Source organism: Rhizobium hidalgonense, from assembly GCF_002914525.1.
Lineage (GTDB): Bacteria > Pseudomonadota > Alphaproteobacteria > Rhizobiales > Rhizobiaceae > Rhizobium > Rhizobium hidalgonense.
Map to the genome: position 1 here is coordinate 1 of NZ_LODW01000070.1, position 56,819 is coordinate 56,819.

The 56,819-nt window shown below is 61.8% G+C and carries 53 protein-coding genes (1 of these 53 running past the window's edge); 30 read left to right on the forward strand and 23 right to left on the reverse strand.

What is annotated here, in order from left to right:
• Positions 1–355: TOBE domain-containing protein (locus ATY29_RS22285; protein ID WP_133118159.1), on the forward strand; the 355-nt coding region annotated here is incomplete at its 5' end.
• Between the two features lie 11 nt (positions 356–366).
• On the opposite strand, the gene ATY29_RS22290 is transcribed toward ATY29_RS22285, so the two are convergent.
• From ATY29_RS22290 to ATY29_RS22305, 4 genes are all read right to left on the reverse strand, one after another.
• Complete coding sequence (locus ATY29_RS22290; RefSeq protein ID WP_097533088.1) at positions 367–2,613, reverse strand: glycoside hydrolase family 2 protein; 2,247 nt, start codon at positions 2,611–2,613, stop codon at positions 367–369.
• Positions 2,614–2,871: 258 nt separating this feature from the next.
• A complete protein-coding gene (locus ATY29_RS22295) occupies positions 2,872–3,783 on the reverse strand; it encodes an SMP-30/gluconolactonase/LRE family protein (RefSeq protein WP_097533089.1) in 912 nt (303 codons plus the stop codon).
• Between the two features lie 93 nt (positions 3,784–3,876).
• On the reverse strand, positions 3,877–4,698 hold the full coding sequence (locus tag ATY29_RS22300; RefSeq protein ID WP_097533090.1) for an SDR family oxidoreductase: 822 nt from the start codon (positions 4,696–4,698) through the stop codon (positions 3,877–3,879).
• A 65-nt stretch (positions 4,699–4,763) separates the two neighbouring features.
• Positions 4,764–5,951, reverse strand: coding sequence for a phytanoyl-CoA dioxygenase family protein (locus ATY29_RS22305; protein WP_097533091.1), 1,188 nt, complete (start codon positions 5,949–5,951; stop codon positions 4,764–4,766).
• A gap of 93 nt (positions 5,952–6,044) precedes the next feature.
• On the opposite strand from ATY29_RS22305, the gene ATY29_RS22310 reads away from it, so the two are divergent.
• Together ATY29_RS22310 and ATY29_RS22315 are read left to right on the forward strand one after the other, a co-directional pair.
• Positions 6,045–7,070 (forward strand): LacI family DNA-binding transcriptional regulator, encoded by a 1,026-nt coding sequence (locus ATY29_RS22310; protein ID WP_097533092.1) that lies wholly within the window; start codon positions 6,045–6,047, stop codon positions 7,068–7,070.
• Positions 7,071–7,134: 64 nt separating this feature from the next.
• Complete coding sequence (locus tag ATY29_RS22315; RefSeq protein ID WP_003566861.1) at positions 7,135–8,352, forward strand: adenylate/guanylate cyclase domain-containing protein; 1,218 nt, start codon at positions 7,135–7,137, stop codon at positions 8,350–8,352.
• Between the two features lie 11 nt (positions 8,353–8,363).
• On the opposite strand, the gene ATY29_RS22320 is transcribed toward ATY29_RS22315, so the two are convergent.
• From ATY29_RS22320 to ATY29_RS22335, 4 genes are all read right to left on the reverse strand, one after another.
• A complete protein-coding gene (locus ATY29_RS22320) occupies positions 8,364–9,143 on the reverse strand; it encodes an SDR family oxidoreductase (RefSeq protein ID WP_097533093.1) in 780 nt (259 codons plus the stop codon).
• A 79-nt stretch (positions 9,144–9,222) separates the two neighbouring features.
• Entirely contained in the window at positions 9,223–9,618 is a 396-nt protein-coding gene (locus tag ATY29_RS22325) for a DoxX family protein (protein WP_025417112.1), read from the reverse strand.
• Between the two features lie 96 nt (positions 9,619–9,714).
• Complete coding sequence (dgoD, locus tag ATY29_RS22330) at positions 9,715–10,863, reverse strand: galactonate dehydratase (RefSeq protein ID WP_097533094.1); 1,149 nt, start codon at positions 10,861–10,863, stop codon at positions 9,715–9,717.
• A 21-nt stretch (positions 10,864–10,884) separates the two neighbouring features.
• Positions 10,885–11,640, reverse strand: coding sequence for a FadR/GntR family transcriptional regulator (locus tag ATY29_RS22335; protein ID WP_097533095.1), 756 nt, complete (start codon positions 11,638–11,640; stop codon positions 10,885–10,887).
• Between the two features lie 210 nt (positions 11,641–11,850).
• Here ATY29_RS22335 and ATY29_RS22340 point away from each other — a divergent pair, with 210 nt between their 5' ends.
• The 10 genes from ATY29_RS22340 to ATY29_RS22390 all read left to right on the forward strand — a co-directional run bounded on the left by ATY29_RS22340 (position 11,851) and on the right by ATY29_RS22390 (position 24,955).
• Positions 11,851–12,834, forward strand: coding sequence for an arabinose ABC transporter substrate-binding protein (locus ATY29_RS22340; RefSeq protein WP_097533096.1), 984 nt, complete (start codon positions 11,851–11,853; stop codon positions 12,832–12,834).
• Positions 12,835–12,898: 64 nt separating this feature from the next.
• Entirely contained in the window at positions 12,899–14,404 is a 1,506-nt protein-coding gene (araG, locus tag ATY29_RS22345) for an L-arabinose ABC transporter ATP-binding protein AraG (protein WP_097533210.1), read from the forward strand.
• Positions 14,405–14,421: 17 nt separating this feature from the next.
• Positions 14,422–15,372: an L-arabinose ABC transporter permease AraH gene (gene araH / locus ATY29_RS22350; RefSeq protein WP_097533097.1), complete on the forward strand. Its 951-nt coding sequence runs from the start codon at positions 14,422–14,424 to the stop codon at positions 15,370–15,372.
• A complete protein-coding gene (locus ATY29_RS22355; protein ID WP_097533098.1) occupies positions 15,369–16,256 on the forward strand; it encodes an aldose 1-epimerase in 888 nt (295 codons plus the stop codon). The genes araH and ATY29_RS22355 overlap by 4 nt, the downstream gene beginning before the upstream one ends.
• Positions 16,257–16,259: 3 nt before the next feature.
• The gene (locus ATY29_RS22360; RefSeq protein ID WP_097533099.1) at positions 16,260–17,039 is read left to right on the forward strand and encodes an SDR family oxidoreductase; all 780 of its coding nucleotides are present in this window, start codon (positions 16,260–16,262) and stop codon (positions 17,037–17,039) included.
• 181 nt (positions 17,040–17,220) lie between these two features.
• Positions 17,221–17,652, forward strand: coding sequence for an OsmC family protein (locus tag ATY29_RS22370; protein WP_097533100.1), 432 nt, complete (start codon positions 17,221–17,223; stop codon positions 17,650–17,652).
• Positions 17,653–17,875: 223 nt separating this feature from the next.
• Positions 17,876–18,484, forward strand: coding sequence for a TetR/AcrR family transcriptional regulator (locus ATY29_RS22375; protein ID WP_097533101.1), 609 nt, complete (start codon positions 17,876–17,878; stop codon positions 18,482–18,484).
• Between the two features lie 48 nt (positions 18,485–18,532).
• Positions 18,533–19,672, forward strand: coding sequence for an efflux RND transporter periplasmic adaptor subunit (locus ATY29_RS22380; protein ID WP_097533102.1), 1,140 nt, complete (start codon positions 18,533–18,535; stop codon positions 19,670–19,672).
• A 25-nt stretch (positions 19,673–19,697) separates the two neighbouring features.
• Positions 19,698–22,844, forward strand: coding sequence for an efflux RND transporter permease subunit (locus tag ATY29_RS22385; protein WP_097533103.1), 3,147 nt, complete (start codon positions 19,698–19,700; stop codon positions 22,842–22,844).
• A gap of 200 nt (positions 22,845–23,044) precedes the next feature.
• Entirely contained in the window at positions 23,045–24,955 is a 1,911-nt protein-coding gene (locus tag ATY29_RS22390) for a beta-N-acetylhexosaminidase (protein WP_097533104.1), read from the forward strand.
• On the opposite strand, the gene ATY29_RS22395 is transcribed toward ATY29_RS22390, so the two are convergent.
• Positions 24,945–25,868: an ROK family protein gene (locus tag ATY29_RS22395; RefSeq protein WP_097533105.1), complete on the reverse strand. Its 924-nt coding sequence runs from the start codon at positions 25,866–25,868 to the stop codon at positions 24,945–24,947. The two genes, ATY29_RS22390 and ATY29_RS22395, sit on opposite strands and share 11 nt — an antisense overlap.
• A 336-nt stretch (positions 25,869–26,204) precedes the next feature.
• On the opposite strand from ATY29_RS22395, the gene ATY29_RS22400 reads away from it, so the two are divergent.
• The 9 genes from ATY29_RS22400 to ATY29_RS22440 all read left to right on the forward strand — a co-directional run bounded on the left by ATY29_RS22400 (position 26,205) and on the right by ATY29_RS22440 (position 36,116).
• Entirely contained in the window at positions 26,205–26,783 is a 579-nt protein-coding gene (locus ATY29_RS22400) for an exopolysaccharide biosynthesis protein (RefSeq protein ID WP_193550370.1), read from the forward strand.
• A gap of 135 nt (positions 26,784–26,918) precedes the next feature.
• Positions 26,919–27,869 (forward strand): sugar-binding transcriptional regulator, encoded by a 951-nt coding sequence (locus ATY29_RS22405; RefSeq protein ID WP_097533107.1) that lies wholly within the window; start codon positions 26,919–26,921, stop codon positions 27,867–27,869.
• Positions 27,870–28,013: 144 nt separating this feature from the next.
• Positions 28,014–29,324 carry an ABC transporter substrate-binding protein gene (locus tag ATY29_RS22410; protein WP_097533108.1) on the forward strand — a complete coding sequence of 437 codons (1,311 nt, stop codon included), beginning with the start codon at positions 28,014–28,016 and terminating at the stop codon, positions 29,322–29,324.
• A 137-nt stretch (positions 29,325–29,461) separates the two neighbouring features.
• The gene (locus tag ATY29_RS22415) at positions 29,462–30,334 is read left to right on the forward strand and encodes a carbohydrate ABC transporter permease (protein WP_097533109.1); all 873 of its coding nucleotides are present in this window, start codon (positions 29,462–29,464) and stop codon (positions 30,332–30,334) included.
• Position 30,335: 1 nt separating this feature from the next.
• A complete protein-coding gene (locus tag ATY29_RS22420; RefSeq protein ID WP_003566726.1) occupies positions 30,336–31,166 on the forward strand; it encodes a carbohydrate ABC transporter permease in 831 nt (276 codons plus the stop codon).
• A gap of 17 nt (positions 31,167–31,183) precedes the next feature.
• Positions 31,184–32,182 (forward strand): ABC transporter ATP-binding protein, encoded by a 999-nt coding sequence (locus tag ATY29_RS22425; RefSeq protein WP_003566720.1) that lies wholly within the window; start codon positions 31,184–31,186, stop codon positions 32,180–32,182.
• 83 nt (positions 32,183–32,265) lie between these two features.
• On the forward strand, positions 32,266–33,747 hold the full coding sequence (locus ATY29_RS22430; RefSeq protein ID WP_025417102.1) for a mannitol dehydrogenase family protein: 1,482 nt from the start codon (positions 32,266–32,268) through the stop codon (positions 33,745–33,747).
• A gap of 96 nt (positions 33,748–33,843) precedes the next feature.
• Complete coding sequence (locus tag ATY29_RS22435; protein ID WP_025417101.1) at positions 33,844–34,533, forward strand: HAD family hydrolase; 690 nt, start codon at positions 33,844–33,846, stop codon at positions 34,531–34,533.
• Positions 34,533–36,116 carry an FGGY-family carbohydrate kinase gene (locus ATY29_RS22440; RefSeq protein ID WP_025417100.1) on the forward strand — a complete coding sequence of 528 codons (1,584 nt, stop codon included), beginning with the start codon at positions 34,533–34,535 and terminating at the stop codon, positions 36,114–36,116. Before ATY29_RS22435 ends, ATY29_RS22440 begins: the two co-directional genes overlap by 1 nt.
• A 4-nt stretch (positions 36,117–36,120) precedes the next feature.
• On the opposite strand, the gene ATY29_RS22445 is transcribed toward ATY29_RS22440, so the two are convergent.
• Entirely contained in the window at positions 36,121–36,975 is an 855-nt protein-coding gene (locus ATY29_RS22445; RefSeq protein WP_003566711.1) for a MurR/RpiR family transcriptional regulator, read from the reverse strand.
• Between the two features lie 234 nt (positions 36,976–37,209).
• On the opposite strand from ATY29_RS22445, the gene ATY29_RS22450 reads away from it, so the two are divergent.
• Positions 37,210–37,923: a sulfate transporter family protein gene (locus ATY29_RS22450; RefSeq protein ID WP_025417099.1), complete on the forward strand. Its 714-nt coding sequence runs from the start codon at positions 37,210–37,212 to the stop codon at positions 37,921–37,923.
• Between the two features lie 3 nt (positions 37,924–37,926).
• Here ATY29_RS22450 and ATY29_RS22455 read toward each other — a convergent pair whose 3' ends face one another.
• Entirely contained in the window at positions 37,927–38,352 is a 426-nt protein-coding gene (locus ATY29_RS22455; RefSeq protein ID WP_097533110.1) for a VOC family protein, read from the reverse strand.
• A gap of 83 nt (positions 38,353–38,435) precedes the next feature.
• Between ATY29_RS22455 and ATY29_RS22460 the strand changes: the two genes are divergently transcribed.
• Complete coding sequence (locus tag ATY29_RS22460; protein WP_025417097.1) at positions 38,436–39,014, forward strand: TetR/AcrR family transcriptional regulator; 579 nt, start codon at positions 38,436–38,438, stop codon at positions 39,012–39,014.
• Here ATY29_RS22460 and nth read toward each other — a convergent pair.
• Positions 38,979–39,785, reverse strand: a complete 807-nt coding sequence (gene nth, locus ATY29_RS22465) for an endonuclease III (RefSeq protein WP_025417096.1) — start codon at positions 39,783–39,785, stop codon at positions 38,979–38,981. The two genes, ATY29_RS22460 and nth, sit on opposite strands and share 36 nt — an antisense overlap.
• Here nth and ATY29_RS22470 point away from each other — a divergent pair.
• Positions 39,784–40,281: a DUF2244 domain-containing protein gene (locus ATY29_RS22470; protein ID WP_097533111.1), complete on the forward strand. Its 498-nt coding sequence runs from the start codon at positions 39,784–39,786 to the stop codon at positions 40,279–40,281. The genes nth and ATY29_RS22470 overlap by 2 nt on opposite strands.
• A gap of 73 nt (positions 40,282–40,354) precedes the next feature.
• The gene (locus ATY29_RS22475; RefSeq protein ID WP_003566699.1) at positions 40,355–41,227 is read left to right on the forward strand and encodes a methylated-DNA--[protein]-cysteine S-methyltransferase; all 873 of its coding nucleotides are present in this window, start codon (positions 40,355–40,357) and stop codon (positions 41,225–41,227) included.
• Between the two features lie 70 nt (positions 41,228–41,297).
• On the opposite strand, the gene ATY29_RS22480 is transcribed toward ATY29_RS22475, so the two are convergent.
• Positions 41,298–42,323, reverse strand: coding sequence for a sugar-binding transcriptional regulator (locus ATY29_RS22480; protein ID WP_003566697.1), 1,026 nt, complete (start codon positions 42,321–42,323; stop codon positions 41,298–41,300).
• Positions 42,324–42,755: 432 nt separating this feature from the next.
• Here ATY29_RS22480 and tal point away from each other — a divergent pair, with 432 nt between their 5' ends.
• The 3 genes from tal (at position 42,756) to ATY29_RS22495 (ending at position 44,977) form a co-directional block, all read left to right on the forward strand.
• On the forward strand, positions 42,756–43,721 hold the full coding sequence (gene tal / locus ATY29_RS22485) for a transaldolase (RefSeq protein ID WP_003566695.1): 966 nt from the start codon (positions 42,756–42,758) through the stop codon (positions 43,719–43,721).
• A 91-nt stretch (positions 43,722–43,812) separates the two neighbouring features.
• A complete protein-coding gene (locus tag ATY29_RS22490) occupies positions 43,813–44,481 on the forward strand; it encodes a DUF1345 domain-containing protein (protein WP_003566693.1) in 669 nt (222 codons plus the stop codon).
• Between the two features lie 49 nt (positions 44,482–44,530).
• Positions 44,531–44,977: a DoxX family protein gene (locus ATY29_RS22495; RefSeq protein ID WP_025417094.1), complete on the forward strand. Its 447-nt coding sequence runs from the start codon at positions 44,531–44,533 to the stop codon at positions 44,975–44,977.
• Positions 44,978–45,074: 97 nt separating this feature from the next.
• Here ATY29_RS22495 and ATY29_RS22500 read toward each other — a convergent pair whose 3' ends face one another.
• From ATY29_RS22500 to ATY29_RS22530, 7 genes are all read right to left on the reverse strand, one after another.
• Complete coding sequence (locus tag ATY29_RS22500; protein WP_003566688.1) at positions 45,075–45,248, reverse strand: DUF1328 domain-containing protein; 174 nt, start codon at positions 45,246–45,248, stop codon at positions 45,075–45,077.
• A gap of 153 nt (positions 45,249–45,401) precedes the next feature.
• Positions 45,402–46,829 (reverse strand): gamma-aminobutyraldehyde dehydrogenase, encoded by a 1,428-nt coding sequence (locus ATY29_RS22505; protein WP_025417092.1) that lies wholly within the window; start codon positions 46,827–46,829, stop codon positions 45,402–45,404.
• A gap of 13 nt (positions 46,830–46,842) precedes the next feature.
• A complete protein-coding gene (locus tag ATY29_RS22510) occupies positions 46,843–47,655 on the reverse strand; it encodes an ABC transporter permease (RefSeq protein WP_097533112.1) in 813 nt (270 codons plus the stop codon).
• A complete protein-coding gene (locus ATY29_RS22515) occupies positions 47,645–48,607 on the reverse strand; it encodes an ABC transporter permease (protein WP_025417090.1) in 963 nt (320 codons plus the stop codon). Before ATY29_RS22515 ends, ATY29_RS22510 begins: the two co-directional genes overlap by 11 nt.
• Positions 48,604–49,590: an ABC transporter ATP-binding protein gene (locus ATY29_RS22520; RefSeq protein ID WP_097533113.1), complete on the reverse strand. Its 987-nt coding sequence runs from the start codon at positions 49,588–49,590 to the stop codon at positions 48,604–48,606. The genes ATY29_RS22515 and ATY29_RS22520 overlap by 4 nt, the downstream gene beginning before the upstream one ends.
• A 225-nt stretch (positions 49,591–49,815) precedes the next feature.
• Positions 49,816–50,976 (reverse strand): ABC transporter substrate-binding protein, encoded by a 1,161-nt coding sequence (locus ATY29_RS22525; RefSeq protein WP_025417088.1) that lies wholly within the window; start codon positions 50,974–50,976, stop codon positions 49,816–49,818.
• A gap of 120 nt (positions 50,977–51,096) precedes the next feature.
• Positions 51,097–52,005 (reverse strand): LysR family transcriptional regulator, encoded by a 909-nt coding sequence (locus ATY29_RS22530; protein ID WP_003566676.1) that lies wholly within the window; start codon positions 52,003–52,005, stop codon positions 51,097–51,099.
• Positions 52,006–52,184: 179 nt separating this feature from the next.
• Here ATY29_RS22530 and ATY29_RS22540 point away from each other — a divergent pair, with 179 nt between their 5' ends.
• The gene (locus ATY29_RS22540; protein ID WP_097533115.1) at positions 52,185–52,949 is read left to right on the forward strand and encodes a hypothetical protein; all 765 of its coding nucleotides are present in this window, start codon (positions 52,185–52,187) and stop codon (positions 52,947–52,949) included.
• A 67-nt stretch (positions 52,950–53,016) separates the two neighbouring features.
• On the opposite strand, the gene lysS is transcribed toward ATY29_RS22540, so the two are convergent.
• The 3 genes from lysS to ATY29_RS22555 all read right to left on the reverse strand — a co-directional run.
• Positions 53,017–54,513, reverse strand: coding sequence for a lysine--tRNA ligase (gene lysS, locus ATY29_RS22545; protein WP_097533116.1), 1,497 nt, complete (start codon positions 54,511–54,513; stop codon positions 53,017–53,019).
• 22 nt (positions 54,514–54,535) lie between these two features.
• Positions 54,536–55,990, reverse strand: a complete 1,455-nt coding sequence (gene gltX / locus ATY29_RS22550) for a glutamate--tRNA ligase (RefSeq protein WP_097533117.1) — start codon at positions 55,988–55,990, stop codon at positions 54,536–54,538.
• Positions 55,991–56,231: 241 nt separating this feature from the next.
• Positions 56,232–56,819 carry the 3' portion of a TerC family protein gene (locus ATY29_RS22555; RefSeq protein ID WP_025417085.1) on the reverse strand. 162 nt of this gene lie beyond the right edge of the window, so only the last 588 of its 750 coding nucleotides appear in the window; the start codon falls outside the window, past its right edge; it ends in the stop codon at positions 56,232–56,234.

The following is a 56,819-nucleotide window of genomic DNA, read 5'->3' on the forward strand; positions in this document are numbered from 1 at the left end:
GGTCTCGCTGGAGCGGGCCAATGGCGCACCGCTGAGATTGCCTGTTATCGCAGGCAATGACGGCCTGACACGCTATGCCGGCAAGCCGGTGATCTTCGGCATTCGCCCCGAGGCGCTGACCGATCCCGACGGCGCCGACCGCAAGGCGCGTTCGCTGACCGAAGGCGACTGCCTGATCGAGGTCGTCGAACCGGCCGGCTCCGACACCTTCGCCGTCACCAAGCTTGGCGGCAAATCCGTCGTCGCCCGCCTGCGCGCCGATACCGGTATCGCTCCCGGACAAAGCACACGCCTTGCCTTCAATCTCGACAAGGCTGTGTTCTTCGATCCCGATAGCCAAGTGCGGATTGCGTGACGCTCAATGCGTTAGGCGACCGCCGTTACGCTAAGGGTCACCGGCGCGAACCGCGAGGAGACCGCTTCGACGGTGATCTCGCCGACCAGACCCGTCGCCTCCAGCCAGAAGCCTGATGTGCCGCCCTGCAGCGGCACGTTGGCCGGGCCGACGATCCTTGCGGGTCCATGTACCCTCAGAGAAATGCTGTCGTTCATGAAGGGCAGGCGCTGGCCGCACTGGTCGAGGGCGCGGATGATGACGCGGGTGCTGTCGCGTTCGCGGGCTCTCAGCGTCTGGCTGTCGGCGATGATCTCCAGCGTTGTCGGCAGCGGGTCGGCCGCCAGCGTCAGGCTGGCCACCGGCTCGCCGCCGATATAGCCCGTCAGGGTGCCGTCGATCCATTCCAAACCCCAAGTGCCGAGTTCGTCGGCGGTGAAGTGGCGATGGTCGAGCACGACGGGCGGATGCGGCAGATGCGGATAATTCTCGCGGTCCGGGCCGATGCGCTTGCTGAGCCCGCCATATTGCAGTTCCACCTGGTCGCAATTGGTCAGGATGATCAGCGGCAGCACGCCGCCGATATTGCGCTCGCCGCGCGCCCAGAAGGTCACCGGCTTCATGACGATCTCGTCGGATGGATCGCACTGGCTGATATAGGCGTAGGCCGCGAATTTCGGCTCGCGGAACATGTCCATGACGCCGTGGTAGCAGATCCGGTCGCCGGAGCCGAAATCCTTGTGGGTGTTGTAATCGAACATGCACCAGCCGATGGCGCCCGAGATATCGGGGTCGCCATAGGCGGCGTTCAGCACCTCGAGGTGGCGGCGCACATGCTCGGCCTGGCGCTGTTCCTGGTCATAGATCTTCGTCGGGTGCATGTGGCCGTTGAACTCGGTGATGAGGTACGGCACCTTGCGGGACAGACCGGTATTTTCCTCCTGACCGCGCAATGCGGTGCGCGGGCGGTTGGCGCCCGGCAGTTCCTCATTGCCGAGGATGAAATCGTTCATCGTGTAGACGTCTTCGAGTAGCTCGCTCTCGGTGATATAGCGCACGCCGCCGGTCTGGCGGGTGCTGTCGAGTTCACGGGCCAAGCGATTGGTCTCGACGTAGAAATCGTGGCTGTCCTGGGACTCGTTGATGCGTACGCCCCAGATGATGATCGAGGGATGGTTCCAGTCGCGCTCGATCATGCGGCGGACGTTTTCGATCGATTCCTTCTGCCAGTCGGCATCGCCAATATGCTGCCAACCAGGGATCTCCTCGAAAACCAGCAGGCCGATCGCATCACAGCGGTCGAGGAACCATTTCGACTGGGGATAATGCGAGGTGCGGACGATATTGCACTTCAGCACCGTTTTCATGATGTCGGCGTCGCGCTCCTGGGCGGACCGGCCGGCGGCATAACCGACATAGGGGAAGGACTGGTGGCGGTTGAGACCGCGCAGTTTCAGCGGCTTGCCGTTGAGCAGGAAACCTTCTGGAGTGAATTCGGCGGTGCGGAAGCCGAAGCGGGTGGAGATACGATCGGAGCCGTGTTCCGTCCTGAGCTCGACGGTGACTTCGTAAAGCGTGGGATCGGTGATCTCCCAGAGCGTGATGCCGGTGAGGCCGCCGAAGGAAAGCCTGGTGCGGTCGCCGATCGTCTCGGTCGCTGCGGTGGCGATCACCGTGCCGTCTGCCTGCTTCAGCGTGGCGGTGACGGTTGCCGAGAAGCTGCGGCCCTCGGGATTGGCGATATCGACGCGGATGGTCGCCGATTTTTCCGGGGCGAGAACGTCTGCGGTTTCGATCTTGAGATTGCGGATCGATACCGGATCGGTGACCTTCAGCCAGACGTCACGATAGATGCCGGCATAAGTGAGATAATCGATGCGGCCGCCAAAGGGTGGGATCGCGGGGTTTTCGCTGCCGTCGATCTTCACCGTCACGAGGTTCTCACCCTTGATGAGCTTGCCGGTGAGGCGGGCCTCGAAGGGAGTGTAGCCGTCCTTATGGGCGATGATTTCTTCGCCGTTCAGATAGACGACGCTGTCGGCCATGGCGGCGTCGAAGACGAGCGACACTTCACGGCCCTCGAATTCCGGCAGCCAGCGCAGCACCTTCTGATAGGTGAAGGCGCGCTGATAGCTGCTTTCATCGAAGTAGTTGAAAGGCAGTTCGACGGCGGTATGGGGCAGACTGACCGACTTGGCGGCATCGAAGCTTTCGAGCAGGCGCTGGCCGAAGCCCTCGTGGAAACTCCAGCCTTCGTTGAAGGAAACGACGGACCGCATCTCAGGCTCTCCTGGTCATGGCATCAGGAGCGGTGCGGCGCTTTTCGGCGCTCGAAAATCGGGTCATCTTGTATTCCTCCTTGAAGCCATAAGGTGCGAGCCGCGCAAGCGCTCCGCGTCATCTGATTCCTGTGGTGCGCTTTAGCTTTTTTCATGCATGTCGTCATCCCGGAACTGCCGGACACTTCCACACGACCTATGTCAGGCGGTCGAGCCCCGCGAGCGGCGCAGCTGAGTGTGATGGCCTTCGATCGATCCTTACGGATATTGGGCGCCGTTCGTCTTGGTATAGATCGAATAGACCGAGCGTGTAGCGGTGATGAAGAGCCGGTTCTTCTTCGGGCCGCCGAAGGTGAGGTTGGACACCGTCTGCGGCACCCTGATCTTGCCGAGCAAGGTGCCATCAGGCGAAAAGCAGTGCACGCCGTCGCCGGCGCTGGTCCAGAGATTGCCGCTGACATCGAAGCGGAAACCGTCGGGATTGCCGGCATCGAGGCTGCAGAAATAGCGGCTGTTTTCCAGCCTTCGGCCGTCGACGACGTCGAAAACTCTCACATGGCGCGGGACTTCATGTTTTGCCGAGCCGGAATCGGCAATATAGAGCTTCGTCTCGTCGGGCGAGAAGGCAAGGCCGTTCGGCTGAATGAAATCCTCGATAACGGCCTCGATCGCGCCGCTTGAAGGATCGATTCGATAGACGTTGCGGGTGGGCTGCTCGGGCTCGGCCTTGTGGCCCTCATAGTCCGACAGGATTCCGTAAGTCGGGTCGGTGAACCAGACCCCGCCATCGGAATGCACGACGACATCGTTCGGCGAATTCAGCCGCTTGCCCTTGTAGCTGTCGGCCAGAATGGTGATGGTGCCGTCGACTTCCGTGCGGGTGACGCGGCGTCCGCCATGTTCGCAGGAGACCAGCCGGCCCTGTCGGTCGCGAGTATTGCCGTTGACGTAATTGGAGGGTGAGCGGAACACGGAGACCGTACCATCCGGTGTCCAGCGCATCATGCGTTCGTTGGGGATATCGCTCCAGAGCAGGCAGTTCAGGTCGGAAAACCAGACCGGGCCTTCCGTCCAGCGGCAGCCGGAATAAAGCTCTTCGAGTGCGGCACTGCCGATGACCAGAGCGCTAAAACGTTCATCGCGAATGTCATAAAGCGGATTGTCGGCCAAGCCAGTTCCTCCCTGAATGCTGCCGTCCCTTCCTAGCTGCAAATCCTGGGAGGTGCCAGAGCCCGGCATGGGAAATGCCGGGCTCCTGACCGATCAGAGCGCCGCAACAGGGTGCGGTGAACCGTCGTAAGCACCCCAGATCGACTGGTCGAAGCAGATGACCGAGCCGGTCATAAGGCCGGATTCGGCCGATGACAGGTAGGCGCAGGCCCGCGCCACCTCATGCGGGTCGACGAGGCGGCCGAAGGGCTGGCCCGCTGCCGCCTTCTCCAGCCAGTCGGCGGGGGCATCGTGATATTCGCGCTGGATGCGGTCCTCGCCCTCGGAGGCCATCCAGCCGATGTTGAGGCCATTGACGCGGATGCGGTTGCGCAGCAGCGCGTAGGCGGTGTTCTTCGTCAGCGTTTCCAGTGCGCCTTTTGAGGCGCAATAAGCGGCGATGAAGGGTTGGCCCGCTTTGGCCGACATCGAGCCGATATTGACGATCGTGCCCTCGATTTTTTCGCGGCGCATCACCTTCACCGTCTCCTGCATCAGGAAAAACGGCGCGCGCACATTGACGGCGAACATGGCGTCGAAGAGCTCGGGGCTGGTGTCGAGGATGGTGCCGCGATCGGTGATGGCGGCCGCATTGACCAGCGCGTCGACCCGTCCGAAAGCCTCGTCGCAGGCGTGGATGACATTCCGGGCGTCCTCGACCTCGGATAGGTCGGCCCTGACGTAAACGACTTTCGCGCTGGTCGCAGCCGAAATCTCCGCGGCCTTCGCCTTGCCTTTGGCTTCGTTGCGGCCGCAGATGACGATGCCTTCTGCGCCGCGTTCGGCAAAGAGGCGGGCAATGGTGGCGCCCAATCCTTGCGTGCCGCCGGTAACGATGGCGATCTTGCCATCGAGGCGGCCGTGGTCCGTGCTCATATAGTTCCTCCTTGGTGATGATGTGCGAATAGCCTCCCGCGGGTGCGGGAGCTTTTATCTCTACGTCAGCTCAACTTCTTCCGCGCCTGCTCGGCAAGCGCTGCCGTGAAGGCTTCGTCGCTCCAGCCTTCCGTCAATGCCTCATGCAGCAGCTGCGCCTGCGTCTTCGGCGCCAGGCCGCCGAGCGGCGGGTCGCGGTCGAGGTTGGTCGGGAAGGAGTAGCCTTCGGCACAGGCGGCGACGGCGTTGGCGATTTCGTCTTGAGAGAGCTTGCCCTGCAATGTTTTCAGGGCGGGAAAGAGCGTGGTGCTCATTCTCTCGCGGTTGACGGTTTCCATTGCGCGGCCGAAGGCGGAGGAGACCTGCAGGAGATTGGCGACGCGTTTGATATCGGCCGAACGGTTGGTGCCGGCAGCATGGAAGAGGGCGGGATTGAAGAAAACGACGTCCCCTTTTCCGAGCGGCAGCTGGATATGGTTGGCCTCGAAATAATCGCGGAATTCCTGGCGCTTGAGCGCGAGGTAGCCCGGCACATAGGTCTGGCTGTGTGGCAGGAAGAGTGTCGGGCCGCTTTCGAGCGGCATATCGCAATGGGCGACCGCGCCCTGCAGCGTCAGCACCGGCGAGAGCCGGTGCACATGCGCCGGAAACTGTTCGATCACTGCAGACGATTGGAAGCCGAGATGGTAATCGCGATGTGCCGATTGCGCCGCGCCGCCCGGATTGACGCGATTGACCTGCGCCGTCATCTGGTAGCTCGGGCCGAGCCAGGCTTCGCTTGCCAGTGCGATGATGGCATTGCCATAATATTCGGCGAAATTCGCCGGATCGGCGAGACAATGTTTTTCCAGCGAATTCCAGATGCGGTCGTTGGCGCCGGGTTTGGCGAAGTGATCGCCGCCGCCGGTCGCGGTGCGGTGCTGTTCCTCGATGATCTGGTCGAAGATCGCGCTGGCGCGATCGATGGTGCCGGTATCCTCGTAAGCATGCTTGAACACGACGACGCCGGGACCTTCGCCGAAGGCCTCACAGATTTCGGCCAGGACGGCGCGTCGGCCCTCTAGCGTGGCTGCTGCCGCCGTCACCTTGCGGCTGTCATAGATCAACACGTTTTTTTCGACTGCCGAGGCGGTGGGATAATCGGCAAGTGCTGTTGTCTTTTCCGCCAGGCGGCGAAAGTCCTCGAGATCGCAGCTGTCTTCGCTCAGCCATACACGATCGGCGCGTAGCTTTTGCGGGTTGTCGGTTTTCATGGTGGCTCCTCCTCTTTCGAATGAAGGCACTATACGCCGCGGTACCGGGTGATATAGATCAGGAATCCATCAAAAAACCATCAGATTGTTTTCATGGCTCATCTCTTTCTCGTCAAGGATATCGCCTTCCAGGCCGGCTTAAGCACCGCGACCGTCGACCGCGCGCTGAACGGCCGGCCGGGTGTGCGTCAGCAGACGGAAATGCGGGTAAAGGCGGCGATCGCGGAGCTGGAAAAACAGCAGGCAGGCGCGATGGACAGCGGCCGCATGCTGGCGATCGATATCGTCATGGAGACGCCTCAGCGTTTCAGCGATACGGTGCGCACAGCCTTCGAGGCGGAGATGGCAGCCTTTCTGCCCGGCGGCTTCCGCTGCCGGTTCCATTTCGCCGAGGTGATGAAGCCGGCTGAGATGGTGCAGCTTCTCGACCGCATCCGGCTGCGTGGTACGCATGGCATCGTGCTCAAGGCGCCCGATGTCGCCGAGGTGACGGCCGCCGTCGCCCGGTTGGCCGCGGCCGGCATTCCGGTGGTGACGCTGGTGACCGACCTGCCGAATTCGGCGCGCATCACCTATGCCGGCGCCGACAACCGGGCGGCGGGCGAGACCGCGGCCTATCTCATCGGCGAAGTGCTCGGCAACCGTGGCGGCAAGGTGCTGGTGACGCTGTCGAGCGGGCGGTTTCGCGGCGAAGAGGAGCGCGAAATCGGCTTTCGCCGCGTGATCCGCGCTCATTATCCCAAGATCGGCATCACGGAAATCAGCGAGGGGCACGGCACCGATGCGGCGACGGGAACGCTCGCGGCGGCAGCCCTTGCCGCCGATCCCACTATCAATGCGGTCTATTCGATCGGCGGCGGCAACCGAGCGGTGCTGGCGGCCTTCGATGCGGCCAAGCGCCCGGTGGGCGTCTTTGTCGCCCATGATCTCGATGCTGATAATCGCACCTTGCTTGCCGCTCGGCGGATCGGCTACGTGCTGCATCACGATCTTAGGACCGATGCGCGCTCGGCCTTCAGGGCGATCATGAGCCGGGCGTCAGCATCGGGGCGAGCGGTTCCGGCCTCGCTTTCATCAGTTGAAATCGTCACGCCCTACAACATGCCTGCGGGCGATTGAGCCAATTGGCTTCCTTCAACGCCGACTTCAGGCTACAGCTCTGACACGAGTAGAGGTGAGCGGTATGGATTACAGCGACGTCAGTACGATTGCGGCCTGGATCACCGAGCAGGGACTGACGGGCGCTTCGGAATCCGAACTCATGACCGGTTTCTGCGCGGCCTGCCGGAAGGCCGGCCTGCGGCTCGACCGCGGAATGGCGCTGATGGATACTCTGCACCCCGTGCATGAGGGCCGTGCCTTCCGCTGGGATAGCGTGGAGGAGATCGAGACCGAATTCGAATATGGCCCGTCGGGTGTGGGCGAGGCTGCCGAGAGCTGGAAGCGTTCGTCCTTCTATTATCTCTGGTCCGGCAATGAGCGGGAGGTGCGCCGCCGCATCGGCTTCGGCGATCCGATCGATTTCAGCATGCTCGACACGATCGCTGCGGCCGGCCATACCGATTACATCGCGATGATGCATCGTTTTGCCGAGGCCGGCACGATCGGCGAGATGGATTGCTTCTTCTCGAATTTCTCGACGAAGCACCCCGAAGGCTTTTCCGATCACGACCTCGCCATCCTGCGCAAGCTGGTGCCGGTCCTCGGATTGGCGATCAAGTGTATCGCGCTCGGGCGCATCGCCCGCACCATTGCGGAAGTCTATCTCGGCGAGGATGCGGCGCGCCAGGTGATGGAAGGCAAGATCAGCCGCGGCAAATCGGAGCGGATTTCGGCCGCACTCTGGTTTTCCGATCTGCTGAATTACACCAAGATTTCCGATCGGGTGCCGCCGGAGGAAATCATCCCGCTGCTCAACGATTATAGCGAGGTGGTGATTTCGGCGATCCATGAGGCCGGCGGCAATGTGCTGAAGCTGATCGGCGACGGCGTGCTCGCCATCTTCAAGGGCGAGGTGCCGGCGGAGACCTGCCGTGCGGCGCTCCAAGCTCAATCGCTTCTGCGCGAAAAGCTTGCCAAGCTCAACGCCGAACGCGAGGCCGATAACAGGCCAACGACGGATGTCTATATCGGCCTGCATATCGGCGATGTCTTCTACGGCAATATCGGTAGCCAGGACCGGCTGGATTTCACTGTCATCGGCCCTGCAGTCAATGAGGTCAGTCGCATCGCTTCGATGTGCCGTTCGGTCGATCTCAACCTGCTGATCTCCTCCGATTTCGCCGCGGCGATCCCGGAAGAACAGCGCGCGGCAATCGCCTGCGTCGGGCGTTATGCATTGCGCGGCGTGCAGCGCGCGCAGGAGCTCTATACGCTCGACGGCGCCCGGCTGAACGCCTGATTACAGCTGCGCTATCGCAACAGTCCCTGGCCGCCGTCGATCCAGATCGGCGTCCCGGTGATGTGTCGAGCTCGGTCGGAGGCGAGGAAGAGGATGGTTTCGGCGACATCCTCGCTCTTGCCTGCCTTGCCGCCGGCAATCGGGATATCGCCTTCCGGCCAGATGACCGGAACCTCCGTCTCTTCGCGATGGCGGCTGTCGGTATTGGCGCCAATATTGGTCTCGATCTCACCCGGGCAGACGGCGTTGACGCGAATACCATGCCGGCCGAGTTCGAGGGCGAGCTGCTGGACCATGGCGACCTGGCCGGCCTTGGTTGCGGTGTAGGCAGTGGCGCCCGGCGTCGTGAATGTCCGGGTGCCGTTGATCGAGGAGACGACGACGATCGAGCCGCCATTCCTTTTCAGGTACGGGACGGTCAGATGCAAGGTCAGATAGGTGCCACGCAGATTGACGGCGATGGTCTTGTCCCATTCATCCGGCTTCAGATCATCGATCGGTGCCCAGACGCCGTTGATCCCCGCATTGGCAACAACGATATCGAGGCCGCCGAAGGTCTCTGTCAGCGCCTTCACCGCCGCTCGCATTTGCGCCTCGTCGCTGGTGTCGGCCATCAGCGCGATCGATTCGCCGCCCGCCGCTTTGATCTCTGCGCAAGTGCTTTCGACCTCGTCGGCAGTGCGGCTGAGTGCGGCGACCCTTGCTCCTTCGGCGGCGAGCCTGAGCGCCGCCGCCTTGCCGATGCCAGAACCGGCACCGGTCACCAATGCGATCTTTCCCTTCAGCTCCATGGGCGGGCTCTCCTTGCCGTTTACCGGTAAGCCAATGTTTTGCACGGCTCTTGGTTCCGGAAGGAGCGCGTCGGTGGCGCTATCGGAGAAGGCTATGTCGAAGCGCCCATTTCTCCGGCCCATGGACGGCGGCAAAGAGCAGGCCGGCGAGGAAGGTGAAGTGATCGATGAAGAAGCCGAACTCGGCCTGGTTCTGTTGCCAATGGGATGGTCCGTGGAAGGCGAAGGCGAGGAAGATCACGTAGATGCCTGCGAGCAGGCTGGCCTCGGTGAAGAAGGCGCCCGATATGAAGGCGAGCGCCAGGGCGATCTCGAAGAAGGCGGCGACCCAGGTCAGGAATGTCGCCATCGGAAAGCCGGCGGCGGTGATGTAGGCTGCCGTCGCGCCGATATCGGCGAATTTGAAGCCGGCGGCCATGAAGAAGACGAAACTGAAGATGATGCGGGCGACGATGATTGCGATTGCTCTGGCCATTCTGAAATCTCCTCTTTGAGCTTCCACTATGACGGACGGGACACGCGACATCCTACACGCGGAAAGAAAAAGGGCCGCTTGCGCGACCCTCCACTTTCACCACTCGGCGAAGCTGCCGTCGGCATGCCGCCAGATCGGGTTGCGCCAGCGATGGCCCTCCTTGGCGCGCTCGATGACGTAGGCTTCGTCGACCTCGATGCCGAGACCCGGCCCTTGCGGGATCGAGACGAAACCATCGGCATATTGGAATACCTCCTTGTTGGAGATGTAATCGAGGATATCGTTGCCCTTGTTGTAATGAATGCCGAGGCTCTGTTCCTGGATGAAGGCGTTATAGCTGACGGCATCGACCTGCAGGCAGGCGGCGAGCGCGATCGGTCCGAGCGGGCAATGCGGCGCCAGCGCCACGTCATAGGCCTCGGCCATCGCCGCGATCTTGCGGCATTCGGTGATGCCGCCGGCATGCGAAAGATCCGGCTGGATGATGTCGACATAACCGTCCGAAAGCACCTGTTTGAAGTCCCAGCGCGAATAGAGCCGTTCGCCGAGCGCGATCGGTGTCGAAGTATGGTTGACGATATCGCGCAGCGCTTCCTTGTTTTCCGACAGCACTGGCTCCTCGATGAACATCAGCTTGTAGGGCTCGAGTTCCTTGGCGAGGACTTTCGCCATCGGCTTGTGCACGCGGCCGTGAAAGTCGACGCCAATGCCGATATGCGGGCCAATCGCCTCACGGATTAGGGCGATTGTCTCGACCGCCTTTTCCACCTTCTCGTTGGTGTCGACGATCTGCATTTCCTCGCAGCCATTGAGCTTGATCGCCTTGAAGCCGCGGGTGACCACTTCCCTGGCATTATTGGCGACATCCGAAGGACGGTCGCCGCCGATCCAGGAATAGACCTTGATGCGGTCGCGCAGCTGGCCGCCGAGCAGGGAATGGATCGGCTGGCCCAGCGCCTTGCCCTTGATATCCCAGAGCGCCTGGTCGATGCCGGAGATCGCGCTCATATGGGCCGCACCACCCCGATAGAAGCCGCCGCGATACATCACCGTCCAGTGGTCCTCGATCAGGAAGGGATCCTTGCCGATCAGATAGTCTTCCAGTTCGTGGACCGCGGCCTCGACGGTGAGCGCCCGGCCTTCGACCACCGGTTCGCCCCAGCCGATGATGCCCTCGTCGGTCTCGATCTTCAAAAACAGCCAGCGCGGCGGCACGATATAGGTGGTGAGTTTGGTGATCTTCATCGCTGTTCTTTCAGTGATCCATCATTTCGTTCGGCCGATCGCCTTTTCAGCGGCAGCAAGGTCGCGCACCGCAAGATCAAGCATGCGGTTGGCGCATTCGCGGGCGCCAGCCTTGTCGCGCATGCGCAGGGCCTCGACCAACTGGCCATGAACGAGTACCGCATCCTCGCGGTTTTCGACGCCGATGTTGGAGGCGTGCAGCGCATATTTCAGCGCTGCGTGAATGGCGCTCGACAGGCGGCGGAAGACCTGGTTGTGGCTGGCGGTGAGCAGCACCGCGTGGAACAAGACGTCGGCATCGGTGAAACTTTCCGGATCGCCGGCGCTGTCGCGCATCTGCCGCCAGGCCTTGTCGAGATCGGCGATCTCCTGGGCGCTGGCGCGCTCGGCGGCGTATTCGGCCGCAGCCGGCTCGATCGTGCGGCGGGCTTCGAGAATGCAGCCGAGCAGGTCGAAATCCTTGATATAGGGACCCATCCATTCCAGCACATCGGCATCCAGGATATTCCAGTCGTCCTTGTCGCAGACGGTGGTTCCGACCCGCGGTTTACCGCGGACAAGGCCCTTTGATTCCAGCACTTTCAGCGATTCGCGAATAACAGTGCGGCTGACACCGTAAAGTTCGCAGAGATCATTCTCGCGGGGTAGCGGCGAGCCCGAGGGATAGCGGTCCGCACAGATGTCCTCGGCGATTGCAGCCGTGACGTTGCGGCGGACGCGTGGGCGCCGCTCGATGTCGGGGCTTGCTGCCCCGCTCTGTGGCTCGATTGTTTCCAACTCACCTCTCCGCTCTATTTCCGGCGCCAGGCAATCGAATCTCATTATCCGAATTCGGTTCGCTTTGCGACGTTCCTCCCGGGCTCGTCGATATCCTATTATTCTAATCATCATACATTGGCAATTGACTGGTATGATGATTTGTCATAATTCAGTGGATGCTGCCTGGGAGGCAGCTGCTCGATTTTTAGAGTTTAGGGAGAGAGAGATATGCGCTTGTTCAAAGCAGCCATCCTGGCTGGCACTTTTGCCATTCTGGCAGCCGGCTCCGCATTTTCCGCAGACGTCAAGATAGGGTTCATCGTCAAGCAGCCCGAAGAACCATGGTTCCAGGACGAATGGAAATTCGCCGACCAGGCCGCCAAGGAAAAAGGCTTCACCGTCGTCAAGATCGGCGCCGAAGACGGCGAGAAGGTCCAGTCGGCGATCGACAATCTCGGCGCCCAGGGTGCGCAGGGCTTCATCATCTGCACGCCCGACGTCAAGCTCGGTCCCGGCATCGTCGCCAAGGCCGAAGCCAACCAGCTGAAGCTGATGACGGTCGACGACCGTCTGGTCAGCGCCGACGGCAAGCCGCTGGAAGACGTGCCGCATATGGGGATCTCGGCCACCAAGATCGGCGAGACCGTCGGCCAGGCGATCGTCGACGAGATCAAGAAGCGCGGCTGGGACATGAAGAATGTCGGCGCGGTCCGCATCTCCTACGACCAGCTGCCGACTGCCGTCGACCGTGTCGAAGGTGCGATCTCGGTGCTGAAGTCGGCCGGCTTCCCGGCCGAAAACATCTATGATGCGCCGCAGGCGAAAACCGATACGGAAGCTGCGCTCAACGCGGCAACCACCGTTCTCAACAAACATGCGGACGTGAAATACTGGGTTGCCTTCGGCCTCAACGACGAGGCCGTTCTCGGCGCCGTCCGCGCATCGGAATCCGTCGGCATACCAGCGGCCAACGTCATCGGCGTCGGCATCGGCGGTGCTGAATCGGCGATTAACGAGTTCAAGAAGCCGGCGGCGACGGGCTTCTTCGGTACGGTCATCATCTCGCCGAAGCGTCACGGCTACGAGACGGCACTCAACATGTACGACTGGATCGCCAACAACAAGGAGCCGGCAAAACTGACGTTGACCTCCGGTTCGCTGGCCTTGCGGGGTGATTACGAGAAGGTCCGCAAGGATCTTGGCATCGAATGATCATCCTCCCAGGATGATCTATGCCCGGCGGCCACGCCGCCGGGTCCTTCTCGACGGAGCGACGATGGCCTTCCTCGAATTCAACGATATCTCCAAGGGTTATCCCGGCGTGCAGGCGCTGGCGAATGTCTCCTTCAGGATTGAGAAGGGCGCCGTCCACGGGCTGATGGGCGAAAACGGCGCCGGCAAATCGACGCTGATCCGTGTCCTATCCGGCGATCAGGCCGCCGATGACGGCCGTATCCTGATTGACGGCGAGGAGCAGAAATACGGGTCGGTTCGCGATGCCTTCCATGCGGGGGTCATCGTCATCCACCAGGAACTGCAGCTCGTTCCCGAGTTGACGGTCGCCGAAAATCTCTGGCTCGGACGTTTCCCGGCCAAGGGCGGCGTCATCCATTCGAAGACGCTGATCGAGACGGTGCGGGGGAAGCTCGAAGAGATCGGCATCGATGTCGATCCCTCGGCCAAGGTCGCCTCGCTTTCGATCGGGGCGCGGCAGATGGTCGAGATCGCCAAGGCGGTCATGCTCGATGCACGGGTGATCGCGTTGGACGAACCGACCTCGTCGCTGTCGTCGCGCGAAAGCGAAATCCTGTTTTCACTCATCGACAGGCTGAAGGCGAAGGGAACGGTCATTCTCTACGTCTCGCATCGCCTCGACGAGATTTTTCGGCTTTGCGACAGCCTGACGGTGCTGCGCGACGGCAAGCTTGCCGCCCACCATCCCGACATTGCTGAAACGACGCGCGAGCAGATCATCTCGGAAATGGTCGGACGCGAGATCAGCAATGTCTGGGGCTGGCGCGAACGTTCGCTCGGCGACATCAGGCTGGAGGTCCAGGGCCTGTCCGGCTCACGGCTGCGCAATCCGATCAGCTTTTCCGTGCGCCAGGGTGAGATCCTCGGCTTCTTCGGCCTGATCGGCGCCGGCCGCAGCGAGATGGCGCGGTTACTTTACGGCGCCGATACCAGACATCAAGGTCAGGTCACGATCGACGGCGTCGTCGTTTCCCCGAACAATCCGAAGGCGGCGATCAATGCCGGCATGGTGCTCTGCCCCGAGGACCGCAAATTCGACGGCATCGTTCAGGGCCGGTCGATCGAAGAGAATATCGCGATTTCGTCGCGCCGGCACTTCTCGCCTTTCGGTATTCTGAGCCCGAGACAAGAGGCGGCGCTGGCGGATCGGTTCATTGCCCGGCTTCGGGTGCGGACGCCGTCGCGCAAGCAGGACATCATCAATCTCTCCGGCGGCAACCAGCAGAAGGTCATTCTCGGCCGCTGGCTCTCCGAGCAGGGCATCAAGGTCCTCGTCATCGACGAGCCGACGCGCGGCATCGATGTCGGGGCGAAATCGGAAATCTACGAAATCCTCTACGAGCTGGCGGCCGGCGGCATGGCAATCGTGGTGATATCAAGCGAACTGCCCGAGGTCATGGGCATCTCCGATCGCATCATGGTGATGTGTCAGGGCAGGGTGGCGGCCAATGTCGCCCGTCCGGATTTCGACGAGCGCGCCATCCTGACGGCAGCGCTCCCCGACAAGAATGCCGCAGGCACCATTTAGGACCAGGAATACAAGCGATGAATTCGTTGAAAAAAATCCTTCTCGGCGAACAGGGGCTGGTGGTGATCTTCGCCGCCGCTTTCGTGATCGTCTCGCTCTGCGTTCCGAATTTTCTGACCGAGCGCAACATGCTGGGGCTTTTGCAATCGGTCGTGACGATCGGCATCGTCGCTTGCACGATGATGTTCTGCCTGGCCTCGCGCGATTTCGACCTTTCGGTTGGCTCGATCGTCGCCTTCTCCGGCATGATCGCGGTGATGGTCTCGAATGCCACCGGCTCCATTCCCGTCGGGCTTATCGCCGCCCTGCTTTGCGGCGCCGTGGTCGGCTTCGTCAACGGCATCGTCATCGCCCGGTTCCGGATCAATGCGCTGATCACCACGCTGGCCACCATGCAGATCGTGCGCGGGCTGGCGCTGATCGCCTCGGACGGCCGCGCCGTCGGCATCAACGATCCCGCCTTCTACCAGCTTGCCCTGTCGCGCTTCCTGACCGTGCCGACGCCGATCTGGATCATGCTGATGCTTTTTCTGCTCTTCGGTTTCGTGCTCAATCGCACCGTCTTCGGCAAAAATACGCTGGCGATCGGCGGCAATCCCGAGGCCTCGCGGCTTGCGGGCGTCAATGTCGTCAATATGCGCATCTGGATCTTTGCGCTGCAGGGGCTCGTCTGCGGCATTGCCGGTATCCTGCTCGCCTCGCGCATAACCTCCGGCCAGCCGAATGCGGCGACGGGGCTGGAGCTGTCGGTCATTTCGGCCTGCGTTCTCGGCGGCGTTTCGCTGGCCGGCGGCCGGGCGGCGATGAGCGGCGTCATCGTCGGGGTGCTGATCATGGGCATTGCCGAAAACGTTATGAATCTGCTGAATATCCAGGCATTCTATCAGTATGTCGTGCGCGGCCTGATCCTGCTGGTCGCCGTGCTGCTCGACAATTTGAGATCTTCGGCTGCGGGACGACGTGGATGAACCAAGAACGAGCCGGGAGCGACATCGAACTCAGGCACGGCGATCTCGCCGTTCGGGTCAGCCGTCGGGGTGCGGCGCTCGCTGCCGCGAGCTATCGGAAGACGCCCTTTCTCGTGGCCGCCGGGGGGCCGGATGGAACGATGGCGAATTTTGCGATGGTGCCGTTCGGCAATCGCGTGGAAGGCAACGCCATGTCCTTTGCCGGACGCGACTATGCCTTCCAGCCGAATACCTCAGATCCGCTCTATCGGCACGGCGACGGCTGGCTCGGCCTCTGGCAGCTTGAAGACTTCAGCGCGGAGCATGCGCAGTTCTGCTTTTCCCGCAGCGCCGACAAGGTTTCACCCTATGCCTATCTGACCCGGCAGGAGATCCGTCTCGCCGGCGACGCGCTGGTGCTGACGCTTTCCGTGGAAAACCGGGGCGAAACCGCTCTTCCCTTTGGATTGGGCCAGCATCCCTTCTTTGCGCGAACGCCGAAGACGCGACTGACGATTGCGGCCGATCGATATTGGAACGAACGACCGGACCACCTCCCTGATATGCCCGGCCCTGTGCCCGGCGATTTCGATTTCAGGTCCGGCAAACTGTTGCCGCAGACATGGATGAACAATGCCTTCGAGGGTTGGAATGGGCGGGCGGCGATCGCCTGGCCGGAACTCGGAATTCAGGCGGCGCTGGAAGCCGACGGTGCGCTCGATCGTTTCATGCTCTATATGCCGGTCGACCGGAGCGACTTCTTCTGCCTCGAGCCGATGAGCCACCTGCCGAACGGCCATCATTTGCCTGATTTCGGGGGCCTGAAGCCGCTTGCGCCGGGTGACGTGCTTGCCGGCAAGGTCACAATCCTGATGTCGGCGCTGCCGACGCAACCGGAGGGGTGAAAGATGGGCAACCGCCTGCAGGGCAAGAACATCCTGATCACTGGCGCTGCGCAGGGTATCGGCCTGGCGATCGCGGAGGCCTTCCTGCGGGAAAATGCCGCTATCTTTCTCATCGACCGCGACGGCGTGCTGCTGGCGGAGGCGGCGAAAAAACTTGAGAGCAGCGGCGGACGGCTCGGTTATCTGCCGGCCGATATTACCGATGCCGGAACGATCACCACGGCGGTCGCGCGAGCCAGCAAAGAGATCGGAGAGCTGAACGCGCTCGTCAACAATGCCGGGGTCAATGTCTTTGCCGAGCCGCTCGAGACGACGGATGACGAATGGCATCGTTGCTTCGACATCAATCTCAAAGGTGCGTGGAACTGCTGCAAGGCGGTGCTGCCCGGCTTGATCGGGCAGGGCGGCGGCGTCATCCTCAACGTCGCCTCGACGCATGCCTTCACCATCATTCCGCACACCTTTCCCTATCCGCTGGCAAAACATGCGCTGCTCGGGATGACGAAATCCCTTGGTCTCGAATATGCGGCCAGCAATATTCGGGTGAACGCATTGGCGCCGGGCTATGTCTCGACACAGAAGGTGATCGATTACTGGAACAGCTTTCCCGATCCGGAGGCGGCCAAAGCCGAGACGATGAGGCTGCATCCCGGCGGGCGCATCGCTACGCCGGAGGAGATCGCCATGGCGGCCGTCTTCATGATCTCCGACGAGTGCCCGTTCATGAATGCCACCTGCCTGACGATCGACGGCGGTCTCGGCGTGCTGCAGCATCCCGTCTGAAGAGACGCGGATTACAGCAGATTTTTACAAGCCTGTCGTCTTCTCGGGATAGAGCATTATATTGCCCATCGGGGGAGCTGTCGCATCCCCCGTAGGTATCTCGTTAGAGCATGATGTTGGCCGAAAACCGCTCGCATTTTTCGGCATCGTGCTGAAAGCCCAATCGAAACAGGAGGACGGCATGCAGATCAATCGTACGGCTTCGGCCCATTGGACCGGTGGCCTCAAGGACGGCAAAGGCCTGATCTCGACCCAGAGCGGCGCTCTGAAGGATTATCCCTACGGCTTTGCCAGCCGCTTCGAAGGCATTCCCGGTACCAATCCGGAGGAACTGATCGGCGCCGCACATTCCGGCTGCTTCACCATGGCGCTGTCTCTGATCCTCGGTGAAGCCGGCTTTACCGCCGAGCATATGGAAACCTCTGCCAAGGTGACGCTCGAAAGCGTCGAGGGTGGCTTCGCCATCACCGCCATCCATCTTTCGCTCTCCGGCCGTATTCCCGGCGCCGACGAGGCGACCTTCACCGAACTCGCCAACAAGGCGAAGGCCGGCTGCCCGATTTCCAAGGCGCTCGCTGCCGTTCCGATCACGCTCGACGTCAAGCTCGCCTGATCTCATCTGCTGCCGAAGAGGTGCCGCGCGCAATTTTTCGTCGCGGCACTTTTTAATTGCGTTTTATTGCTTCGGAAAATCCCTCATATCGTCTAGATAGACGCACAGGATCGTCTCTGCCAAGCGCTAATGCCGCTCGGCTGCGTGTTGACAAATGACGCCTGATAATTTACGACTGACGAAATTCAAAATTCGTCAGTCGTAATTCGAGGCATCGAAACTCATGAACGACATCGCGGAAAATACGCTTGAGGTCACGCGGCAGGAGAATGTCACGCGCATTCTCGACGCGGCCGAGCGGCTGTTCCGGCACTACGGTTACAGCAAGACGACGGTGGCCGACATTGCCCGCGATCTCGGCATGTCGCCGGCCAATATCTATCGTTTCTTCGCCTCCAAGGTGGAAATCCACCAGGCCCTCTGCGGCCGCATGCTCGCCACCGCCTATCAGATCGCCTACGACATTCGCCATCAGCCGATCAGCGCCAGCGAGCGGCTGCGCCGCTACGTCCAGACCCAGCATCAGCTGACGCTCGATCTGATGCTCGACGAGATGAAGGTGCACGAGATGATCGTCGTCGCGATCGAGCGCGACTGGCACGTCATCGAAAAACATATCGACCGCGTCCATGATCTCATTGCTGAAATCATCGCCGAAGGCATTGAAGCCGGAGAATTCGCCGAGCAGGACCCGGTCGTTGCCTCGCGTTGCTTCGGCGCGGCGACGATCAATCTTTGCCACCCGCAGATGGTGGCGCAATGTCTTGCCAAAACCAACCGCGCCAGCGTCGACGAACTGATCAACTACGTGATCAGGGCGCTGAAAAAATAACGGACGGCCGCCGCCATCCACCCCCGAAACGATCCAGGAGTGCGGACGATGTTTTCGCTCAAGACCTTCAGCCATCGCATGCCGTCCGTCACCAGCCTCGTGCTCATCAGTGCCATCGGCATCGGCGTTTCCGCCTGCTCGGAAGAGAAGGCTGAGGTCAAGCAAGTCATTCGTCCGGTGAAGGTCGTCGAGATCGCCAAGGCCGGCGACACCCGCAAGCTCGACTATTCGGGCTCGGTCAAGGCGCGCACGGAGATGAACCTCGGGTTTCGCGTCGCCGGCAAAATCACCGAACGCCTCGTCGATATCGGCGACAAGGTGAAGCCGGGCGACGTGCTCGCCCGGATGGACTCCACAGATTACCAGCTCGCAGTCAAGACGGCGGAAGCCAATCTCGCAGCCGCTGAAAAAGGCGTCGAAACCGCCGATCTCGTCAATAAGCGCAATCAGCAGCTCTTCGATAAGAATGTTTCGCCGAAATCCCAGCTCGAGCAGGCGTCGCTCAGTTACGATCAGGCCGTTTCAAGCCGCGATGCCGCCGCCTCGGCGCTCGATCAGGCGAAGAACCAGGTGAGCTATGCGGAGCTGAAGGCCGACTACAACGGGATCGTTACGACGATCAACGCCGATGTCGGCCAGGTCGTTGCGTCGGGCACTCCCGTCGTCACTGTCGCCGTCGACGGCGAAAAGGAAGTGCAGATTGCGGTTCCGGAAAACGACATTGCCGAATTCAAGCCGGGCAAAACGGTCAAGGCAAGCTTCTGGGCCGACGACAAATTGGTGCTCGCCGGCAAGGTGCGTGAGGTTTCAGGCAGCGCCGACCAGCAGTCGCGTACCTTTGCAGTTCGGGTAAGCCTGCCGAACGATCCGCAGGTGTTGCTCGGCATGACGGCGACGATCGAAGCCGACGTCAGCAACGGCAACAGCTATGTCTCGATCCCGCTCAGCGCGCTGGCTGAGAAAGACGGCAAGCAGATGGTCTGGACCGTCGACCGCGATACGGCGACCGTGCATGGCCGCGACATCAAGGTCGCCGATTTTACCGGTGACGGCGTGCATGTGACCGACGGCCTCGATATAGGCGATCTCGTCGTTTCCGCAGGCACGCAGTTCATGAGCGAAAACCTGAAGGTGAAGGTGCCGGACCAGCAGTCGGCGCTGGCCGACACGGACCAGACCGTCCGCTGATCGCGTCGCAAAAGGGAAGAAAACCATGGACGCCAACACCACCGAAAAGCGGCCCTTCAATCTGTCGCGCTGGGCGATCGGCCATCCGAGCATTGCCCGCTTCCTCTTCGGGCTGATCATCATCACCGGCGTGCTCGGCCTGATGCGCATGGGCCAGCGCGAGGACCCCGAATTCACCTTCCGCGTCATGGTCGTGCAGGCGATCTGGCCGGGCGCTTCCATCCAGGAAATGGAAGACCAGGTGGTCAACAAGATCGAGCGCAAGCTGCAGGAAACGCCGCATATCGACTGGGTCAAGTCCTATACAAGGGCGGGCAGCGCGATCATCACCCTGCAGGTCAAGGGCGACACCAATTCGAAAGATGTGGCGGACGCCTTCTACCAGGTGCGCAAGAAGGTCGGCGATATCGCAAACGAGCTGCCGCAGGGCCTGCTCGGCCCCTATTTCAACGACGAGTTCGGCGATACTTTCATCACGCTGCATTCGATCAGCGGCGACGGTTATTCCTATCCGGAACTGAAGAAATTCGCGATCCAGGCGCGCGACATGTTGTTGACGACGCCGGGCGTCGAGAAAGCCGTCATCATCGGCGACCAGCCTGAGAAGATCTATATCGACGTCTCATCCAAGGCGCTCGCCGAGCGCGGCCTGACGATCCTCGATCTGCAAAACGCCATCAAGGGCCAGAACAATATCGATCCGGCAGGCTCCGTCGATACCGGCCTGCGCTCGGTGCGCATCTCCGTCGAAGGTGACGTCAAGAAGGCGGAGGATATCCGCGAGCTGCGGCTTCGCGCCGGCGGCCAGGTGACGCGGCTCGGCGATATCGCCACCGTCAGTTCCGGGCTCGAAGACCCCTATCAGCGCAAATACCGTTTCAACGGTCATGACAGCGTTCAGGTCGGCGTAGTGATGGCCAAGGGCTTCAATGTGACCGATGTCGGCAAGGGCGTCGAGGCGACCTATCAGCGCTTCGAAGAGGCTCTGCCCTATGGTGTCGCGGTCGATCAGATCGCCAATCAGCCCGACGTGGTGACGGATGCGGTCAGCGAATTCATGCATGCGCTCGGTGAAGCGCTTGTCATCGTCCTGGTGGTCTCGTTCCTGTCGATCGGCTGGCGTTCGGGCCTCGTCATCGCCATCGCCATTCCGCTGGTGCTCGCCGCCACCTTCGCGCTGATGTACGAACTCGGCATCGATCTGCAGCGCATCTCGCTCGGCGCGCTCATCATCGCGCTCGGCCTGCTCGTCGACGATGCGATGATCGTCGTCGAAATGATGGAGCGAAAGCTGGAAGAGGGGCTGGTCAAGATCGAAGCGGCAAGCTTTGCCTATTCCTCGACCGCCTTCCCGATGCTGACGGGCACGCTGATCACTACGGCCGGCTTCATTCCGGTCGGCTTTGCCGCATCGACGGCCGGCGAATATGTGCGTTCGCTGTTCTACGTCGTCGGCATCGCGCTGGTGACTTCGTGGTTCGTCGCCGTCTATTTCACGCCATGGCTCGGCTATATGATCCTCAAGCAGCGCCATCATGCCGGCGAGCATCACGATGCCTTCGACACCGGCTTCTATCGCCGGCTGCGTGGCACGGTCGGCTGGGCAGTTCGTCACCGGGTGATCGTGTTGCTGTTGACGCTCGGCACCTTCGTTACCAGCCTCTGGGCCTTCCAGTTCATTCCGCAGAATTTCTTCCCGCAATCCTCGCGGCCGGAAATCCTCGTCGATCTCTGGCTGCCCGAGGGCACCAGCATTCGGGAAGTCGAGGTCCAGGCAAAGGCGCTCGAAGCCAAGATGATGGACGATCCCGACAAGAAGTTCATCGCCACCTATATCGGCGAAGGCGCGCCGCGCTTCTTCCTGCCGCTCGACCAGCAGCTGCGCAATCCGAACTTTGCCCAGCTTCTCGTCATGGCCAATGACGAACCGGCGCGCGAGCGGCTGATCGTCAAGCTGCGCAGGATCCTTGCGGAAGACTTCCCGTCGATCCGCGGCAAGGTCGACCGGCTCTTCCTCGGCCCGCCCACAGGCTGGCCGGTGCAGATGCGCGTCATGGGACCTGACCGCCAGGAAGTGCGAGCGATTGCCGATCAGGTGAAGGCGCGCTTTGAGGCCAACCCGATGCTCGGCGCCATTCACGACGACTGGCTGGAGCAGGTGCCGGCGATGAAGCTGGTGATCGACCAGGATCGCGCCCGCGCTCTCGGCGTCACCTCGCAGCGCGTGCGTCAGATGCTGCAGACCGCCATGTCCGGGGCGCCGCTCGACGATTTCCGCGATGGCGAGGAAACGGTCGCGATCGTCGCCCGCGAGCCGGATGCCCGCCGCTCGCTGCTGTCGGCGGTCAACTCGGTCTATGTCCCGACGGATTTTGGCGGTTTCGTGCCGGTCTCGCAGGTCGCCAAGGTCGTGCCTGTCATGGAGCAGGGCATCGAATGGCGGCGCGACAGGCTGCCGACGATCACCGTGCGGGCGACGCTGCCCGATGGTGTGCAGCCGAATGACGTTGTCATGAAGATGTATGCCGACATGAAGGACCTGCGCGACAGTCTGCCGGCCGGCTACAATGTCGAGATCCAGGGCGGCGCCGAGGATGCGGCGGAAAGCCAGATGTCGATCGCCGCCAAGGCGCCGATCATGCTCGCCGTCATCATCGTGCTGCTGATGGTGCAGCTGCAGCATTTCGGCAAGGCGATGCTGGTGCTCGCCACCGGGCCGCTCGGCATCATTGGGGCCGCAGCCGCCTTGCTAATCAGCGGCGCGCCCTTCGGCTTCGTAGCGATCCTCGGCGTCATCGCGCTGCTCGGCATCATCATGCGCAACTCGATCATCCTGGTCGATCAGATCGATCAGGATATCAAGGCCGGCATGCACCGGCAGGAGGCGATCGTCGGCGCCGCCGTCCGGCGTTTCCGGCCGATCATGCTGACGGCGCTGACTGCTGTCCTGGCGCTGATCCCGATCTCGCGCGGCGTTTTCTGGGGGCCGCTCGCCTATGCGATGATGGGCGGCATCCTCGTCGCCACAGTGCTCACCATTCTGGTTCTGCCCGCCGGTTACGCCCTTTTCTTCGGTCGCGAGCCGAAGGCGAAGGATGAGCCAGGCCGGGATGCCGACGCCATCCAGGAAGAGGCCGATGACAGACATCCGCCGGCGTTGGCAGCCGAGTGAGGACGGCGCGGCGAAAGCCGCGCCGTTTTCCTTTCGGGCCACTGGTTCCTCTCTAAAGTCTTGCAGCGGATTCTCATTGCGGCCGCTTCGTCCGTGTTCGCGCTGATTCCCTTGACCTCTCGAAAGAGCTAAACTTGCGGGAGCATGCCGGGACAGCAGCCGCGATCGCTGCTGCTCGTTGACGGGGAGAGGGCGCGACCATGGCCGATTATCGTCTGGAAACAAGCTGGCGCCCGGTCGAAGGCGGTTTCGGGCGCTTGACCGTCACGCTCTTCAATCTTTCGGCCGAGCCGCTGTCCGGCTTCTCGCTCGCCTATACGTCGGAGACGCGGGTTGCCGACAAACACGTCTGCGACGGCGGCAGCCTCAAGCGGCAGGTCGCGCATTTCCATGAATTCCTGCCGTCCGAGGGGCTGAGCGTTCCGCCGGGCGGGCACTGGCGGTTCGCGGTCGAGGGGCTGAGCAGAGAGCCGAAACATGTCACTGCTGGCGTTAAATCCGCCTATCTGACGCTTGCCGACGGCCGTCACGTTCCCGTCGACTTCGGCGGCCTGATGCTCGAAGGCCGGGATGGCGGTGTGGCGCCGCCACTTCTGCCGCCGGGCCGGGTCCAGGAGCCGTATTCGCTGCTGCCCTGGCCGTTGGCGCTCGCGTTGAAAGCGGGAGAGCTGCCGGTCGTCCTCTATCCCACGGGGAAGACGCGGCCCAATGCGATCAAGGCGTTTTCCCTGGTGCTCGCGCTTTACCAGCGGCTCTATCCTGCCGACAAGGTGCCGTTTTCGCTGAGTGCTGTCGAAGGCGGGCGCGCTATTCGTTTCGTTACCGAATCGTCAATCGCTGAGTCTGCCTACGAATTGCGCTTTACCGCGCATGAGATCGTGCTCTCCTCTGCGGATGCGGCGGGTCGGCACTATGGACTGATCAGCCTGGCACAGCTCATGCACGGCGCGCGCGCCGATCGGGAGAACTTCAAATTCCCCAATTTCGGCACGATCGCCGACCAGCCGCGTTATGACTGGCGCGGCTGCCATCTCGATGTGGCCAGACAGTTCTATCCGGTGGCCGACGTCATGCGGCTGATCGATATTCTTGCCTGGAACAAGCTCAATATCTTTCATTGGCATCTGACCGACGACGAAGCCTGGCGACTGGAGATCAAGGCCTATCCCGCACTGACGGAGATCGGCGCGCGGCGCGGTCCGGATGAGGTGCTCGTGCCGCAGCTCGGCGACGGGGCCGACCCGCGCTCCGGCCATTACACGCAGGAGGATGTCAGGCGGATCGTTGCGCATGCCGCTTCGCTTGGTGTCGAGGTGGTGCCCGAAATCGACGTTCCCGGCCACAGCACAGCGACTCTTCTCTCGCTGCCCGCACTCGTCGACGGCCAGGAGGCGCCGGACAGCTATCGTGCGGTACAGGGTTATCCCAACAATGCCCTCAACCCGGCGGTCGAATTCACCTATGAATTTCTCGGCAAGGTCTTCGACGAGATGGTGGCGCTGTTTCCCGGTGACTATATCCATATTGGCGGTGACGAGGTGGCGAATGGCGCCTGGCTTTCCTCGCCGCTCTGCAAGGCATTGATGGAGCGGGAGAGGCTCGCCGGTATGGCCGACCTGCAATCCTATTTCCTGAAGCGGGTCAAGGCGCTGCTGTCGGAGCGCGGCAGGAGGCTCGCCGGCTGGAACGAGGCGTCGCTTGGCGGCGGCGTCGATCGCGACGGCACGTTGCTGATGGCCTGGGAAAAGCCCGCCGTCGGCATCGAGCTGGCGCAGCAAGGCTACGACGTGGTGATGACCCCGGGACAGGCCTATTATCTCGACATGGCGCAGGCTGAAGCCTGGGATGAGCCCGGTGCCAGCTGGGCGGGCCATGCGCCGCCGGAACATAGTTACGCTTATGAGGCCGAGGGCGAATTGCCGGATGGGCTGCGGGAGAAGATGCGCGGCATCCAGGCCTGTATCTGGACTGAAAACTTCCTCTCTCGCGCCTATTTCAACCGACTGGTCTTCCCGCGCCTTCCGGCCGTCGCCGAAGCCGCGTGGACGCCGTTGGAGCGCAAGGATTGGGACCGGTTCGCGGCGATTGTGCGGATGTGGCCTATGCTTTAGGGAGCAACGCTTCCACTTTCAGCCCGAGCAGGGCGGCGCCGATCAGGCCGGGTTCGATGCGGCATTCGCTGCGCACCACCAGCGGGCGGTCGAATTTGCGCAGGGTACGGGCGCGCACCGCATGATCGAGTTGGGCAAGCAGCGGCTCGACGTTGGACAGCCCGCCGCCGACCGGGACGATGGTGGCGCCTGTGATGTTGATCGTCAGGGCCAGCGGCGAGGCGACGAGATCGATATAGACGTCGATCGTCCGTGTCGCCTTCTCCTCGCCGAGTTGCCATTGAGCGATGATCTCTTCGCTCGAAAGGTCGAGATCATGCAGCGTTTTGTGCAGGCGTTCCAGGCCGCGGGCGCCGCCGACGGTATCGACGCAGCCCTTCTGGCCGCAGCCGCAGGCATAGGCGGGAATGGCGGCAGGTGGGTTGCCGGCCGCCAATGCGATGATCGGCCCGTGGCCCCATTCGCCGGCAAAGCCGCCGGCCTCATTGACGAGGCGCCCGTCGGCAACCAGGCCGCCGCCGACACCGGTGCCGAGGATGGCGCCGAAGACGATGCGATGGCCGCGGCCGGCGCCAAGGCCGGCTTCGGCCATCGCGAAACAGTCGGCGTCGTTGGCGATCAGCACTGGAAGCCCGAGTTCGGCTTCGAGGTCGGCCGCTAGCGTGCGGTCGTGGATGCAGGGGATATTGGCGCATATCAGGCGCTGCGTATCGGGATCGACGACGCCGGCGATGGAGAGCGCAATACGGCTCGGCTGTTCGCCAGTCTCGGCGATGATGGCGCGCAAGGTGGCGACGAAAGCGGCAAAATCATCCCGAGGCGTCGGACGGCGGCCGAGGGCGGCGATATCTGTCTCAGAGCGGGCGATGCCGCCCTTGATGGCGGAGCCGCCGATGTCGAATGAAATGATCATTGCACTCTGCCGTTTTTCTGGACTTCGGCGTCTGCTCGCACTGTTGGGTGGGAATTACAAGCGTTTCGTTTAGCATCGGGCTTGGCTATGCCGCGTCCTCCCCCTCTGCCCGGCAGGGCAGAGGGCATCATGGTGCGCGAGGTGGAGGCGGACAACGATCGCCGCCCCTGCCGTGATTTCTAACCCCGCAAGTCATTCAATTGGCATATTGCATCGCCAAAATTCGGCCCTACACTTGCATCATTTCCCGGATCAATGACCATCGAAAACGCCGATTCCCACAGACGCAGAAGACCCCGTCCGCCACGTCCCAAAGGCCGTCGCCTTTCATCCATCCTGCGGCAGCTGGCCGCCGACCGGAGCCGGGAGCGGATTTCGATCGGCGACCTGTTCCAGACGATGGGCGACAGGGCGATCAGCGCGCTGATGCTGATCTTCGCGCTGCCGAACGCTTTTCCCACGCCGCCCGGGACTTCGGCAGTGCTCGGCGCGCCGTTGATCTTTCTGGCAGCACAGCTGACCTTCGGGCTGAAACCCTGGCTGCCGAAGGTGATTGCCGACCGTTCGATGCGGCGGGAGGATTTCGAAACCATTGTCGGCCGTATCCACCGCCGGCTCGCCTGGGCCGAGCGCATGCTGAAGCCGAGGCTGGCGATCTTCGCCGAGCCGCCGGCGGAATATCTTGCCGGGGCGGCATGCCTGCTGCTGTCGATCGTGCTGCTGCTGCCGGTTCCGCTCGGCAATATGCTGCCGGCGATCACGATCTCGGTCTTCGCTTTCGGCATATTGGGCCGCGACGGGCTCTTCGCGCTGATCGGCTTCATCATGACGGCCGTGTCGCTGGTCATTGCCGGCGGCGTGATTTACGGGCTGGTGAAGGCGGCGATCTATCTCGTCATGCAATGGTTTGCCTGAGTAACGTCGGTTATTTGGCGGAGCTCTTTTCAACAGGCTCGACATTTGCCGGAATTTTGTTTTGATCTGGCGCGATACAGTTTCAAATCATGTTCGGCGGCGGCACGCCGGCTCACTTTGCGTGGTAGGCATTGAATGGCAAAAAGATCCGAGACCGCGGCACGCCTCGACGATGCGGCACGTGCCGGCTGGCTCTATTACGTCGCCGGGCGCACGCAGGATGAAATCGCCGCCGCGATGGGTATCTCGCGGCAATCGGCGCAACGGCTGGTATCGCTGGCGGTTGCCGAGCGTCTGATCAAGGTGCGGCTCGATCATCCGATCGCCGCCTGCCTTGAGCTCGCCAATCAGCTGCGGCGGAAATTCGGGCTGAAACATGTCGAGGTGGTGCCGAGCGATTCCGGATCGTCGGCGACCGTCGGTATTGCCGAGGCGGCCGCGGCGGAGATTGAGCGGTGGCTGAAACGGGCCGAGCCGATCGTGCTTGCCGTCGGCACCGGCCGTACGCTGAAGGCGGCCGTCGACCAGCTTCCGGCGATCGAATGTCCCAATCACCGCATCGTTTCACTGACCGGCAATATCGCCCCGGACGGATCGGCCGCCTATTACAACGTCATCTTCAGCATGGCCGATGCGGTCAAGGCGCGGCACTATCCGATGCCGCTGCCGGTGCTTGTCACCTCGGCGGAAGAGCGGGAGCTGCTGCATGGCCAGCAGCTGGTGCGCTCGACGCTCGATATGAGCGCGCAGGCCGACGTCACTTTCGTCGGCATCGGCGAGCTCGGCATCGACGGGCCGCTCTGCGTCGACGGTTTCCTCGAGAAGGACGAGATGATGGAGCTGATGCGCGGCGGCGCCGTCGGCGAGATCTGCGGCTGGATTTTCGACGTCGACGGCAGATTGCTCGACAACCCGATCAACGAGCGCGTCGCCTCGGCGCCGATCCCATCGCGCGACGCGTCGATGGTCATCGGGCTGGCTAAGGGCAAGCGCAAGTTCAAGGCGATCCGGGCCGCCGTTGTCGGCCGGCAAATCAATGCGTTGATTACCGACGAAGAGACAGCTGAGTTTTTGCTCAGGAATTGAGCAAAAAATTCTTGCTTTGAATCAATTGGTTATCTGCTTCCTTCGGCACCGCAGCAACGATTGCCGATTGACATTCTTCATTGTTTGTTGAGTAATTGCTCACGAGCGAAGCGAATGCTCACACCCATCTTCTGGGAGGAAGATATGACATTGAGAACTTTTCTGCTGGGCGCCTGCTCAGCGCTGGCGTTTGCCGGCATGGCTTCGGCCGAGACGCTGACAATCGCAACCGTGAACAACGGCGACATGATCCGGATGCAGAAGCTGACGGATGATTTCAAGGCGAAGAATCCCGGCATCGACCTTGAATGGGTAACTCTCGAAGAAAACGTGCTGCGCCAGAAGGTTACGACCGACATCGCGACCAAGGGCGGCCAATACGACGTTCTGACGATCGGCACTTACGAAGTTCCGATCTGGTCAAAGCAGGGCTGGCTGCTGCCCCTCGACAATCTCGGCGCCAACTACGATGCCGACGACCTGCTGCCGGCAATCCGTAGCGGCTTGACCACGGACGGGAAGCTCTATGCGGCGCCGTTCTACGGTGAAAGCTCGATGGTCATGTACCGCAAGGACCTGTTCGACGCCGCTGGCCTGAAGATGCCCGACGCCCCGACCTGGGACTTCGTTGCGGATGCTGCCCGCAAGATCACCAACAAGGACAAGGAAATCTACGGCATCTGCCTGCGTGGCAAGGCCGGTTGGGGCGAGAACATGGCCTTCCTGACGGCCATGTCCAATTCATTCGGCGCCCGCTGGTTCGATGAAAAGTGGAAGCCGCAGTTCGATCAGCCCGAGTGGAAGGACACGCTCGACTTCTACGTCAAGCTGATGAAGGATGCCGGCCCTCCGGGCGCCTCGTCCAACGGCTTCAACGAAAACCTGGCGCTCTTCCAGACCGGCAAGTGCGGCATGTGGATCGACGCAACGGTTGCCGCCTCCTTCGTCTCCGACCCGAAGCAGTCGCAGGTCGCCGACAAGGTCGGCTTCGCGCTCGCCCCGGACAAGGGCCTCGGCAAGCGCGGCAACTGGCTCTGGGCCTGGAACCTCGCCATTCCGGCAGGCTCGCAGAAGGTCGAAGCCGCCGAGAAGTTCGTCGCCTGGGCCACGAGCAAGGACTACACCAACCTCGTCGCTGAAAAGGAAGGCTGGCTGAACGCACCTCCCGGCACCCGCACGTCGCTCTATGCGAACGCGGACTACCAGAAGGCTGCCCCCTTCGCCAAGATGACGCTCGACTCGATCAACTCGGCCGATCCGACCAAGCCGACCGTCAAGCCGGTCCCCTATGTCGGCGTCCAGTTCGTGGCGATCCCGGAATTCCAGGGCATCGGCACGGCGGTGGGGCAGCAGTTCTCGGCAGCCCTTGCCGGCCAGATTTCGGTCGACCAGGCCCTGAAGAGCGCCCAGCAGCTGGCGACGCGTGAAATGACCAAAGCCGGCTATATTAAGTAATAACCTCCTGAGCCAAGAGGCGGATCCTTGACAATCCGCCCCTCTGGGCCGCCGATGCCCGAACTGCATCGGCGGCCGCTTTTCAGACAAAGCTTTCCTGCGGCCGCTCCCCGCTTCAGATCAGATCGGTGATTGCCATGGCAACCTTGCATACCCGCTCCGCAGCGCGCCTGATGATTGCGCCCTCCGTGCTGCTCCTCTTTGCATGGATGATCGTCCCACTCGCGATGACGATCTATTTCTCGACGCTGAATTACAATCTGCTTAATCCCGGCATGGAAAGCTTCGTCGGCTTTCTGAATTACGAATATTTCCTGTCCGATCCGGCCTTCTTCGCGGCGCTGATCAATACGCTGCTGCTCGTTGCCGGCGTGCTCCTGATCACCGTCATCGGTGGTATCGCCTTTGCGTTGCTGCTCGACCAGCCGATGTATGGCCAAGGCATCGTGCGCATCCTGGTGATCGCGCCGTTCTTCGTCATGCCGACCGTGGCAGCGCTGGTGTGGAAGAACATGTTCATGAATCCGGTCAACGGCCTCTTTGCGCATATTGCCAAGGCGCTCGGCCTGCAGCCGATCGACTGGCTGGCGAATGCGCCGCTGTTCTCCGTCATTCTCATCGTCGCTTGGCAGTGGCTGCCCTTTGCCACCCTTATCCTGCTGACCGCGCTGCAGTCTCTCGATGAGGAGCAGAAGGAGGCGGCCGAAATGGACGGCGCCGGGCCGATCTCGAAATTCATCTACATCATCCTGCCGCACATGGCGCGCGCCATCACGGTGGTGATCCTGATCCAGACGATCTTCCTGCTTTCGGTCTTTGCCGAAATCCTCGTCACCACCAATGGCGGGCCGGGCACCGACAGCACCAACCTCACCTATCTCGTCTATGCCCAGGCACTGCTGCAGTTCGATATCGGCGGCGCTTCGGCGGGCGGCATCGTGGCGGTCGTGCTTGCCAACATCGTCGCGATCTTCCTCGTCCGCCTCGTCGGCAAGAATCTGGAGGCTTGAGATGGCCAGAAAAGTCACAACCCGGCGCAAGGTCATCGTCACCGCGATCGCTTGGGCGCTCGGCATCCTGATCTTCTTCCCGATCCTTTGGACCTTCCTGACGAGCTTCAAGTCGGAAGCCGACGCCATCGCCTCGCCGCCGCAGTTTCTGTTCTTCCACTGGACGACGGAGAACTACGCGGAAGTGCAGAGCCGGTCGAACTATCTCAGCCACTTCATGAACTCGGTGATCATTTCCTTCGGCTCGACGCTGATCGGCCTGATCATCGCCATTCCGGCCGCCTGGGCGATGGCGTTTTCGCCGACCAAGCGGACCAAGGACGTGCTGATGTGGATGCTGTCGACCAAGATGATGCCGCCTGTGGGCGCGCTGATCCCGATCTATCTGCTGTTCCGCAATTCGGGCCTGCTCGACACGCGCACCGGCCTGGTGGTCGTGCTGACGTTGATCAACCTGCCGATCATCATCTGGATGCTCTATACCTATTTCAAGGAAATTCCCGGCGAAATCCTCGAAGCAGCCCGCATGGACGGGGCGTCGCTGATGAAGGAGATCGTCTACGTGCTGACGCCGATGGCGGTGCCGGGCATTGCGTCGACGCTGCTTCTGAACATCATCCTTGCCTGGAACGAGGCATTCTGGACGCTCAATCTCACCGCCTCCAAGGCAGCGCCGCTGACGGCCTTCATCGCATCCTATTCCAGCCCGGAGGGCCTGTTCTATGCCAAGCTCTCGGCGGCATCGACCATGGCCATCGCGCCGATCCTGATCCTCGGCTGGTTCAGCCAAAAACAACTCGTCCGCGGCCTGACCTTCGGCGCTGTGAAATAAGATAAAGGGAGACAAACATGGGCAGCATTACCCTTCAGAAGGTTTCCAAGGTCTTCGGCGAAGCCAAGGTCATCCCTTCGATCGATCTCGACATCCAGGACGGTGAGTTCGTCGTCTTCGTCGGCCCATCAGGCTGCGGCAAGTCCACCCTGCTGCGATTGATCGCCGGCCTCGAGGACGTCTCCGGCGGCAAGATCGTCATCGACGGCCGCGACGCCACGGAAAAGGCGCCGTCGGAGCGCGGCCTTGCCATGGTGTTCCAGTCCTATGCGCTCTATCCGCATATGAGCGTGCGCAACAACATCGCCTTCCCGCTGAAGATGGCGAACATGGACAAGGCGGAGATCGACCGCAAGGTGACGGATGCGGCCCGGGTGCTCAATCTCACCGACTACCTGGAGCGCAAGCCGCGCCAGCTTTCCGGCGGCCAGCGCCAGCGCGTCGCAATCGGCCGCGCCATCGTGCGCCAGCCTTCGGCCTTTCTGTTCGACGAGCCGTTGTCGAACCTCGATGCGGCGCTGCGCGTCAACATGCGCCTCGAAATCAGCGAGTTGCACCAGCAGCTGAAGACGACGATGGTCTACGTCACCCACGACCAGGTCGAGGCAATGACCATGGCCGATAAGATCGTCGTCTTGAACAGGGGCAATATCGAACAGGTCGGCTCGCCGCTCGAGCTTTACAGCCGCCCACGCAATCTGTTCGTCGCCGGCTTCATCGGTTCGCCGAAGATGAATTTCATCAAAGGCCAGAATGCGGCTCAGCTCGGCGCGCATACGATCGGCATCCGTCCCGAACATATGCTGCTGTCGATGGAGAGTGGCGACTGGAAGGGCAGGGTGGTGGTCGCCGAACATCTCGGCTCCGACACCTTTCTGCATATCGATGCCGGGGAGATCGGCATGGTGACGGCGCGCGGCAGCGGCGATTTTGCCGCCAAGGCGGGCGATACGGTCTATCTGACGCCGGACCGTTCGCGTATTCACAAATTCAACGAGGGCGGCCTTGCCATCTGAGGCAGGCCGCCGGTTGGGGGCAGGCATACGAGCCGGGCGATGGCGCCCGGCCGTTTCGGCAAGACCTTCAAGGGGACTGAAACATGACGTGCAAACTATCGCTGGCAACGCTTTCCGACGCGGCGCGCACTGCCGCCATCCCTGGATATGATCGGGCGTCGTTGAAAGCCGGCATCGTGCACTTCGGCGTCGGCAATTTTCACCGCGCCCACCAGGCGATCTATCTCGATGATCTTTTCAACGCGGGCACGGATCATGACTGGGCGATCGTCGGCGCCGGGGTGCTGCCGTCGGATGCCGCCATGCGCGAGAAGCTCGCGGCACAGGATTTCCTGACGACGGTGGTCGAGCAGGACAACAACAGGACGGCAGCGCGCGTCACCGCGCCGATGATCGACATCCTGCCGGTCGGCGATCCCGCCGCGATCATCGCCAGGCTCGCCGATCCCGAAATCCGCATCGTCTCGATGACGATTACCGAGGGCGGCTATTTCATCGATGCATCAGGCACGTTCAACCCGGCCCATCCGGCGATTGCTGCCGACGCGCAGAATCCCGACGCGCCGAAGACGGTGTTCGGTCTGATCGTCGCCGGGCTGAAGGCGCGCAAGGCCAGGGGTATCGGTCCTTTCACCGTCATGTCCTGCGACAACATTCCCCATAACGGCATCGTCACCGCCAATGCCGTGGTCGGCACGGCCGCACTGTCGGATCCCGGCTTTGCCGCGTGGATCCGGGCGAATGTCGCCTTCCCGAATGCGATGGTCGACCGCATTACGCCGGCAACCGGCCAGCGGGAGATCGATTTCCTCAGGGACAATTTTGAGATCGAGGACAATTGGCCTGTTTATTGCGAGGAATTCAAGCAGTGGGTGCTCGAGGACAAGTTCACCGCCGGACGGCCGGCGCTGGAAAAGGTCGGCGTGACCTTCGTGCCTGATGTCACGCCTTACGAGCATATGAAGATCCGCATCCTCAACGGCGGGCATGCGGCGATCGCCTATCCGGCGGCGCTGATGGACATTCATTTCGTCCATGATTCCATGGAAGATCCGCTGATCCGCGCCTTCCTCGCCAAGCTCGAGAAAGACGAGATCATCCCGATCGTGCCGCCGGTACCGAATACGTCGCTGATGGATTATTTCGCGCTGATCGAACATCGCCTGCTCAACCCGAAGATTGCCGATACCATTCCGCGGCTGGCGCAGGACGGATCGAACCGTCAGCCGAAATTCATCCTGCCGTCGACACTCGACAATCTCCGCCAGGGCCGGGATGTCGTCGGCCTGTCGCTGGTCTCGGCGCTCTGGTGCCGCTATTTCGCCGGCAAAACCGACAGCGGCCAGGATATCGTCTTCAACGACGCCAGCGCCGAGCGCCTGCATGCGGCGGCACTGAAGGCCAAGGACGATCCGTCGGCCTTCCTCGCCTTCGACGATATTTTCGGCGAGGTGGCGAAATCCGAACTTTTCCGCAAGCGTTTCGCCCATGCTCTCAAAACTCTGTGGGATAAAGGCACGCGGGAGACGCTGCAGCTCTATCTCGACGGCAAGCTCGCAGTGTAGGCAATCCGGATGGTGGCATCGTTGCCGCCATCCGTCCGGCCTTGCGTGGAAGCGGGACGGTCGTGCGTCCGAAATTGAACTCAGATTGGGTCCTCCATGGCTGATGCTGAACCACGGCTGATCATCTTCGATTGCGACGGCGTGCTCGTCGACAGCGAGCCGATCTCGATCAGCGTGCTGGTCGAGGCGATGAACGATCTCGGCGTTTCGATCACCGAGGACCAGGCCTATGAGCGCTTTCTCGGTCGCAGCCTGTCGACGCTCATCGATACGCTGGAAACCGTATTCAACGTCCATGCCGATGAGGAATTCCTCGAGCGCATCCGTACCGATCTCTATGCCCGTTTTCGCACCGAACTGAAGCCGATCGACGGTATCGCCTCGACGATCGACCGGCTCGGCATTCCCTGCTGCGTTGCCTCTTCCAGCCAGTTGGAGCGAATCAGGCTGTCGCTGTCTGTTACCGGACTTCTCGATAAACTGCCCGACATCTTCAGCGCGACGATGGTCAAGCGCGGCAAACCGGCGCCCGATCTTTTCCTGCATGCGTCGCGTGCAATGCAGGTGGAGCCTGCTCATTGCATTGTCGTCGAGGACAGTCCGGCCGGCATTGCCGCCGCCAAGGCGGCAGGTATGACGGTCTTCGCCTTCACCGGCGGATCGCATGCCAACTTCGCCGGCTATCGCGCCGAACTCGACCGGCTTTCGCCTGATGTGGTGTTTGACGCCATGCCTGAATTGATACACCTTGTCCGCAACCATAAGCTGGATGGGACCAAGATTTGATGCGTGATCATGTGGTTGCGGTGGATGTCGGCACCGGCAGCGCGCGCGCCGGCGTCTTCGATATCAGCGGCCGTCTGCTTGCCAAGGCCGAACACCCGATCGTGATGAACCGACCGCGCGAAAACCACGCCGAGCACGATTCCGAAGACATCTGGTCGGCTGCCTGCATGGCAGTGCGCAGGGCGATGGAGCAATCAGGGATTGCCGCCGCCTCGGTCGGGGCGATCGGCTTCGACGCCACCTGTTCGCTTGTCGTGCGCGATGTCGAGGGCCGGCAGCTCAGCGTTTCAACCGGCGGCGAGAGGCGGTTCGACACGATCGTCTGGCTCGATCACCGGGCGCTGAAGGAAGCCGATTTCTGCACGGCGACGGAGCACCCCGTGCTCGAACATTCCGGGCATGTCATGTCGCCCGAAATGGAGATGCCGAAGCTGATGTGGCTGAAGAAGAAGCTGCCCTCGACATGGGAAAAGGCCGGTTACTTCTTCGATCTCGCCGATTTCATGACGTGGAAATCGACCGGATCGCCTGCCCGATCGCGCTGCACGCTGACGGCGAAATGGCACTATCTCGCCCATCTCGAAAAGGGCTGGCAGCAGGATTTCCTGGAGCGGATCGGTCTCGAGGACCTTCAGGCGCGCGGCCAGCTGCCGGATGAGACCGTGCCGGTCGGAGGCAGCGTCGGTCGGCTGACGCCGGAGGCGGCGGCGGCGCTGGGGCTGACAACGGACTGCCATGTCTCGGCCGGGATGATCGACGCCTATGCCGGCGCGCTCGGCGCACTCGGCGGTTATGCCGCCGATCCTGCAAAGCGCGAGCACCAGCTGGCGCTGATCGCCGGCACGTCAAGCTGTATTGTTACCTTCTCCAGGCAACGGCAGCCGAGCCATGGCATGTGGGGCCCCTATTATGAGGCGGTCTTTCCCCAATCCTGGCTGGTGGAGGCGGGGCAATCGGCGACCGGCGCGCTGCTCGACCACATCGTGCGCATGCATGCCGCCGGCGGCGAGCCGACGGCAGCACTGCATCAAAGGATCGTCGCTCGCATTGCCGAGTTGCGGGCCGAGGAGGGCGAGGGCTTCGGGGCGCGCATTTTCGTGCTGCCGGATTTCCATGGCAATCGCTCGCCGCTCGCCGATCCACACGCCGTCGGCGTCGTCAGCGGTCTGAGCCTCGATACGTCCTTCGATGGCCTCTGCGCGCTTTACTGGCGCACCTCCGTGGCGATTGCGCTCGGCATCCGCCATATCCTGGAAATGATGAAGGAATACGGCTACGTGCCCGATACGCTGCATATTGCCGGCGGGCATGTAAAGAACCCGGTGCTGATGGAGCTCTACAGCGATGCCACCGGCTGCAAGGTCGTGGTGCCGAAGATGAACGAGGCGGTGCTGCTCGGCACGGCGATCGCCGCATCCGTCGCCTGCGGCTTGCACGGGGACCTGGCGGCGGCCGGCGAGGCGATGTATCCTGGCGGCGATGAACGGCTTCCCGACAAGGCAAAACAGACGCTCTATGACCGCGACTACCGCCGTCTTCTCGCCATGCACCGGCACCGCGCCGAGTTGGAAACAATGCCGTGACGGCTCAGTGGTTCGCCGTTTCGCCAAGAACGGTCGCAAATTCCAGCATGCGACGGCGGCGAAGGGCTGCCTCTTCCCCGACTTGGAGGATGACGGATTCCGCGAGACAATCGAGTAGCGCGATCAGCGGCGGAAGATTGTCGAGATCGGGGGCGCGCGCGGGCGGCAAGGGCAGCATGACATTCGACTGGTCGGCCATCCAGTCTGCTTGCTGCGGTGAAATGAGCACGACCTTGTAGCCGTAGCGCCGGGCGGTTCGGGCAAGCAGGCGCGCCTTGGCGAAGCGGCGACAATCGATGATGACGAGCAGCGCATCGTCGACGGCCAGCCGGGCGAAGAGTTCGGCAAAACGGTTGTCGGCGCCGTCGAGTGTGCGCACGCCGTCACGGGCTTGCGTCAGCCGCTGACAGAAATGATGGGCAAGGCTTGCGAGCCGGGCATGCGTGGCGATCGACACTTCGCGGGCGGTGCTGATCAGACTGACGGCTTCGGACCAATGCGGCTGCGCCGTCAGATGATAGATATGGTGGAGCGCCTGGATCTGTTCGGCAACCAGCACGGCGAGCGGTTTGCCCTCGGCGGCGTCCTGATGCAGTTCGCTCATGGCGCTTTGCAATTGCGCCGGCGATGTCGTCACGGTCTCGCGAATCTCCACTTTGACACTGTCCAATCCCTGATAACCGAGCGCGCGCAGGAAGCGCCCGACGGTCATCGGCGACAGATCCAGCCGGTCGGCGACGGATGCCGCTGTCTCAAACGGCAGGTCGTTCAGGTGTTCGGTGAAATATTTCGCGATACGGCGTTCGGCCGGTGTGCCGGTTTTTGCGTATTGCCTGAGCTTTTGCACAAAGTCTTCCACATCAGCCTCCCCCGTTTTTCCTCAGAGGCGTTCCGTGGACGCGCTGTTGCGACCCCTCGTCTTTGCAACTATTTCGGAAGCTGCTTCTCAGGCTCATGCATATTTGATAGGCGACAATACTATATTAGCATTTAATTTTCGACAAGTTTTCTATTACCACATGCAATTTTATTCTCTCTTGTGGGTAGTCTCCATCTTTCCTACATCTTCCGCGCAACCGGAGACGCCTGAGACATGATCCTTGACGCCGCTCGACTATCGCTCACCAATTTGTTTGCGCCGGAAACACGCGCAGTCTTCTGGAAAGTGCTCGGCCTGACAATCCTCGTGCTGGTCGGCCTGTGGTTCGCGCTGCGCGGGGCCTTCATGGCTTTCCTCTTTCCCTGGCTCACCAGCTTCGTTCCCGATGTGCCGGATTGGGCGGGGTGGCTCGCCCTGGTATTTGCAATTCTCGCCGGCATCGGCCTTGCGCTGATGCTGGCATTGCTGCTTTCGCCGGTCACGGCGCTGATCGCCGGCCTGTTTCTCGACGATGTCGCCGATGTCATCGAAAAACGCGATTATCCCAAGGACGCAGCGGGTACCGCCATGCCGCTCGGTCCGGCGATGGCAAGCTCGATCAAGTTCCTCGGCGTGGTGATCCTCGGCAATATCGTTGCCTTGCTGCTGCTGTTCATCCCCGGCGTCAATCTGATCGCCTTCTTTCTGGTGAACGGCTATCTGCTTGGACGGGAATTTTTCGAATTCGCCGCCATGCGGTTTCGTTCGCCGGAGGAGGCGCGGCTCTTCCGCGCCAAACACGCATCCACCGTGTTCCTCGGCGGGCTGGTGATCGCGATGTTTCTGGCGATCCCGTTCGTCAATCTTCTCACGCCGCTGTTTGCCGCCGGCATGATGGTGCATTTGCACAAGCTGATTTCCGCGCGAGACACTGGTTTGCGAGCCTGAGGCTCAACCGGGCAGGGCGGAGGCGTCGTACATCGCTGCGAAGTCCGCGCTCGGCGGTATCGGCTTGATGATGTCGATCAGCACGCCGTTCGGATCGGCGGTGATGAAATGCCGCTGGCCGAAATCCTCGTCGCGGATCTCCCGCAAAATCGGTAGGCCGGCGTTGCGGCAGGCAACGTAGACACCGTCGACATCTTCGACCTCGAAATTGAGCAATAGGCCGCGAGCGTTGGTGCGCGCGACCGCAGGAATGGTCTCGTGGCTGCTGTCGAGGATGGCGAGCGCGACATGCTCGGCCTCTGCCGATTGCAGGTGAACGTACCAGTCGTTTTCAAAAAGTGCGCTGAAGCCGAAGTGGCTGATGTAGAAGGCGGCGGTACCCGGAACATCGTCCGTCATGATCACCGGATAGTAGCTGGTCGATCTCATGCCTTGCTCCTTTGCTAAATTTACATACAGGATGTATGTTTTTGCCTATTAACATACATGCGGTTTGTATGTAAATAGACCCCATGGGCCGCAGCAATCGCGAGAGAACGGAACAGACGAGGCAAGCGCTGATCGACGCCGGCCGGCGCTTCTTTGTCGGCAAAGGTTATGCCGAAACGGCAACGCCGGAGATCGTCGCGGCGGCAGGGGTGACCCGAGGCGCGCTCTATCATCATTTTGAAGACAAGAAGGCGCTTTTTCGCGCGGTGATCGCGTGCGAGATGCAAGAGGCGGCTAAGGCAATCGAGGCGTCTTCGGCGCCTGGGGATGGGCCGCGCGCTGCGCTGATTGCCGGCGCTTCGGCCTATTTCAGCGCAATGGCTGAGCCCGGGCGAACCCGGCTTTTGCTGATGGAAGCGCCCGCGGTTCTCGGCTTGCCGGCGACTGCGGCAATGGATGCCGAGAATGCGGAGGCGACCTTGCGTGCAGGACTGGCGGCGCTTGTGCCTGGGGCGGGAACGCTGCTCGGCCCGCTGACATCGCTGCTGTCGGCGGCTTTCGACCGTGCCGCGATCGCGATCGAAGCGGGCGGAGAGCGGCGGGATTACGAGCAGGCGATAACAACCTTACTCGACGGCCTCGCCGATCACCTGCGGCGGTAGCTCGACGAGCGGCGCCGGCACATCCCAACTCTTCTCCGGCGACTTGCAGAGATCGGCGATGACGCAGCGCTCGCATTCCGGGCGGCGCGCCTTGCAGGTATAACGCCCGTGCAGGATCAGCCAGTGATGGGCGTGATAGAGGTAATGTTTCGGGATCACCTTCATCAACCGCGCCTCGACCTCGTCGGGCGTCTTGCCGGGGGCAAGCCGGATGCGATTGGCGATGCGGAAGATATGGGTGTCGACGGCCATCGTCGCTTGGCCGAAGGCCATGGACAGCACGACATTGGCGGTCTTGCGGCCGACACCCGGCAATTTTACCAGCTCCTCTCGCGTCTCCGGCACCTTGCCGGCGAAATCGTCGACCAGCATCTGCGCGAGCGCGATGACGTTTTTCGCCTTGTTGCGATAGAGGCCGATCGTCTTGATATGATCGCGCAGCCGCTCCTCGCCGAGATCGAGCATCTTTTCCGGCGTATCGGCAACCTTGAAGAGCGCGCGGGTCGCCTTGTTGACGCCGACATCGGTCGCCTGCGCCGACAGTGCGACCGCGACAACCAGGGTGAAGGGATTGCTATGCTCGAGTTCGCCCCTCGGTTCGGGCCGCTGCACCGAGAAGCGGCGGAAGATCTCCTCGCGCTCGGCCGGCGAATAGGCGGTCTTCACCGCCGCCGCCGGTTTGCGGCGGGCGATCACATTCGAGTTTTGCGACGGTTTGCCAACGGATTTGAGTTTCGGATTCGCCATGGTGAATCTATACTCAGCAGCCATGATGGAAAGCAACGCCGACAGCTTCAACGAGCAGCCTGTTTTCGCTGCCGAACTCCTCCCCCACCGGTCGCTCGGCCGCCGGGGTTTCAGGGTGCTGCTTATCCTGTCCGGTTCCCTCTGCTTTCTCTACGGCACGTTCTTCATCGCGACCGGCGCCTGGCCGATCGGTTTCTTCTTCGGGCTGGATTTCCTGCTTCTCTATGGCGCCTTCTGGCTGAGCTACCGCTCAGGACGGGCGCGCGAGGAGGTCACGGTGTCGCGCACCGATGTGTCGGTGCGCAAGTTTGCGCCATCGGGACGAATGGTGGAGCATCACTTCAACCCATACTGGGCGCGCTTCCTCATCCGCCGGCACCAGGAGATCGGCATCCTTTCCATGCAGATCTTCGGCGAGGGCCGCCGCACCGATATCGGTTCCTTCCTCAACCCCGACGATCGTGAAAGCTTCGCCAAAGCCTTCAAGGGCGCGCTCGCCACGGTCAAGCAGCGTATCTGAACTACAGGTGCGCAAGAAACGGGTGGTTTGCGAACAGCCTATTGATTATCTCCTTACGACAAGGAGAAAGACGATGAATATGATTGCGAACCTGCAAAAAGACATCACGCCTGACGGCCCTGATTATGACATTGTGCGCCGGGTGATCGAACTGATCACCGAGGATTACCGCGACCAGCCTTCGCTGGAGGTGATCGCCGCGCGGCTCAACCAGTCGCCGACCCAGCTGCAGAAGACCTTCACCCGCTGGGCCGGCCTGTCGCCCAAGGGCTTCCTGCAGGCGGTGACGCTCGATCACGCCAAGCGGCTGCTGCGCAAGGAAGATATGCCGTTACTGGAGACCTCGATCGAGGTCGGCCTGTCCGGGCCGAGCCGGCTGCATGATCTCTTCGTCACCCATGAGGCGATGTCACCCGGCGAGTGGAAGGCCAAGGGCGGTGGCCTCACCATCCGTTACGGCTTCCACATCTGCCCCTTCGGTATCGCGCTAATCATGGTGACCGACCGCGGCCTTGCCGGCCTTGCCTTCAGCGATTCCGGCGACGAGCGGGCCTGCCTCGAAGACATGACCTGCCGCTGGCCGAATGCCTGTTATATCGAGGATCTGCAGGCGACGGTTCCCTACGCCGCCCGAATCTTCGAGCCCGGCAGATGGTCTTCCGAGCAGCCGCTGCGCGTCGTGCTGATCGGCACCGATTTTCAGGTGCGCGTCTGGCAGAGCCTCATGAAGATCCCGTTCGGCAAGGCCGTCACCTATTCCGATATCGCCAACGATATCGGCCGGCCGACGGCGCAGCGCGCCGTGGGGGCGGCGGTCGGGGCAAACCCGATCTCCTTCGTCGTGCCCTGCCATCGCGCGCTCGGCAAGAATGGCGCTTTGACGGGATATCACTGGGGCCTCACCCGCAAGCGGGCGATGCTCGGTTGGGAATCGGCGCATGCCTGAGCGGCGGATCGTTCGTCGCTTACCGTTCCGACCGTTCTCTCCTTGCGTCGCTCACCCCCTCATCGCCTCGCTATTGCTCCGGCACTTCTCCCCGCTGGGGAGAGGAGGCTGGTGGCGATGTTTCGGCCAATTCCAGCAATGCTCGGGCCGCACTTTCATCGGTGATCAGCGTGTTGCAGCCGATGCGCTTGATCGTGGCGCGGATGGCGATGGCGCGATGGGCGCCGCCGGAGGAGAGCACGATGTGCTTGGCCTCTTTCAGCGTATCGAGATCGACGGACATGACACGCCGATTGATCGAGTGGTCGACGGAATTGCCGTCCTTGTCGAGGAAGTTGAACATGGTGTCGCAGACGCAGCCGGCATCCATCAGCTCCCGCAGCTCGGCCTTCGATATCCAGCCCTCCGACAGCGAGGTCGAATGCGGGCCGATATCGCCGCAGCTGACGATCGCTAGGTCGAGGTTCTCGGCGAGACGGTAGATCGTGTCCAGCCCGCATTTTTCGATCAGATTGCGCTTGGTCTCGATGGAATCCACGAGAAGCGGCGCCAGAAACATATAACATTCGGCGCCGAGCTGATTGGCCAGCCGCCATGTGTAATCGATCGGGTTCGTCTGGTGCACGGCGACGATGCCGCCGAGCAGCGAGACGACCTTGCAATTGGCGCGGCGCGGCGGCCGGAAGCTCGACAGCGAGGCGGTCATGGTGCGGCCCCAGCCGACGCCGATGGTATAATCGTCGGGGATGGCTTCGGAGAGGAACTGGCCAAGCGCCAGCCCGACATTCCGCGCCAGCGAATTGACGTCGCCATGGACCGGCGCCGGCACGACGATCGCCTCGTCGAGGCCATAGGCGCGCTCCAGCTTTACCGCAAGTTCGACGCAGTCGCCGATCGAATCGTTAATCCAGATTTGGACTTCGCTGCGCTTCATCGCCTCGTCGAGCAGGCGGATCACAGTGGTGCGGCTGATGCCGAGCTGTTCGGCGACGTCCTTCTGGGTCAGGCCCTCATTGTAGTAGAGCCATGCCGCCCTCAGCCGCAGCGAGGATGCCTCGGAATAGGCCGTGTGCGTGCCGCGTTTGAGCTTGACCACATTTCCTCCAGCCGAATTCCCGCCCTAAATCCCTTTTTGGGATCAACGGCTATCACGGCACCCTTGTTGCGGGGATAATGACGGGTGTGACACTTATGTCAATTGAAATGCACAAATGTCCTTGACTTTCCCTCGGGCGAATGGCGATAGTCCTGGCGACAGGAAATCGTTCTGTCCGTCCGAGGAGGACATAGTGCGGGCATGCCGAAAGTCACGACCGGCCTTTCAGCCGCAGCCGCAGCCGCAGCCGTTGCTTGCGTTCGGGCGGACGCTTGGCCGCGGGAACACGGCCACTGTCCTTCACGTTTATGAATCATCCGTGACGGATGCGCGCATTTTTGCCCGCAGCAGGCAGACAAGCTGTCGGTAGATCACCTTTGCCGGGCGGAACTCGCGCCGGTCGCAGCCCAAGTTCAACAAGGATTATTGACCATGACATCCAAGCTTGACCAACTTCGCGAGATTACCACTGTTGTCGCCGATACCGGCGACATCGAAGCCGTCGCCCGCCTGAAGCCTGTGGATTGCACGACCAACCCGAGCATCGTGCTGAAGGCGCTCGGCACGCCGATGTTTGCCGACGCCATCAAGGAAGCCGTCGCCTGGGGCAAGAAGCAGGGCGGCAATCCCGAAGCCGTTTCCTCTGCCGTCGCCGATCGCCTGGCCATCTCCGTCGGCGCCGCCCTGGTGAAGCTCGTCCCCGGCCGTGTTTCGACCGAAGTCGATGCCGATCTTTCCTTCGATACCGAGGCGTCGCTTGCCAAGGCGCGGTCGATCATCGCCGCTTATAAGGATCGCGGCATCGATCAGGACCGCATCCTCATCAAGCTCGCCTCCACCTGGGAAGGCATCCGCGCCGCGGAAGTGCTGCAGAAGGAAGGCATCGACTGCAACCTGACGCTTCTCTTCAGCAAGGCCCAGGCGATTGCCTGCGCCGACGCCAAGGTGTTCCTGATCTCGCCCTTCGTCGGCCGCATCCTCGACTGGTACAAGAAATCGACCGGCAAGGACTACACCGCCGAGGAAGATCCGGGCGTCATCTCCGTCCGCGAAATTTACAACTACTACAAGGCGAATGACATCAAGACGATCGTCATGGGCGCCTCCTTCCGCAGCGCCGGCGAAATCGAGGCCCTTGCCGGCTGCGACCGCCTGACCATCAGCCCGAACCTGCTCGACGAACTTGCCAAGGACGAAGGCAAGCTGGAGCGCAAGCTCTCTCCGGACAACAGCAAGCCGGATCCGAAGGTTTCGGTCGACGAAAAGACATTCCGCTGGATGATGAACGAAGACGCGATGGCGACGGAAAAACTTTCCGAAGGCATTCGTGCTTTCGCCAAGGATCTGACGACGCTACGCACCATGGTGCAGAAGGAACTGCAGCTCGCTGCCGCCTGATAGGCTTACATGCAATCGAGGGCGCGGCTGCCGCCTGGCAGCCGCGCCTTTTTCATGCTGTTATCAAGGGCATATGCTGTCGGAGACTGATATGGCGGATGAGCGACCGGCAAATTCGCATGTGGCATTTGCCCGCAAGCATGCAAGCTTCATCATCGCCGTCCTTGCCGGACTGGTGGTCTTCTTGGCTGTGACCTCGCGCGACGTCAGCGCCGGCAATATCTTGTTCGGCTGGAATGTCAGCGCCGGCGTTTTTGTCGCGCTCAGCTGGCGCAAGATGCTGCGGGCGACGGTCGAAAGCATCCGGAAACGCTCCGCGGATCTCGATTTTTCCGACACCGTCTTGCTGGCCCTGTCGATCGGTGCTGCGATTGCCAGCATTGCCGGCATCGGCATCGAACTGCATTCGATCAAGGAGGCGGCACCCGACGTCGCGCTGGCGCGGGCGAGTGCCGCGGTGCTGACAATCCTGATCTCCTGGATCTTTCTGCATACGCTTTTCACCATCCATTATGCCCATTATTTCTATGGCGGGGCGGACGAGGAGGGCGGCCTCAAATTTCCCGATGGGATCGAAGAACCCGGCTATTGGGACTTCCTCTATTTCTCCTTCACCATCGGCGTTGCCGCGCAGACGGCGGATGTCGCGGTCGGCTCGACCAGCATGCGCAAGCTGACGCTGCTGCATGCCGTGCTGTCATTCCTGTTCAACACGACGATCCTGGCGCTGGCGATCAATGTGGGGGCAAGCCTGCTATAATGCGGCCTCGCCGGAGCTGGCGGCCAACCGCCTGCTCAAACCGGAGGGTATGATGAAAAGCGTCTCAAGCCGGCCTCGATTGGTCGATCTCATGCTTCTTCTGGGCAGGCTGCTGCTGTCGCTGATCTTCCTGCACGAAGGTTCGGTCCTCGCATCGGATATCACCGCGACCGTCGACACTTTCGCACAGCTGGGGCTGTCGGCGCCGGTTGCATTTGCCACGATTGCCCTTCAGATCGGCGCCGGCCTTTCCATTGCGACAGGCTGCCTCTGCCGGCTTGGCGCCTTGGCGCTGGCGTTCTTCTGCCTGGCGACAGCATTGCTCTTTCACACGAATTTTGCCAGCCAGAACGAACTCCTGCATTTCGAAAAGGACCTGGCGATTGCCGGCGGCATGTTCGTCCTGGCGGCTTCGGGGGCGCGAGCGATATCAATCGACAGGCTGCTGAGAAAGCGGGTCACAGGCATTCATCCCTGGCTGAAGGCGGTGTTGTAGCGAATTCGCTGCAGAACTTCTGCGCGACATGCGGTAGTCCACTCCGCGGCTTGTTCGAGCCACGGAATTGTTCGGGCTTGCGTCGCGCCTGCAGCGCTTACAAGATCGCCTGGCCGGCCATCAGCGCGAGAACGAGGAAGATCAGGAAGATCACCAGCGCAATGCCGAAGAGAACGCGGGCGATGGTCGCAGTGGCTGCGGATACGCCGGAAAATCCGAAGAAGCCGGCGACGATTGAAATCACGAAAAATATCAGAGCCCATTTCAGCATGGCAACATCCTTTCCGTTTGCTGGAAATACGCGGCAGCCGGGAAATTGTTCCCGACCGCTGGTGACCAGCCCGGCACTGCCGACGCCGCCAAAGCGAATATGAACGCGCGGAACTTCGGCCTGGACCCCTCCAGATCCGGTCTTTTCCGTCGCTCAGCCGTGATTGATCATCACGTGGCGCACGGCGGTATAATCCTCCAGCGCATAGACCGACATGTCCTTGCCGTAGCCCGACTGTTTGAGGCCGCCATGCGGCATCTCGTTGGCCAGCATGAAATGTGTGTTGATCCAGGTGCAGCCATATTGCAGCCGGGCGGCCGTCTTCATGCCGCGGCCGATATCCTTCGTCCAGACCGAGGAGGCGAGGCCGTAATCGCTGTCGTTTGCCCAGGCAACGGCGTCGTCGGTATCGGAAAAGCGGGTGACCGAGACGACCGGGCCGAAGACCTCGCGGCGGACGATCTCGTCGTCTTGCAGGGCGCCGGCCACGACGGTCGGGGTGAAGAAGAAGCCCTTGTCGCCGGATACCTGGCCGCCGGTGGTGATCTCCATGTGTTTATGCTCGGAAGCGCGGGCGACGAAGCTTTCGACGCGGTCGCGCTGGCGTCTGGAGATCAGCGGGCCGATCTCGTTTTCGGTATCGTCGGCCTGGTTGAAGCGGATGCTTGCGACCGCCGAGGATAGGTCGGCGACGAAATTATCGTAGACCCTGGCGTCGGCATAGATGCGGCAGGCGGCGGTGCAGTCCTGGCCGGCATTGTAATAGCCGAAGGTGCGGATGCCTGACACGACGGCATCGATATCGGCATCGTCGAAGACGATGACAGGGGCTTTGCCGCCGAGTTCCAGATGGGTGCGTTTCACGGTCTTGGCGGCGGCCTGCAGCACCTTTTTGCCGGTGGCAACGTCGCCTGTTATCGAGACCATGCCGATCTTTGCATGGTTGATCAGCGCGTTGCCGACGCTCTCGCCGCGGCCGAGGATGACGTTGACGACGCCTTCGGGAAGGATGTCGGAGAGCAGCTTGGCCATCTTCAGCGCCGTCAGCGGCGTCTGCTCCGAAGGCTTGAAGACGACCGTATTGCCGCCGGCGATCGCCGGCGCCAGCTTCCAGGCCATCATCATCAGCGGATAGTTCCACGGCGCGATCGAGCCGACGATGCCGATCGGATCGCGGCGGATCATCGAGGTGTGGCCGGGCAGATATTCGCCGGCGGCCGGTGCGTGCAGGTTGCGCACCGCGCCCGCGAAGAAGCGATAACAATCGACGATCGCCGGGATTTCGTCGTTCAGCACTGAATTGATCGGCTTGCCGCAATTCAACGCCTCGAGTGTCGCGAAGCCGGCGGCATCCTTCTCGATCGCGTCGGCGATCTTCAGCAGGTAACCGGAACGCTCGCCCGGCGTCGTCTGCGACCAGCTGTTGAAGGCTTTTTCGGCGGCATCGACGGCGGCGTCGATTTGGGAAAGCGAGGCCTCGGGAAGATCGATCACCGTCTCGCCGGTTTTCGGGTTCAGGATGTGCTCCTCCGTTTCCGTGCCTTTTTCAAAGCCGGAACCGATCAGCATTTGGATATCCATGATGTTCTCCCTGTTATTTGCCGCCGCCGGCGATCTGGTCGCCGTCGCGGGTGAGGTAATAAGCTGCCAGGATCGGCAGGAAGGTGACGAGCACCACGACCATGGCGACCACATTGGTGACGGGGCGCTGGCGCGGGCGGATAAGTTCTTCGAGCATCCAGATCGGCAAGGTCGATTGCTGGCCGCCGGTGAAGGTGGTGACGATGACTTCGTCGAAGGAAAGGGCGAAAGCGAGCATGCCGCCGGCGAGAAGGGCGGTGCCGATATTCGGCAGGATGACATGACGGAAGGTCTGGAAGCCGTCGGCGCCGAGATCCATCGAGGCTTCGATCAGCGAGCCGGAGGTGCGGCGGAAGCGGGCGACCGCATTGTTGTAGACGACGACCACGCAGAAGGTGGCGTGGCCGAGCACGATGGTCCAGACCGAAAACGGGATGTCGAACAGGCTGAAGGCGGAGCGCAGCGCAATGCCGGTGATGATGCCGGGAAGCGCGATCGGCAGGATGACCAGCAGCGAGATCGCCTCTCGGCCGAAGAACTTCGTCTGGCTGACGGCCGCCGCACAGAGTGTGCCGAGGATGAGGGCGATCGCGGTGGCGATGATGGCGACCTGCACGGACAGGCCAAGCGCCGACCAGACGTCCGGCCGGTTCCAGGCGACAGCGAACCATTGCAGCGTCAGGCCGGGCGGCGGCCATTGATAGCTCTTCCCCTCGGTGGTGAAGGCATAGACGAAGATCAGAAGGATCGGCAGGTGCAGGAAGAGCAATCCACCGGCAGCGGCGATTTTCAGCGGCAGTGGCGATGTCTTGAGGTCAGAGCGCATCGAAAGCCCCCAGCTTTTTGGCGAGCGACAGATAGAGCGCCATGATGACGATCGGCACGACCGAGAAGGCAGCGGCGAGCGGCACGTTGCCGGCGGTTCCCTGCTGGGCATAGACGGCCTGGCCGATGAACAGCCTGGACGAGCCGATGATCTGCGGAATGATGTAATCGCCCAAAGTCAGCGAGAAGGTGAAGATCGAACCGGCCACGATGCCGGGGAGTGCGAGGGGCAGCAGCACGGTGCGGAAGGTCTGGCGCGGTGTCGCGCCGAGATCGGCCGAGGCTTCGATGAGGTTGCCGGGCACACGCTCGAGGGCCGCCTGCGTCGGCAGGATCATATAGGGAAGCCAGATATAGACGAAGACGATGAATGTGCCGAGGTAGCTCACCGAGAGCGAATTGCCGCCGACCACCGGCAGGCTGAGAATGCCGTCGAGCAGCCAGGAGAGATGGAGCTTCTCGAAGGTCCAGGTGAGAATGCCTTCCTTGGCAAGGATCAGCTTCCAGGCGTAGATCTTGACGAGATAGCTCGACCAGAGCGGCAGCATGACGCCGAGATAGAAGAGCACCTTCCATTTGCCCTGTGCGTAACGTGCGGCGTAGTAGGCGATCGGGAAGGCGATCAATGCGGATGCGAGGGTGACGAGAGCGGCCATCACGACAGTGCGGATGATGATGTCGAAATTCGTCGGGCTCAGCAGCTGGGCATAGGTCGAAAGCGTGAATTCGTAATTCACCAGCCCGGAAAAATCGTCGATCGCGAAGAAGCTCTGCAGAAGCAGGGCGATCAGCGAGCCGATATAGATGATGCCGAGCCAGAGCAGCGGCGGCGTCAGCATCAGGAAGAGCAAGAGCTTCGGGCGCCGCCAGAAGGCATCCGACAGCCGGCCGAAAAACCCGCTGCGCCCCGGAAGGATCGATGTCGTGCCATCTGCCATGGTGAGCGCCGTCATGCCGCATCGTCCATGTAGTGGATATCGGCAGGCTGCCAGGCGAGGCGGATACCGGCGCCGACATCAGGCACAGGTGCGCCGGCCGGCAGGGTGATCTGCAGCCGGCTGCCTCTGAGGTCGACGCTGAGACGGGTGGCGGCGCCGAGGAAACTTGCATTTTCGACCGTCGCCTCGATGCCGTCGCTGGCCAAACGGATCGCCTCGGGTCGCAGGCTTGCCCAGCGGCTGTCGCCGCCGAGCGAGGCCATTAGATCAGGTGCGATCACGTTCGAGGAGCCGACGAAGTCGGCCACGAAACGGGTCTTAGGGCGGCGGTAGATATCCTGCGGCGTACCTTCCTGGACGATATTGCCATTGTTGAAGACGGCGACGCGATCGGCCATGGACAGCGCCTCGCCCTGATCATGTGTGACGAAGACGAAGGTGATGCCGAGCGCGCGCTGCAGGCTCTTCAATTCCTCCTGCATCTGCTCGCGCAGCTTCAGGTCGAGCGCGCCGAGCGGCTCATCGAGCAGCAGCACTTTCGGCTTGTTGACGAGGGCGCGGGCAAGCGCCACGCGCTGCCGCTGGCCGCCGGACAGCTGACCGGGACGGCGGGCGCCGTAGCCCGGCAGCTTGACGAGTTCGAGGGCGTCACCAGCGGCCTTCATCCGCTCCGCCTTGCCGACACCCTTGACCATCAGCCCGTAGGCGACATTGTCGAGGATATTGAGATGCGGGAAGAGCGCGTAATCCTGAAACACGGTGTTGACGTTGCGGCGATAGGGCGGAACGCCATCGGCCGTCTCGCCGAAAATCTGGATGTGACCGGCGCTCGGCTGCTCGAAACCGGCGATCAATCGCAGGCACGTCGTCTTGCCGGAGCCGGACGGACCGAGCATGGCGAAGAACTCGCCGGGCGCGATCTCAAGATCGACGCCGTCGACGGCGCGAACCTGGCCGAAATGGCGCGATACCTGCTGGAAACGGACGGCTGACGTCATGGGGGACTCCGGTCTTGCACGTTTAGAGAGGGCTTTGGTCTTGGCTTAGAAAGACCCGCCCCAAACCGCTCCCCACAAGGGGGAGGGGCTTAGCCTGCCGTACCCTTTCGCAACCCTTTCGCAAATACCTTGGTGTTTCGGCAGGCTTCGGCGGTGCCACTCTTAGCCCCTTCCCCTTGTGGGGAGGGGCTGGGGAGGGGATTCAAGGCATACGAGCGGATCGGTTCACCTTCCGCCGATCACGCCGATATAGTCCGACACCCAGCGGTGATAGGGCACGCATTCGCTCTGCGTCGTGCATTTGGCGACCGGGGTCTTCCAGAATTTGATCTTGTCGAAGTGCTCGAAGCCGTTGGTGGCGCAACCGGCATCGCCCATCAGCGCGTTGCCCTTGCAGGCGGCGGGAACGGAGGGCACGGCGCCGAACCAGGCGGCGGCGTCGCCCTGGACCTTGGCCTGCAGCGAATGTTCCATCCACATATAGGCGCAGTTCGGATGTTCGCTGTCGGCGTGCAGCATGGTGGTATCGGCCCAGCCGGTGACCCCTTCATCCGGGAAGGTGGAGGCAATCTTCTGCTTGTCGGCCTGCAGCAGGTTGACCTGAAAAGGCCAGGAGCCGGATGCGACGACGCCTTCATTCTTGAAGTCGTCGATCTGGATCATTGCATCGTGCCAGTAGCGGGAGACGAGCTTGCGCTGGCCGCGCAGCAGGTCAAGGGCCGACTTATACTGATCTTCGGTCAGTTCGTAAGGGTCCTTGATGCCGAGATCCGGCTTGTGGGCCATCAGATACAGGGCGGCGTCGGCGATATAGATCGCGCCGTCATAGGCCTGGATGCGACCCTTGTTCGACTTGCCGTCCGGCAGGGTCTGCTCCTCGAAGACGACATTCCAGCTGGTCGGCGCCTTGTCCTTGAAGGCATCGGTATTATACATCAGCACATTCGGCCCCCAGAGATAGGGCACGCCGTAATGCACATCGTCGACCGTATACCACGGGCCTTTCTGCAGGCGCTCGTCAACCGTCTTGAAGCTCGGGATCAGATCGGTGTTGATCGGCTGGACACGCTTGCCGGCGATGAGGCGCCGCGATGCGTCGCCCGATGCGGTGACGAGATCGAAGCCGCCCTCGTTCATCAGCGAGACCATTTCATCCGAGGTGGCGGCGGTCTTGACGGAAACCTTGCAGCCGGTCTGCTTTTCGAAATCGGTGACCCAGTCGTAGTTCTTGTCAGTCTCGCCGCGTTCGATGTAACCGGCCCAGGCGACGATGCTGACGGCACCTTCGCCTTTGCCAAGCGTCTTCATCGGTTCGGCGGCGATCACCTGCGTCGCGAAGCTCAGGCAAGCGAGTGCTGCCGTGCAGGATTTCAAGCGATTGGTCATCATCCGTCTCCCGGTCTGGTGCCACTTTTCGTGGCGGTTTGTTCCCGGATGAAATGGTGCCGCGAAAATGCCGCTTTCGCAAATTCATTTATCAGAAGGGCGATATCGGAAATTCCGATATCAACGGATGCGGCCTGACCGCAGACTTTCGGCGATGCCGACGAAGTCGCGCGCTGCCTGCGGCAGGCTGGAGCCCTTGCGCCAGACCATGCCGACCTGGACGACCGGCAACGACCCGGAGACGTCGCGGCTTTCGATGCGGTCGCCTTCCAGCGACCAGGGGCGGTAGACGAGATCGGGAAGCAGCGCCACGCCGGCGCCTGTCGCCACCAGGCTGCGCACCGCCTCCACCGAGCGGGTGCGGAAGGCGACATGCGGGCGGGCGCCGAGGGCGGAGAGTAGCTTGCCGGTGTTCTCCTCGATTTCGTCGACCGTCAGCATGATCAGCGGTTCGCGGGCGATATCGGCGACCGAGATGATGTCGGCCGATACCAGCGGATGGCCCATCGGCAGCCAGAGCCGATAAGGCGAGGTTTCGAGAATCTCGGCCTGCAGCGCCATGCGGTCGCGCAGGTTTGAGATTACCATGACGGCGACATCGAGTTCGCCGCCGACCAGGAGGTGTTCGAGGTAGCCGCCATTATCCTCGATGGCGCTGACCTCGATGCCTGGACAGGCGCGGCGATATCGCGCCAGGAGATCGGAGAGCACATAGCCGGCGACGAGAGAGGTGACGCCGATGTTCAAAGTGCCGGAGAGGGCGCTTTGCTGGCCGGAGAAGCTGGTGCGCGCATCGGAGACGGAGGCGAGGATCTTCGTCGCGTGGCGCAGGAACTGGTGGCCGTTATGGGTGATCGTCAGGCCGCGCGGATGGCGCTCGAACAACTCGACGCCGAGGTCGGTTTCGAGCTCTTTCAGCGCTTCCGTCACCGAGGATTGCGAGATCGACAGGTTTTGTGCGGCGCGGGTCACCGACCCCTGTTCGGCCACGGCGACAAAATATTGAACCTGACGAAGCGTGAAGGCCATGGGCGTTTAGAGCATGGTGGAATAGGCCGTGGCAAGCGGCCTGGAAAAGCGGACCTTTTTTGGTGTTTTCTCAAAAGGACGCAGGCTTCGCACACCCACTTAAACTTTCTGAAACGTCATTTCCTTAACGTTCTCAGCACTTGTCCTGCGTTGGAGTTTCAGATGGCGGAGCAGTTGGCGTGAAGGCCTTACTGCGTATATTCCGGCCTTCCCGGAAATTGGCAATCATCATCGGTGGAGTCGCTCTTCTAGCGGGCGTTTCCGGCGGTGCGGCCGTCTATGTCGGCAAGGACAGACTAATAGGTGCCGCCGGTGGTGGCTCTGGGCTCGAGTGCAGCGACGTCAACCTGGTGACGATCCGGAAGCAGGATCACGTCTGGGTGCGCAAATACATCAAGACCGAACCGACCGACGGGATGACACGGGTCAAGACTGCGCTTCGTGTCGCCCAGGCCGTTTATGCCGCGCAGAAGCCGGATCTGGTGCAGGTGGTGGTGCTTGACGAGAACGGCCCGACCCTGCGCTCCGACATTCGCGGCAGGGCGATCGGCGCCGATGTCGTCTATATCCCGCATCCCGACAAGGCTGTTCCCGGCCTCGACGACAAGCCCTATACGGCGCGCTACTATGACGGCAGGGCCAGCGAAAACGGGCTGTTCTTCGGCGAGCGGATAGAGTTGCCTCTCGATGAAATCGCCATGATCAGCAGCGCCTTCAAGGATCCTGAGGATTGCGTCGACCCGGTCGCTGTGGGTTCGACGAAGAACGGCGAAAAGGGCAAAGAAACGAAGGCGGCAGGCGGTGCACATGGCGCAGCGCCGGCGGCCGAAGGCGAAGCCACGCCAGCTCATGAAGCTGCGCCAGCCAAAGAAGGCGTGGGTGCCGATGTGGTGGCGGAGGCTCCGGCCGAAGAGCCGCCGGCGGAAGCTGCCAAGACCCGCTGAATCAACGGCATGAAAAAAGCGGAGCACCTGCCGGCGCTCCGCTTCGTTTTTCTCATGTTTCTTCCTGTCAGTCGGCCTTGTTGCGGCGGGCCGGGAAGAGAATGACGTCGCGTATCGACGGTGCGTTGGTCAGAAGCATGATCAGGCGATCGACGCCGATGCCGAGGCCACCTGCCGGCGGCATGCCCTGGTCGATCGCATCGAGGAATTCCTCGTCCAGCTGCTTTTCTTTTTCGCCGCGGGCATGCGCCTGCTCGAGCTGCTCGACCATGCGGCGGCGCTGCTCTTCGGGATCGTTGAGTTCGGAGAAGGCGTTGCCGAGTTCCCAGGCGTTGCAATAGGTCTCGAAGCGCTCGACCAGGCGCGGTTCGCCCGGCACTTCCTTGGCGAAGGGTGAGATGTCCTTCGGGAAATGCGTGACATGAGACGGCTGGATCAGCGTCGATTCAACCTTTTCCTCGAAGATGAAAGCAAGGCATTCGCCCCAGGTCCAGTCCTTCTCGACCGCGAAGCCGGCGGCCTTGGCAGCGGTCCGGGCTTCCTCGTCGGTCTTGATCGCGAGGAAGTCGATGCCGGTGGCTTCCTTGACGGCAGCGGGCATCGGCACGCGCTTGAACGGTCCCTTGAAGGACAACCGCTTGTCGCCGAAGTCGAATTCCGTCGTGCCGTGAATGGAGAGCGCCAGACCCTCGAACAGACGCTCGACGAGGTCCATCATGTCCTCGTAATCGGCATAGGCCCAGTAACATTCCATCATGGTGAATTCGGGATTGTGCCGGGTGGAGACGCCTTCGTTGCGGAAGTTCCGGTTGATCTCAAAAACCTTGTCGGTGAGGCCCGAGACCAGCGTGCGCTTCAGGAACAGTTCCGGCGCGATGCGCAGATACATGTCGAGCTTCAGCGTGTTGTGATGCGTCTTGAACGGCTCGGCCGTGGCGCCGCCATAGATCGATTGCAGCATCGGCGTCTCGACTTCCATGAAGCCGTCATTTTCCATGAAGCGGCGGATGCCGGAGACGATCTTCGAGCGCTGCTGGAAGCGAAGTTTCGAATCCTCGTTGGTCATGATGTCGAGATGGCGCTTGCGATAGCGCAGCTCGATGTCGGACAGGCCGTGCCACTTTTCCGGCATCGGCAGCAGCGACTTGGTCAGCATCTCGATCTTTTGAGCGTTGATCGTCAGCTCGCCGCGCTTGGTGCGACGGACGATGCCGGTGACGCCGATAATGTCGCCGATGTCGATCATCGGCAGCAGGGCGCGGACCTCTTCGGGTGTCGTGTCCTTGTGACTGAAGATCTGGATCTTGCCGCCGGCGTCATGGATGTCCATGAACATGCCGGAGTTGCGCGAGGAATAGACGCGGCCGGCGACAGTGACGACGTCCCGCGTCTCGGTGTTGGGCTCCAGGTTCTCGTAGTTTGCGGCAAGCTCGGCATTGGTCATCGTCCGGTGGAAATGCGCCGGATAGACGTCGCCGATCTGCTCGCGCAGCAGCTTCAGCTTCTGGGCGCGCACTTCCGTGGCGTCGGAGGACAGGGTGTTTTCGGTCTTGGTGTCAGCCATTGTTGAAATCCTCTGACTGTTCTTACTTCGCGCCGACGAGGGCGGCGACCGCCTGTGCGGCAAGCTTCAGGCGCTGGCGCACGACGGAGCGGCCGAGGATCGCCATGGAATCGAAGAGCGGCAGGGAGCGCGACGAGCCTGAGACGGCGACGAAGAGCGGCGAGACCACCACCTTCAGCTTCTTGCCCATGCGGTCGGAGATCGCGCGCAGTTCCGCCTCGATGGTCTCGGCATTCCATTCGAGGATTTTTTCGAGATCCGGCTGAACGGTGTTGAGGATCTCCAGGATCTCTTCCGGCGGCGACTTGATCTTGGCGAAATCGGAAGGCTGCAGGCCGAGGTCGGATTTCAGCAGGAAGCCGGCGAGATCTGGCAGCTCGCCGAGCTTGGAAATGCGCGTCTGCGACAGGCGCAGGCCGGCCATTAAGCGGTCGTTTTCCATCGCCCAGCTCAGCACGCGGTCGCGGAATTCCTCTTCCGACAGCTTCTCGCGGATCCAGCGGCCGTTCAGCCAGTCGAGCTTCTGGATATCGAAGATCGCGCCGGCCTTCGAAAGGTTCTCCGGGTCGAACTTCTCGGAGAGTTCGTCCATCGTCAACAGCTCTTCGCCTTCGGCGATCTGCATGAAGAACAGGCCGAGGAAGTTCATCAGCGCTTCCGGGATATAACCGAGCGCGGAATAATAGGAGATCGATGTCGGGTTCTTGCGCTTCGACAGCTTCGACTTGTCGGCATTGCGCATCAGCGACAGATGCATGAAGACCGGCTGGTCCCAGCCGAAATAACGATAGAGCAGGATGTGCTTCGGTACCGAAGCCAGCCATTCTTCGCCGCGCGCCACATGGGTGATCTTCATCAGATGGTCGTCGATGACGTTGGCCATGTGATAGGTCGGCATGCCGTCGGCCTTGATCAGCACCTGCATGTCGACGGAATCCCAGGGAATGGAGACGTCGCCGTAGACGCCGTCGGTGAAGTCGCAGGAGCCTTCGGCCGGGATCTTCATGCGGATGACGGTCGTCTCGCCGGCTGCCATGCGCGAGGTCACTTCCTCTGCCGTCAGGCTGAGGCAGAGACCGTCATATTTTGGCGGCTTGCCGGCAGCGCGCTGCGCCTCGCGCATCTGTTCGAGGCGCGCGGGCGTGCAGAAACAGCGGAAGGCATGGCCCTTGTCCAGCAACTCCTCAGCATAAGGCTGGTACATCGGCTTGCGGTCGGACTGGCGATAGGGGCCGTAGGGACCGCCGATATCGGGGCCTTCCTTCCATTCCAGCCCGCACCATTTCAGGGCGTCCAATACCTTGGTCTCGAATTCCGGTGTCGAGCGCGCCGCATCGGTATCCTCGATGCGCAGGATGAACTCGCCGCCGTGCTTCTTGGCATAGAGGTAGTTGAAGAGAGCGATATAAGCGGTGCCGACATGCGGCTCGCCGGTCGGCGAGGGAGCGATGCGGACGCGGACGCCGGAAGTTGTCATTGGTATGGCCCGTCAATGAACGCCGGACGGCTTTCCAGGGAAAGCGACGTTCGGCCGAAGGATGCAGATATCTTCATCGGCAAACCGGCCGAAAAAGGGCATGCGCCCGCACTATCCGCCGATCGTCCGTTCGGCTGGCCTTAGGCCATATTCAACCGGGCGCGTCAAGAAAAACCACGTCCGCAACGGCCTGCTGACGCTGAGGGCGCGCGCCAGTGCAGCGCGCCCTCCCGTATCAGCCTCATTGCGCGCCGTCGCGTTTCCGCTTGCGAGCATTGCGGGCGATCATGTTCAGCACCTCGACCAGAGCCGAGAAGGCCATGGCGGCGTAGACGTAGCCCTTCGGCACATGGAAGCCCATGCCTTCGGCGATCAGTGTCGTGCCGATCATCAGCAGGAAAGCGAGCGCCAGCATGACGATCGTCGGGTTTCTCTCGATGAAATTGGCAAGCGGGTTGGCGGCAACCAGCATGACCGTGACGGCGGCGATGACGGCGATGACCATGATCGGCAGATGCGGCGTCATGCCGACAGCGGTGATGATGCTGTCGACCGAAAAGACCAGGTCGAGCAGCAGGATCTGGCCGATCGCCGATGCAAAGCCTGTCGTGACGGATTTCGCGATGAAATCCTCCTGATGGTCGATGGGATCGACGGTGTGGTGGATTTCCTTGGTGGCTTTCCAGACGAGAAACAGGCCGCCGGCAATCAGGATCAGATCCTTCCAGGAGAAGCCGTGGCCGAAAGCCGTAAACAGGGGTTCGGTCAGCTGCACGATCCAGGCGACGGTGCCGAGAAGAGCCAGACGCATGACAAGGGCGAGACCGAT

Coding starts and splice junctions, on each gene's coding strand:
- ATY29_RS22290 (WP_097533088.1), bottom strand. CDS start 2,613: ATGCGGTCCGTCGTTTCCTTCAACGAAGGCTGGAGTTTCCACGAGGGC.
- ATY29_RS22300 (WP_097533090.1), bottom strand. CDS start 4,698: ATGAGCACGGACCACGGCCGCCTCGATGGCAAGATCGCCATCGTTACC.
- ATY29_RS22305 (WP_097533091.1), bottom strand. CDS start 5,951: ATGAAAACCGACAACCCGCAAAAGCTACGCGCCGATCGTGTATGGCTG.
- ATY29_RS22310 (WP_097533092.1), top strand. CDS start 6,045: ATGGCTCATCTCTTTCTCGTCAAGGATATCGCCTTCCAGGCCGGCTTA.
- ATY29_RS22315 (WP_003566861.1), top strand. CDS start 7,135: ATGGATTACAGCGACGTCAGTACGATTGCGGCCTGGATCACCGAGCAG.
- ATY29_RS22320 (WP_097533093.1), bottom strand. CDS start 9,143: ATGGAGCTGAAGGGAAAGATCGCATTGGTGACCGGTGCCGGTTCTGGC.
- ATY29_RS22325 (WP_025417112.1), bottom strand. CDS start 9,618: ATGGCCAGAGCAATCGCAATCATCGTCGCCCGCATCATCTTCAGTTTC.
- dgoD (WP_097533094.1), bottom strand. CDS start 10,863: ATGAAGATCACCAAACTCACCACCTATATCGTGCCGCCGCGCTGGCTG.
- ATY29_RS22340 (WP_097533096.1), top strand. CDS start 11,851: ATGCGCTTGTTCAAAGCAGCCATCCTGGCTGGCACTTTTGCCATTCTG.
- araG (WP_097533210.1), top strand. CDS start 12,899: ATGGCCTTCCTCGAATTCAACGATATCTCCAAGGGTTATCCCGGCGTG.
- araH (WP_097533097.1), top strand. CDS start 14,422: ATGAATTCGTTGAAAAAAATCCTTCTCGGCGAACAGGGGCTGGTGGTG.
- ATY29_RS22355 (WP_097533098.1), top strand. CDS start 15,369: ATGAACCAAGAACGAGCCGGGAGCGACATCGAACTCAGGCACGGCGAT.
- ATY29_RS22360 (WP_097533099.1), top strand. CDS start 16,260: ATGGGCAACCGCCTGCAGGGCAAGAACATCCTGATCACTGGCGCTGCG.
- ATY29_RS22370 (WP_097533100.1), top strand. CDS start 17,221: ATGCAGATCAATCGTACGGCTTCGGCCCATTGGACCGGTGGCCTCAAG.
- ATY29_RS22375 (WP_097533101.1), top strand. CDS start 17,876: ATGAACGACATCGCGGAAAATACGCTTGAGGTCACGCGGCAGGAGAAT.
- ATY29_RS22380 (WP_097533102.1), top strand. CDS start 18,533: ATGTTTTCGCTCAAGACCTTCAGCCATCGCATGCCGTCCGTCACCAGC.
- ATY29_RS22385 (WP_097533103.1), top strand. CDS start 19,698: ATGGACGCCAACACCACCGAAAAGCGGCCCTTCAATCTGTCGCGCTGG.
- ATY29_RS22390 (WP_097533104.1), top strand. CDS start 23,045: ATGGCCGATTATCGTCTGGAAACAAGCTGGCGCCCGGTCGAAGGCGGT.
- ATY29_RS22395 (WP_097533105.1), bottom strand. CDS start 25,868: ATGATCATTTCATTCGACATCGGCGGCTCCGCCATCAAGGGCGGCATC.
- ATY29_RS22405 (WP_097533107.1), top strand. CDS start 26,919: ATGGCAAAAAGATCCGAGACCGCGGCACGCCTCGACGATGCGGCACGT.
- ATY29_RS22410 (WP_097533108.1), top strand. CDS start 28,014: ATGACATTGAGAACTTTTCTGCTGGGCGCCTGCTCAGCGCTGGCGTTT.
- ATY29_RS22415 (WP_097533109.1), top strand. CDS start 29,462: ATGGCAACCTTGCATACCCGCTCCGCAGCGCGCCTGATGATTGCGCCC.
- ATY29_RS22420 (WP_003566726.1), top strand. CDS start 30,336: ATGGCCAGAAAAGTCACAACCCGGCGCAAGGTCATCGTCACCGCGATC.
- ATY29_RS22425 (WP_003566720.1), top strand. CDS start 31,184: ATGGGCAGCATTACCCTTCAGAAGGTTTCCAAGGTCTTCGGCGAAGCC.
- ATY29_RS22430 (WP_025417102.1), top strand. CDS start 32,266: ATGACGTGCAAACTATCGCTGGCAACGCTTTCCGACGCGGCGCGCACT.
- ATY29_RS22435 (WP_025417101.1), top strand. CDS start 33,844: ATGGCTGATGCTGAACCACGGCTGATCATCTTCGATTGCGACGGCGTG.
- ATY29_RS22440 (WP_025417100.1), top strand. CDS start 34,533: ATGCGTGATCATGTGGTTGCGGTGGATGTCGGCACCGGCAGCGCGCGC.
- ATY29_RS22450 (WP_025417099.1), top strand. CDS start 37,210: ATGATCCTTGACGCCGCTCGACTATCGCTCACCAATTTGTTTGCGCCG.
- ATY29_RS22455 (WP_097533110.1), bottom strand. CDS start 38,352: ATGAGATCGACCAGCTACTATCCGGTGATCATGACGGACGATGTTCCG.
- ATY29_RS22460 (WP_025417097.1), top strand. CDS start 38,436: ATGGGCCGCAGCAATCGCGAGAGAACGGAACAGACGAGGCAAGCGCTG.
- ATY29_RS22470 (WP_097533111.1), top strand. CDS start 39,784: ATGATGGAAAGCAACGCCGACAGCTTCAACGAGCAGCCTGTTTTCGCT.
- nth (WP_025417096.1), bottom strand. CDS start 39,785: ATGGCTGCTGAGTATAGATTCACCATGGCGAATCCGAAACTCAAATCC.
- ATY29_RS22475 (WP_003566699.1), top strand. CDS start 40,355: ATGAATATGATTGCGAACCTGCAAAAAGACATCACGCCTGACGGCCCT.
- tal (WP_003566695.1), top strand. CDS start 42,756: ATGACATCCAAGCTTGACCAACTTCGCGAGATTACCACTGTTGTCGCC.
- ATY29_RS22490 (WP_003566693.1), top strand. CDS start 43,813: ATGGCGGATGAGCGACCGGCAAATTCGCATGTGGCATTTGCCCGCAAG.
- ATY29_RS22495 (WP_025417094.1), top strand. CDS start 44,531: ATGATGAAAAGCGTCTCAAGCCGGCCTCGATTGGTCGATCTCATGCTT.
- ATY29_RS22500 (WP_003566688.1), bottom strand. CDS start 45,248: ATGCTGAAATGGGCTCTGATATTTTTCGTGATTTCAATCGTCGCCGGC.
- ATY29_RS22505 (WP_025417092.1), bottom strand. CDS start 46,829: ATGGATATCCAAATGCTGATCGGTTCCGGCTTTGAAAAAGGCACGGAA.
- ATY29_RS22510 (WP_097533112.1), bottom strand. CDS start 47,655: ATGCGCTCTGACCTCAAGACATCGCCACTGCCGCTGAAAATCGCCGCT.
- ATY29_RS22515 (WP_025417090.1), bottom strand. CDS start 48,607: ATGACGGCGCTCACCATGGCAGATGGCACGACATCGATCCTTCCGGGG.
- ATY29_RS22520 (WP_097533113.1), bottom strand. CDS start 49,590: ATGACGTCAGCCGTCCGTTTCCAGCAGGTATCGCGCCATTTCGGCCAG.
- ATY29_RS22525 (WP_025417088.1), bottom strand. CDS start 50,976: ATGACCAATCGCTTGAAATCCTGCACGGCAGCACTCGCTTGCCTGAGC.
- ATY29_RS22530 (WP_003566676.1), bottom strand. CDS start 52,005: ATGGCCTTCACGCTTCGTCAGGTTCAATATTTTGTCGCCGTGGCCGAA.
- lysS (WP_097533116.1), bottom strand. CDS start 54,513: ATGGCTGACACCAAGACCGAAAACACCCTGTCCTCCGACGCCACGGAA.
- gltX (WP_097533117.1), bottom strand. CDS start 55,990: ATGACAACTTCCGGCGTCCGCGTCCGCATCGCTCCCTCGCCGACCGGC.